We start from the raw sequence: 44,167 nt of genomic DNA on the forward strand, positions 1-44,167 counted from the left end.
TTCACGTCGTACGAGACCGGCCGCCGCTACCGCGTCACCGTGCTGGCCGGCACCCCGGCCGAGGCGGTCGGCGCCCAGACCCTGGGCAGCGCCGACCGCGGTCTCACCGTGGCCGTGGAGGCCGACGGCACCTGGGAGATCGCGATCGAGGAACTGGACTCCTCCCGGCCGCCATACGCGTCCTCGGGGCCATTCGACGCGGTGGTCGCGTCTGCGCGGGAATCCTTCGCGGACTTCGTCGACGCGGTGGCCCCCTGGCGTTCGCCGGCCACTCCGGCCGCCGAACTCGCCGCCTACGTCCTCTGGTCGGCGACGGTGCGGCCGACCGGCCTGGTCACCCGCCCCGCCGTGCTGATGTCCAAGCACTGGATGGACAAGGTCTGGAGCTGGGACCACTGCTTCAACGCCCTCGCGCTCGCACCCGGTTGCCCGGACGTGGCCCTGGACCAGTTCGCCCTGCCCTTCGACCACCAGGACGCCGACGGCGCACTGCCCGACTCCGTCACCCACTCCGAGGTCCTGTACAACTTCGTCAAGCCACCCATCCACGGTTGGGCCTTCGGCCACCTGCGCCGACGGTTGCCGAAACCGCTCAGCCGGACCGAACTCGCCGTCGTCTACGCCCGGTTGGAGCGCTGGACGGACTTCTGGCTGACCGCCCGAAGAACCCCCGGCGCCCGACTTCCCCACTACCAGCACGGCAACGACAGCGGCTGGGACAACGCCACCACCTTCGACCCCGAGCGGGTCGTCGTCACCGCCGACCTCAGCGCCTTCCTGATTCTCCAGATGTACGAACTCGCCGGTCTCGCAGCGGAGTTGGGGATCCCGGACGACGTGCGGCGGTGGACCGCCGCTGCCGAGGACACGCGGACGGCGCTGTTCGACCAACTCTGGACCGGTGACGGATTCGTCGTCCGGTCGGTGGCCGGCTCGGACACCTGGAGCAGCGCCAGTCTCCTCGACCTGATGCCCGTCGTGCTTGGCGAGCACCTGCCTCCCGAGGTCGGCAGCGTCCTCGCCGACCGCATCAAAGCCCATCTGACACCGCACGGCCTCGCCACCGAACTGCCCACCTCGCCGCACTACCGTGCCGACGGCTACTGGCGCGGCCCGATCTGGGCCCCCGCCACCGTCCTCGTCGAGGACGGACTGCGCCGCCTCGGCCACGACCGGCTGGCCGACGACATCAGCGCCCGCTTCCGGACCCTGTGCGAGACCCACGGCTTCGCAGAGAACTTCGACGCCCTCTCCGGAACGGGCCTGCGCGACCGCGCCTACACCTGGACCGCCAGCAGCTACCTCCTGCTGGCCGAAGCGCACGCACACCGAGAGGCCCGCTGAACGGCCGCCTCTCGCCCAGACCCGGGACCGTCCGGGCCCCGGTTAGACCGCAACCCCGCAGGAGCCGCACCATGCATACGCCCTGGACACTCCCCAGACCCACAGCCCGCACCAGACGCCGAACGGCCTCGTCCGTGGCCGTCCTCCTCGCCGCCCTGGCCGCGACCCTGATCCCCGCAGCCCCCTCCCGGGCCGCGGACACCAGCATCACCGTCGACTTCGCCACCGCCGGCGGCGCCCCCGCTTACCACGCCTCCGGCATGATCTACGGCATGACGCCGGACGGCTCACTCCCGCAGGACCACTTCTTCAAGGACATCAAGTGGCACTTCATGCGGGCCGGCGGCGCACAGCTCAACAGCGGCGGCTACGCCACCAGCCTCGCCGACTACCAGACCCGCTGGAACTCCACCCTCACTCAGTACAAGCGCACGGTCGCCCTCGGCGGCACCTTCGTGCTGCTCCCGCACGACCTGTGGGGCGCGGACGGCACCACCAACCAGGGCTGGCCTGGCGACAACGGTGACTGGACGCAGTTCGACAACTTCGTCACGCAGCTCATCGGCGATGTCAAGGCGAACAACATGACCGTCGAGTGGGACCTGTGGAACGAGCCCGACGGAAGCGGCTTCTGGAAACCCTCCCAGGCCCAGTACCTCCAGATGTGGTCGCGCTTCTACGCCAAGGTGCGCGCCGCCTTTCCCAACCAGCTGATCGTCGGTCCCAGCATCGCCGGCCAGCCCAACTCGTCCAACACCTGGTGGACCACCTACCTCACCTACGTCAAGGCCAACAACGTCGCCCCCGACATCTACAGCTGGCACGACGAACCGGGCGACCCCGCCACCGACGTCGGCCGCGCCAACTCCACCCTCTCCGCGGCAGGCCTGACGAACACCCGGCCGTACCAGATCAACGAGTACGCCACCCTGTCCATGCAGTCCCCGGGCGGAGGTGCCTGGTTCATCGGCCGCTTGGAGCGAGCCGGCGCCGACGGCCTGCGCGGAAACTGGGCCTCCGGCACGAACCTGCACGACGACGAGGCCAACCTGCTCACCAAGAACAGCGCGGGGCAGTACCTGCCACTGGGCGAGTGGTTCATGTACCGCTACTACGGCTCCCAGACCGGCAACATCGTGAACCTGATCCCGGGCACCGGCACCGACGGCCTGGCCACCAAGGACAACACCGCGAAGAACGCCAAGATCCTGCTCGGCAGCAACGGCAACACCGGCACGGTGACCGTCAACCTCAGCGGCCTGAACACCACGTCGGTGGTGGAGAACAGCCAGGTCCGTGCAGTCGTCCAGCGCGTCCCCTACAACAACGGCGGCGCCGTGGCCGGACCCGAGACGGTCTCCGACACCACACTGACAGTCAACAACAACGCGGCCTCGGTCAGCATCCCCTGGTCCAACGCCAAGGACGGATACACCGTCACCCTGCTCCCGCCGTCCAACACGACGATCTCGACCGTCGCGGTCAGCGAGAACAGCGGGCAGTGCCTTGACGACACCAACCTCAGCACCGCCGACAGCACCCAGTACCAGCAGTGGTACTGCGAGGGCGGCTACCAGCAGATGCTCGACTTCAAACCGGTCAGTGGCAAGACCAACACGTACACCGTGGTCAACGAGCTGAGCGGCAAGTGCCTCGACGTCTCCGGGGCATCCACCGCCGACGGCGCCGCCGTCATCCAGTACACCTGCAACGGCGGCACAAACCAGCAGTTCACCCTCAACCCCGTGACCGCACTCGGCAACAGCAAGGACTACCAGCTGGTCGCCGTCCACAGCGGCAAATGCGTCGACGTCAGCAGCGTCTCCACCACGGCCGGCGCCCTGGTCCACCAGTGGACCTGCGACCCGGCGAGCGCACTGAGCACCAAGAAGAACCAGATCTGGCGACTCGCAGGCAGGAGCTGACTGTCGCCGACTCCGAGTACCTCCTGAATGGTGTGGCCGTCCGGCATCACTACGGGCAAGGCCGTGGGCAAGATCGTCCTCGACATGGGGAACGCTGAACACTGATGGCCGGACATCCGGCCGGAAACCCGAAGGGCCCCTCCCACAGGAGATGGCCCTTCGGGCCTGCCGGGTCGGGATGGGGAAACGCCGGCCACCATGGCGGTTGTCCGGATCGAGTGGGCCCAGGCCGCGGTGCTGACCGCTTCCGGCGTCCAAGGCTCCACGCGGACGGTGACGCCCTGGCGTGCCTGCTGCACTTCGGGTTCAGGGTCTGCCAGGTGCACGGATCGATGCGCAGCGAGGACCGCATGTGAAGCTCACCGGGCAGACTGTCGGGGCTGGTGAAGGTGGCCTGGCAGCCGACGTCGCCCATCCCGCGCGAGCACCACGTCTCACTCGCCTCGACGGGCAAAGCCAGCCCGGCTGTGGTGAGCGGCCGGACGAAGACGTCGTGCCGGTCGGCCTGGAAGACGCGTGGCGGATGAAGGGCACCTCAGGCCGTGCTCAGTGGCACCGCGGTGAGCTGCTGTGTGAGGTCCCACATGCGCCGTGCGTCCTCAGGGCTGCGCAGGGGCGAGGAGAGCTTCTGCTCCGCGGGCCGGCCGCCCGCGCCGCCGACGCCATTCGGGCCGAAGAACTTGCCACCTTGATCGCCGGGTGTGGTCGCCGCCATGAGTGCGGGCAGACCGGCACTCGTGACGGTGCCCGTGATGCCGAGCCGGGAGAGTGCGGTGATCATCCGACGGGCCGGCATCGCTTCGGTGCGGCCGATCTCGGGGCGCGCCGCGAGCAGGTTCGTCGGGGCGACCCCAGGATGCGCAAGGTTGGCGCTAATGCTGCCGCAGGCCCTGCTGCGCCGGTCGAGCTCAAGACCGAACAGACCGTAGGCGACCTTCGACTGGGAGTACGCGCCCACGGGCACCGGGAACTTCAGCGAATACGCTGGCCCTGTCTGCCTAGCCAGCGCTGTCTGCGCACCCGTGATTGCGAAGACGGGCGCGACTTCCGGCAACTTGTACATCAACTACACGACCGAGTACATGTTCTCCTGTGACTAAGATCCTGCCCGGCAGAACCCGGGCCTCCGCGCGCCTCCTGTTAGTTGCGATGGCCGCAGGGCCTCTTGCACTGACCGCCTGCAGCAATGAGGGAAGCCACCAGGCCGACACGTCGACCCAAACGCCCTCCTCGGCAACTGCCTTGGCCAAGCCGTCAGACACGGCCAGCGCTCCCAATAAGGCAGCACAGGACGCGGCCGCTCAGCGCGCGGCCGCCGCCGCGAGTGGAGATCCCGTCCAGCCGACGAACACGGCTGTCCCCGATCCCAAGGACTACGGATTCGGGAAGGCGGCTGCCACGGGAGCGCACGGTGAGGTCGTCGCTTACGCGCCTCGCCTGGTGTCGGGACGGGTCGTGGTACCGCTGACGTTCCACAACGGCGGTGACCAACGCGTGGCTTACACCGTCACCGTGACGGTCGTGGGTGGCAGGCAGAAGTCCCCGTTCTCGGTCGTCGAGAAGGCCGGCAATGTCTGGCCGGGCACCACGTGGCCGACCCAGGCAGACATCACCGCCTCCGGCGCCACGGTGGGGACGAGCGACACGAACATCAGCTTGAAAGTCGTCCAGTACGACCCGTTCGCAGACACCAACTGACCTGCCACCCCCACCTCTCAGCGTCACCCAGGCCACGCACGTCGTGCGTAGTGCCACCGGCTCAACTCCTCAGTTCCCGCCCGCCCTTCAGGCCGTTTACGGCCGGGGCGGGCGGCCTCACTCGTGCCCGGTCAAAGGCCCCTGAGGCCATTGCCTGTGCGGTCTCGCCGCCGCAGGCCGGCCAAGCTCCATGGCGATTAGGGGTACGAATCTGCCCATCTGCGGTGATGGCTGCGGGAGCGGAACATCACTCCTCGCATCACCCACAAGGCCACCGAATCGTCGAACCGCCTAGCCCGTCACCGCATGGATGGGGATCGCTGTTGCCCCTGAGGGGCTGTGGCTGGTCTCGCAGAGTCCGCCGGACCCGGGCGCCAGGCAACGAGGGACGGTGTCCGCGGGTATGCGCAGCGCTCTGGTCGACAGTGTGGGCTCCGGTGTGCAATTCCTGGTCATGGCGCAGGCGGGCAGTGGCCTGGGGCCAGTGGGGCTGAGCCGCGTGGTCTCCGTCGCGGTCCTGGGAGCCTACGGCGCAGGCTGGCCGTTGACGGAAGGGCCATGGGCGGCCACCGTGGCGACCGGCTCCGTGGGTACGCTCGCGATCGTGCTGTACCTGGAGGACACCAGGCAACAGCTCACAGCCTCGCCACCGTGCTCTCCGCCTCTACCCCGCCCTCCCCGTCCTCCTCACCCTTGCGCTCCTGAAGGAGCGCCTGAACCGTCGCCGGGGTGGCGGTCTGGCCTGTGCGGTGCTCGCCGGCGACTGAGACTGCGGGCGGGGTCAACTTGTGGCTTGGACGGCGACGCGCGCAGCGCCGGTTCGGGCGGCGCGTCTGGCAGACCAGCGCGCGGGTCAGCCCAGAGGGTCGGGGATCTCGTTGGCGGTGGCCGCTTTGCGTAGCAAGGCAGTGTCGTCACCGCGTAGCGGCTGACCGTGGCCGAAGCAGACGGTGTCAATGTCGATGTCGGCAAAGCGCCTGAAGGAGTCGCGGGCCTGCGCCCGGTCGAGGTTGAACGGCCCGAGTACGACCTGGCCCCCTTGCTCGGTGGCAATGTCACCGGTGAACAGGACAGCCTCGTTCGGGAAGTGCAAGGCGATGCTGCCGTCGGTATGGCCGGGAGTCGACAGGACGCGGGCGTCGATCTCCTCGAGGATCTCGTCGTCGTCGAGCTCGCGGTCGACGCGAGAAGGTGCGGCGTCGGGGATGGTGTCGGCTATGTGGGCGTAGAACTCCTCCTCGGCGTGGGTGAGTGCGGGAAGCGAGCTGTAACTGTCGCCGCGGATGATCGGGGCATCGCTGCGGTGCGCCCAGACGCGAACGTTGGGCCAGGCGGCCAGTTCGGCAGCCGACCCGGCATGGTCGGGATGCCAGTGCGTCAAAACCACATGGGTCAGCGACTCCCGGTCCAGGCCCCAACCGCGCAATGCCTCGGCGATGACTTTGCCTTGCCCGGCGATGCCGGTGTCGACCAGCACCGCGTTCGACCCGCGGCGCAGCAGGTATGCCTGTCCGGGCCCATCGTCGAGCACCATACGCAGATCGGGGCGCACATCAACGATCTTCATTTCGGCCTCCTTGGCCAAACCGGCTGGATCCACCTGCAGTGACCGTGAGCCAGTAACCTCACGGTCGTAACCTAACGCTTGTGACGTTACGGGATGCGGTCTCGGCTTGGCAATGCCGCGCTGTGGATGCCGTTGCACCGACGGTCCACATTGCTGACCCACCGCTCTATCCGGCATGGGTCGCCTGCACCCGGAACCGGGCCATTCGGCGATGTGTTGGGCTTACGAGTTGGTGCGTCAAGGCTGGTGGCTCATGTCTGGCTTGGTCGTGGTCTGTATTCACGTGGTGGCTATGTGGTCGGAGACATGGCCGGCGAGGGCCTGGTAGGTGTCGGGCAACCCGTCGCGGTGGTGGGTCCAGCGCTGGCGTTGCTTCCAGCGTTTGTGGTCGGCGAGGGCGTGTTGGACGGTGATCCGTTGGCACGGAGTGGTCGTGTCGCTGGCGTTCCTGAGCCTCGACGGAGGGCGCGCTCGCTGCTGGTCGCAGTGTGCGTGGTGGGGTGAGGGCTTTCCCTCGGGTGGTCTCGGCTGAGGGCAAGGTAGCCGTCATCAAGGAGAACCTGGACCCGGTCGATGTCGTCAAAGCAGGTGCTGATGCCGGCCGTTCGGGCGGCGGTGACGTCGTGCATCCGTTCTGACCGCAGGCCGTCGGCCCATAGGGTACGGCCGCGCTGGTCCGCGATGACGCTGGCCTTCATCGTGTTCTGCTTCTTCGTGCTTGATACGAAGGCCCGGCGGTCGCCCTGCCTGTGGCTGGCCGGCGACCTGGAGCTGGGTGGCGTCCAGCCGCAGCCGCACGCCCTCGGTCTCGGCGTAGGCGAACACGTCCTCCAGGGTCCGCATCCGCACACCAGGCCGCTCCGCAACGGCGAAGCCCCGCCCGGCCAGCAGCCGGATCACCTCACCGACCGCGCGGGTCACGGCGGAGCGGTCCAGTCGGCGGGTGATCACGCGTGATGACGACGCGGTCGAGCTGTGGAAGAAGGAGATCTGGCCGCGGGTAAGAGCACCGCAGCGGAGCGCGGTGCGGCGCCTGGATCGTTTTCGAGGACGAGGCCGGTCAGTCGATGACTCCGCCGCTGACTCCGCTGCGCGCCAGAACCCGGGGCCGGATCGGCCCAGCCCCGGTTGTGAGGGGGAGGGGCCGTTGCTCCGGGCGGGTGTCGATAGCGGGCGGGCACGGCCTGCGACAAGCCGGGCGTGCGATCCCGGCTGATCTACGCGATCTCTGGGCACCGCGACGGGGCGCGAGGACACACCGAGGGGTTCGGCTGGCACGACTTCCGCAGCCTGATCGTCCGTGCCCGCATCCAGCTCGGCGGCCCGATCGTGCTCGTCTCAGACAACGTGCGCCTTCACTTCATCACTGGAATGAAGGAGCAGTCGCTCTTCTCGGCCCACTTCCTGCTGGGCGGTGCTGCACCTCGCGCAGCCCAACCTTGTGGGTTTCGTGGTGGCCTCACGGCGGCGTTGATGGCCGGACGTGGCCCCAACGGCCGACCGAACACGTCGCGGATGGTACCTACTACCTACTACCTACCTCAGCCGGTCCCGTCCTGCACCGGATAGTGGATGACGACCGCACCGCCGGTGGCGTAGTTGGCGACGTCGGCGGTCACTCGTCGGCCGTACGGCGACGCCCGCGCCGCGGCCATTACGGCGGCGTCAGCGAAGTCGCCTTCGAAGACCGCGAAATACGGCGCTTCTCCCTCGGTCGCCATCACGTCGAAGCTGTAGCGCCACGCAAGCAGGCCGGGCCAATTCATGATCAGCGGGAGGTGGTTGGTCACGTAGTAGTCGCGAAAGTGGTCAGGATCGGCGGGCTTGGAATACAGGACCACCAACTTATGCATGACGGGCTCCGTCCAGTTCAGGGTCGGTGTGTTTGGAGTACAGGACCGCCAGCTTGCGCACGACGACCTTTCGCGCCTCGGAGCGCTCCAGGGCAGAGCTCATTGGTCGGTCCCGGTCACGACGGGGAGGAAGTCGGCGAAGCGAGGCGCGCCGGGCTCGTGCGGCACGCGCGTGGCGCGCGCGGCGAAGCTGACGGCGTGGTACCACCCGCACAGCAGAAGCAGATCGAGCAGCTGGAGTTCATCGAAGACCGACACGAGCCGTGTCCACAGCGCGTCATCGATGTCGGAGCGCTCGTGCAGCGCATCGACAGCGAGGATGAGCAGTCGTTCTCTCTCGGACGTCCAGCACTCGTCGGCGGGACCGCCGTGCACCAGGGATGTCGTCTGCTCGCGGGTCAGCCCGACCCGCTCGGCGAACGTCATCATGTGCACGCCCCACTCGTACTCACAGCCGCACAGCGCGCACGTCCGGTCGATGACGATCTCGCGTTGCCGCATGGTCAGGGTCAGCTGTCTGCTCAACTCGTAGCGACCCCACCCGTGCATGGCCTCGGTCATGGGGACGTTTCTGGCGAACATCCGGAACAGCCCGATCGGTGGAGTTCCCCCGGGCATCATGCGTGCGAGCAGTGCGTCGGCCTGGTCGGTGTACGGCGGGTCAAGCAGGGCTATCCGCGACATCGCCTCTCCTCCCGTCGAGTTCGTTTCGAAATCAGAAACGCCTAATGGATGCTAGTGTTTCGAATAACGAAACGCAAGAGCTAGGAGAGGTATGCCGACACCGCGCCCAGGAACACCGGTTCGTGGATCGACGACCGGCCGTCCCCTCATGGCCGCGATGGACCTGTTCGGCCGTCGGTGGGCGCTACGAATTGTCTGGGAGCTGCGTGAGGGTCCGCTCGGCGCCCGCGCACTGCTGGCACGGTGCGAAGGGCTCTCGTCCAGCGTCCTTTATCAGCGGCTCCGTGAACTCACATCGAGTGGAATCATCGCCCCCTCGGCCGATGGCTACGAGCTCACTCGGCTGGGGGCAGCGCTCAGGCGCGCCCTCCGTCCGCTCGACGAATGGGCGATCACCTGGGCGCAGGAGCAAGAACACAACGATCAGGAGCCCTCGGAGGCGTGAAGGTCGCGCCCGACCAGGTGGAGCGGTGATCTGACGTGCGCAGGCTCGGGACACGGGCTCACGCGGCCTGCGAAACCCCCACCCGTCGATCGCTGGCTCGTCGCCGTGCAGAGGGGGAAGCCGACGTCCAGCTTCGGGTCGTGCTCGTGAGCTTCGGGCCGTGCTCATACGGCTGGATGCCGAGGTCGTGGATGGAGTACTCGCCGAATCGGTTGCTGTGCTCGCTCAGGTACGGCGAGATGTGGGCCAGGTCCTCAGGCTTGATCGTCCAGCCCTCTTCCAGCAGTTGCCGGACAATCTCCATGGCTGCCAGGGTCCCACTGAGATCACCTGCTGGTCAGCCTTCCCTACCTCCACGGACCTCACATCGAGCAGTGTCTACTGACCTACGGCGATGCCTGAATCCTCTGGGTTCTGCCGGTCACCGAAGCCGAGATGGCATATCGCCGCGAGCACGGCCACGAAGCCCTTGAACAGCCCTTCGACGAGCACACGATCGTCCCAACCGACCCAAGGCGTCCATCCGTCGTCTGACCTGGTGCGGTGACCGCAGAGGTTCGCCGTGTTGTCGGGGCATGCAAATTCTCCACTCCTGCTCCTACGCAACATCATTGCGTAGGGCCTGAATGTCACTCCGGGGCAGGGCTGGCGGCTGGTGAGGCGGGTTGGGTGAGGATTGCGGTGACGGCCTGGTCGAGGGTGGCGGCTGGGTGACCGAGGACGTGCGGGAGATCGTCGGTCTGTCGCTCCAGTGCGCCGGCACGGACCTGGTCCTCAAGCCAGCCCTGGGCACCCGGCGCGCGGCCGTGCCGGTCTCGGTGGACGACGGGTCTGCCGGAGATACGGCTGAGTACGTGGGCGAGCTGGTTGTAGGTCCACAGGTCGCCGGTGAAGTCGTAGGCGCGGCCGAGGTGGTGGTCCTCGATGAGGACGCGGGCGGCGGCCTCGGCGAGTTCGCTGCGGAAAGCGGTGTTGATGCCACGCCCGCCGGTGTCGCTGGCCAGTTCACCCGAGGTGACGGCGGCGCGCAGGCCCGCATTGAGGAATGCCTCGCTGTAGTAGGGGTGGCGCAACAGCGTGTGGGGCAGCCCGCTTGCGAACAGGGTGCGCTCGGTGGCGTGATGAGCTGCGGTGACACCGTGGGCCTGAGTGTCGGCCCCCAGAAAACTGGTGTAGATGATCGCTCCGACTCCGGCGGTGCGGGCCGCGTCGATGGCTGCCTGGTGCTGGCCGGCGCGGCGGGAGGGTTCCAGCTCCGGAGAGGAGATCAGCAGCAGCCGGTCGGCTCCCTTGAATGCGGTGCGCAGCGTTGCCGGGTCATCGTAGTCACCGAGGCGGACATGGACCCCGCGAGCGGCGAGATCCGCGACTCTTTTTGGATTGCGCACCGCGGCGATTATGCGATCAGCGGGGCACTGGGCCAGCAACTGGTCGATGACCAGTCGGCCGAAAGCCCCCGAAGCGGCCGACACAACAATCATCCCCAACTCCCTCACCGTGGTGTGGCCGTCGGCGACGCGGCGGTTCGTGACCGCTCGGTCCGGACGTCCGGATCACCATCGATGAACAGCGAACCGCGCGTCAAAGCCTTTTCCAAGCACCAGGATTCTGAGCCTGGCCAGCAACCAATCATCTGCTCGTGCTGTGACCGCCGCAGGTCGTAGAAGTCCTCCGAGAAGTCTCCGAGTACAGCACTCCATTGGTATCCAGTGGTACTGGCCGGTGGTGGCCAGCAGGTCACGGAAAGCATGCAGATAGTCGGCTGGCCGTGACTTCAGTCGTTGGTCCAGCAGATTCTGGAGTTGGCGCACCGCCTCGGTGCAGCTCTGCAGGAGGTCGTCAGCGCCATGGTCTTGCAGGGCGCCGCGCATGATTGCTCCGGCCAGGCTGAGCGCTTCAGGACTCTTGGTGCCGACAACCACCAAGGTTGGAAGCGCGGCGAAGCTCGCAGGAACAACAGTCTGGCCTTCGAGGCCGAGTGCGTCCCAAAGATCGTCCCACGCGTCGGCACCTTTTCCGGCTTCAAGCTGCTCCAGGGGCGCGGGCACCGGCCGGCGGTTGGTAAGGTTCGAGCGTCTGTGTCCAGTCGGTCCAGATCTCGTACCGCCAGGCGATCTGCCCTCCCGAACTGCTGGGCCGGATGAACGCGTCGGTGCGCTGGGTGGTGTGGGGGACCATGCCTCTCGGTGCGCTCTTCGGCGGCGTCCTGGGCACGTGGATCGGACTCCGGCCGTGCATGTGGCTCTGCGCGCTGGGGGCTTGGGCGGCGGGGCTGCTGCTTCTCATGTCTCCGTTGCGGAGGATGCGGGATCAGTGACGGGCCTGGGTCGGTGGTCGGTCGGGGTGCTTCCTGCTGCGCGAAGCGCACGGGTCCGGTTACGGCCGGGCACCGGGCGAGCGGGCTCAGCAGGCCGACTTGGCCGGCGGGCGGATACGCGGCGCGCGGCACGATCCAGTTGCCGACACTCACGCGAACTACTCTGCCAACAGGGCCAGTTCAGGCACCCGTCGCGTCCACGGCAGCACTGGCGGGGCCCGTCGGCGAAGCCTGCTGATAGAGCGCCACCAGCACACCGTGCACCGGCTCGTCCTCCGTGTCCTCTTCCGCGTCGTCGACCAACTTGGCGAGGGCCTCGCCGAGTTCTCTCGCCGTGGCGGGGCTGAGACGTAGATGACGCAGTGTCAGGTGGTGTTCGCCGGGGGAGAGGTCCAGCTCTTGGGCGACGGCGGCGAACATCGCGGCGGTGTCTGCCGCCTGAGGTTCGGCGACGATCATGCGGCGGGCGGTGCGCTGGTAGTACTGCTCGGTGCCGCCACGGACCTGGCGAGTCTCGGTGACATGGACCAGCCCGGCTTCACGAAGCACCTTGACGTGATGGGCCACGTTGCCCTTCTTCGCGTCGAGCTGCGCCGCGAGCTGGCTGATGGTGGCAGGCCGATGCCCCAGGACGAAAAGCAGCCGCTGCCTCAACGGGTGGGCGAGCGCCGCGAATTGGTCGGGCGAACCGATCTCCAGCACGTCCTCGGGGGGTGGCGGGTGGGAAGACTGATCACGCATACCGAAAGTGTCTAATCTCGTTGACGCTTTCGCAAGGGCGGTGCTCTACTCCCTCCCATGACGACCCTGACGAACCTTGGGCCCGCTCCCTTCCCCACTCCTGTCATCGACGAGACAACCCGACTCCTGACCGAGCACTACGTCTTCCCGGACATAGCCGAGCAGCTCGCCACCCTGCTGCACCGACGCCTCACGGAAGGCGCCTACGACGTAGACGAGGCCAAGGAACTCGCCCGCCTGGTCACCGCGGACCTGCAGTCCGTCAACAACGACCGCCACCTGCGACTCAGGCACCACGTCGACCCCGTACCCTCCAAGCAGGGAGCGGCCAATCTGGCCGCCATCCGCCGGGACTTCGACACCTCGCTGGGCGGTGCGCCCCGGGTGGAACTGCTCACCGGCGAAGTCGCCGTGCTGGAACTAGCCCCGATGCTGTTCCCGCTGGAGTGGGCCGCCGAGCCCCTGAGCGCCGCTCTCACCCTGGCCTCCCGCGCCCAGGCCCTGATCATCGACCTCCGCGCCAACCGGGGCGGCGACCCCGACACCGTCGCGTTCGTCTGCAGTCACCTACTCGACGAGCGCACCCACCTCAACACCATGTACTGGCGCGCCGGCGACCGCACCGAACAGTCCTGGAGCCTCCCGCACGTCCCCGGCACCCGCTTCGGCGGCACCAAACCGCTGTACGTGCTGTCCAGTGCCGACACCTTCTCCGCCGCCGAGGAACTGGCCTACGACCTCCAGCAGCTCGGCCGCGCCACAGTCGTCGGCGAGCGCACCCGCGGCGGCGCCCACCCGTGCGAGGGCTGGACTGTACACCCCCACCTGGAGGTCACCGTCCCCGTCGGCCGCGCCATCAACCCCGTCTCCGGCACGAACTGGGAGGGCACCGGCGTACAACCGGACGTCCCGTGCGCGGCGCCCGAAGCCCTCACTCAGGCCCACACACTGGCCCTCGCCCAACTGGCAGGCTGACCCACGGTCATGTGCCCTGTCTGCCAGTCGCGACCTGCGGCAGACCTCGGGAGACTGACTCGGCTGAGGGAAGGAGAGCGCATAGAAGGCATCAGTGTGTCGTTGATGGGTTGCCGTCCGTCTGTGCAGGACGCACTGCGTCTTGCCGGCTGGACAGCAGGTCGCGCGGTTGCCACCGGGGGCTGGACCCGGCAACTGACAGCGGCTGGGCTCAAGCTCAACGACGCGGCGGTCGGGATCTGGGCTGAGTTCGGTGGCTAGTGTGACCCCGGCGTCGGTGCCGTCCTGGATGGGCCTGTTCACCGGACTGAGCCTGCGTAACTTCGGCAAGCTCGTGACCGCCGTGCGCCGGGCGGGGGCGGGCACGGTCCGGCGAGGTCGGCCGGCCTCCCCCTGGAGGACCGCGTCCTGCTGATTGCGGCCTATTGGCGCACCAACTTGACGGTACGACAGCTTGCCCCGTTGTTCGGAAACTCGAAGTCCGCAGCCGACCGCATCATCAACGGACTCGGCCTGCAGCTCGCCTTGCGGCCGCGCCATCGGTTCCGCAAGGACACGGTGTTCATGGGCGACGGCGCCTTGGTGCCCACGCCGTCGCCGCGCAGTCGAAGAATTACCGGTACTCCACCAACCACCAGGTCGTCATCGACGCCGAAATCCGCCTGATCGTCGCGGTCGGCCGACCCCTGCCGGGCAACCGCGACGACTGCAAGGCGTGGGAGCTTTCCGGGGCGAAGGCCACAGCCGGCAACACCCTGGTGATCGCCGACGGCGGCTACCGCGGTACTGGGGCTGGTGATCCCGCACCGTCGCGAACGTGGGCAGGCAGAACTCCCGGCCTGGAAGGAGGAGCACAACCGCTCACATCGCAAGGTGCGCGCCCAGGTGGAGCACGCCTTCGCCCGGATGAAGAGCTGGAAGATCCTTCGCGACTGCCGCTTGAAAGGCGACGGCGCACGTCACGCCATGCTTGGCATCGCCCGCCTCCACAACCTCGCCCTCGCAGGGTAGTCAGGCCGAACGCAGACGCCCCGACCCTGATCGCCAGAGCCAGTTGATCATTGCGGGACAGCCTCTAGTCTCCTGTCTGTGAATCGGCGGTGGCGGAAGAAGTTGTTGGGGCGTTTGTTCGGGGCGATTCAGGCGGGTGATGTCGTTGCGGTGAGGGCATTGCTTGGGGCGGGGGTTGATCCGGAGGGTTCTGATGGTGAGGGCACTACGCCTCTTTATGCGGCTGCAGTGAAGGGGGAGGCTGCAATGGTGGGTTTGCTTCTGTTGTCCGGTGCTTCTCCCGATGTGGAGAGCAGGGGGGTGGGTGCGGAGGGTACGGCGTTGTGTGCGGCTGCGTGTTGGGGGCATACCGCGACGGTGCGTGAGCTGCTGTTCCACGGCGCCGATCCGAACGTAAGGGAGGACGGCGGCATGGGCTGGTCGCCTCTTGAATGGGCGAACAACGGTCCTCATCCCGAAACGGCTGCCCTCCTTATCGCGGCGGGGGCGGTCGATGACCGTCAGCAGCAGGTCGGTCCAGGAGGGTAGTCCGGCAGGGTGCATTGCAACTGTCAACTGATTGCGTTCCGCGTGGTGACGTTCTCGGGTGGGCGCTGCGGAGAGCGGTGGTGACGTGAAGGGGTGGGTATCGCCTTCTGGGGGATAGCAATGGTTTCGAGTGCCGGCCGGGGTTGTGGTCGGTTCGTTGGCTGTGGGTGGTTGCCGTGGCGCGGGCTTGTCCTGGTGGTGACTGTGCTCAACGTGGGCTCCGGGCGAGAGGGGGCTGAGGGGGTTGATGATCAGCAGGGGCCTCATCCGAACCGGCAGCCACCCATTCGACCAGGTCGAACCAGCGCGACCCGGTGCCGACGAACGCCCGCAAGGCGCCGCCGATCTCCGGATTCACCCGCCAGCTGCTTCGTTCTGGGGACAGCCAGCCAGTCCTGGAGGCACGGCCTGTCCGTGCAGGAGCTGCCAGGCGCAGAATCAGGCCGCCGCAACCCGACGCGGCGCCGCAGTTCCCGGACCAAGGGGTGGTAGCGACAAACCCACCGCACGGCGCCGCCGAGTCGGCAGTGTCCACCAGGAGTCGGGCCATCGGCCGGGTCGGCGCGACGGGTCTCTTGGACACGACGTGCTTGCCGGACCGGAGGGGGGCGACCGCCCCGGTCGGCGCGCAGGCATTTGAGGCTGCAGACGTGCACGGCGTCGATCGTGTCGTCGTTCAGGACGGCATTGAGGTCCGGGTAGCTGACACTGACATCGACCTGCCAGCGCTCGGCCGCCGCTGGACTGCGCTTGCTCGTGGGCGTCGGGACGTCAGGACGCCGGCGACCTCGGCCCCGTTCGCGCGTGCGTCGCGCAGTTGGACGTCGCCGATCATGCCCGTGCCGAGGGCGGCGACCGGCAGGCGCCAGGTGTGTCACACCCGGGCGGCTGCGGTTGCCGTCACGGATGGGGGTGCGGGCCGAGTGGCAGTGTCGTCGGCGGAGGATGCGCGCGGGGAGCGGCCGGCGGGAGCCGTCACGCTCGGTTCGGCCGTTCGCTGTGCGCCGTGTGATCGTCCACCGCCGGGCACGCCCTGGCCCCCTCTACGACGGCTCTTCCCGCCCGCAGGGCGGCAACGGGATCAGCCGCCTCGTCCAGTTCGACGAGCACGATGTCGCCACCGGGCGTGCGGGACATCGCGTCGGCCCATGCCGGCCAGTCCACGATGCCGGTGCCCAGTTCGGTCATGTAGGGCTGTTGCCGGGCGAAGACGGTTTCGTCGATCGTGAGTTCGACGTCGATCGGTTTGACGGCGTCTTTCCAGTGCGCGAGCGCCACGCGCTGGGAGTGGCGGCGCGTGACGGCGACGGGGTCGCCTCCGCCGAGCGCGATGTGGCAGGCGTCGGGGCACAGCCACACGTAGCGCGGATCGGTCAGGGCCATGAACAGGTCGATGTCCCTCTCGTACCAGAGGGTGCTGTTGGACTCTGTGTGGAAGGCGAGCTTCACGCCGTAGCCGGAGACGGCCTCGCCGACCACGTGGGCGATGTCGGCCATCCGAGCCATGTATGCGGCGTCGACGAAGAACGGCGGACGCGTGCCGAACGTCGTGCGCATCGGCAGCCCGGTGACGAGCAGGTGCGCCCCCACCTCGGCGAGGAATCCGGCGCGTCGCTCGGCGTCGGCGACGATCGCGGGCAGGTTTCCGCTCTGCCGCCAGTCGGGTGCGTCGTCGCCGGCGACGAACGCGCTCACCACGGACAGACCACGGGCCGCCAGCGCGCGGCGGAAGGAGACCGCGCTGCCGAAGGCACGCAGCGCCGAGTCGATGTCGCCGGGCGCGAAGGTCAGCTCCAGGCCGGTCACTCCGGCCTCCGCCAGCGCTTCCATCACTCGTTCCCAGAAGTCCCGGGGATGGTCGCGGGCCCAGTCGCGCAGGGCGTCGGCGGAGTCCAGTCCCCAGAAGTCCGGGTGGTAGAAGGTGATGACGTCGGTTGCGAAACGCGTCAGCGGCGGCGCGGGCGGAGTCAGCTGTGTCATGCGGCGCCGCCGCGGGCGTTGTAGACGGTGACGCCGTCGGAGTCGACGGCGTCGCGGTAGCCGCGGAACACGGCCAGTGCCTCGTCCCGCAGCACATCCCCTATGACCTCGATGCCGCGCGCCTCGAACTGCTCGGCCCAGTCCGCGCCGAGCGGGCCCTCGTCGAAGGTCGTGATCTCCTCCAGGTCCGGCCCCTCACCCGCGACCACGAGCCCACGCACCCCGGACCACATCGTCGCGCCGTAACACTGCACGCACGGACGCCAGTTGACGACCAGCTCATGCGCCGGCGCGCCCTCGCCGCCGAGGTCCCAGCCGCCGGTCGCCGTCTGGGCGAGGCCCAGGGCGACGACCTCGGCATGCGCGCTGGAGACACCGGAGGCGAGTACGACGTTCACGCCGACCGAGACGATCCGGCCGGTGGCCCGCTCGGCGACCAGCGCGGCGAACGGACCGCCGTTGCCCTCGTGCCAATTGCGGTCGGCGAGACGGTGCACGAGGCGCATCCGGCCTTCGCGGTCGGGGATGACGGCGGGCACGTCGGCGAGTTCGTCGTCGATCCACGCGGGCAGCGCCACGCGGTATTCCTTCGGGATGTCGATCACGGCTGTCGGATTCCTCTCAGGGGGACGGCGGGTGTGGTGACGCTTGAGGCGACGGCGCGCGCGGCCCGCACGGCGGTCACCGCGCCGGCCAGCGTGACATTCGCGGCCATGGAGGTGGGGATCACGCCGTTGCCGGCGAGGTACAGGTTGTCGAAGCCCCACACCCTGCCGTCGGGGTCGCACACGCTGGTGCCGTCGTCCGCGCCGCCCGCCCGGACGGTGCCGGTCTGGTGCAGCGACGAGCCGGGCGGGAGCAGGGCCAGTTCGGTGCCGGGATCGAACGTGCCGAACTCCTCGGCGAGCGAGCGGACCTGGTCCAGGGCTCGGTCGATCAGCGTGCGGTCGCTGTCGGAGTAGCCGAACTCGACGGTGAAGCGTGGCATCCCGGCGAGGTCGGTCTCCGACTCCGAGAAGACGAGCCGGTTCTCGGGGCGGGACTCGACGGGGGCGTACAGCGACAGGCCCACCGAGTGTGCCAGGGGCCGACCGGCCTCATCGATGTACGTGCGGTTCATGATCTGGCCGTGGAAGGGCTGCGCGGCGCCGTTCTGCGGCAGCCAGAGCGAATCCGTGGCGAACTCGCCGGGGCGCGGCAGGGGCAGGGCGTCAAGGCCGATGCCGAACCGGTCGAGGTCGAGCAGTGCCCGGGCGCTGATGAACGCGTGCTCGTTGAGGTGACGGCCCAGTGCCTCGGGCCGTATGCCGGACGCGAAGAGCAGCTGCGGGGTGCGCAGCGCGTCGGCGCACACCACCACGGTGTCCGCGCAGAGTTCGGACTCGACGCCGTCGGCGACCCGCCGCAGCCGGGCACCGGACACCCGGCCGCCCTCGGTGAGGAGAGCGGTGGCGAGGGTACCGGTCAGGAGCGCGAAGGCCGGGTCCCCGCCCGTCGCGATGGGGGGAAAGACCGTGCCCGGAGCCGTGCGCGGCATGGGTCCCGTGGGTGTCACGGTGACCGCCATGGGCATCGGCTGAGGCCGCCGGTCCTCCGGTCCGACGCCTTCGAAGCGCCGGCCCAGGACGTCGAGCACCTTCCGGCCGACCGGGGTCGGCCCGATCGCGGCGGGTGTGACCGCGAGCAGTCGGCGTGCGGTGTCCAGATCCGCGGCCCAGCGCTCCGGGTCACCGAAGTCGAACACCTCGTCCCCGGCGGGCCAGGGGGTCGCGGCGGTCCAGTGCACGCCCATGCCGCCCGCGTTCCACGCGAGTGCGGCGGCCGGCATCGCCTCGGCGTCCTCGCCGAAGGCGAGCGCGTGGAACATGCCGGGCGCCAGGCCGGTGATGCTGCCGGCGATGTCACGCACGACTTCGGCGCCCGTGTACAGGCCCTGGACGCCGGTGGCGACCTGCTCGTTGTAGCGCGACCAGAGGGTGGGGTCGTCGAGGTCGTGCAGGTGCAGGCCGGGGGTCGCGCCGATGGGCCGTCCGCCGTCGACCATGGTGATGTCCAGGGCCGGATCGGCGTCGCGCAGCAGCCGGGCCACGGTGGATCCCATGATGCCGCTGCCCACGATGAGAACGCCGGTCCTGCTGGTGCCGGTCATGGGTGGGGCTCCTGTCCTGTGAAACCGGTTGTGGGGGGATGAACGCGGAAGGGCCGCGCGATCAGGTGTGGGGGACGAGCGGGCCGAACAGCTCGGTGTCCATGTGGTCGAGCACGAACTTGACGGCGCCGATGACCGGGCCGTCGGAGCCCAGTACGGTGGCGCACACCTCGACGGGAGGGGTGCGGGCGCCGTGCATCGTCTCTCGCACCCGGGGCAGCAGCACATCGGCCGCGTCCTCCAGACCGCCGGCGAGCACGATGAGCGAGGGCGCGATCGTCCACGACAGGGTGGTGAGGATCGACGCGATGTTCTCCACGAACTCGTCGACCTCCGCGAGCGCCGCCGTGTCGCCCGCCCGGGCGGCGGCGAAGCGGTCGAGCGCGACGCGCCGCCGGTCGGGGTCCGGTGAGGTCAGCCACGCGACGGGACGGTTCTCGACCGAGCCGGCGGGTAGCGACACCGCCTCGGCGATCTCGCCCGCGGCGCCTTCGAGGCCGCGGTGTACGTCCCCGCGGATGAGGATGCCGAGACCGGTCCGGTTTCCGAGCATCGCCCACACGACGTTGTCGTGGTCACCGGCCGCACCCCGCCAACGCTCGGCGAGCGCGCCGAGGTTGGTGTCGTTGTCCGCGAACCAGGGCACCGGGACGCGCTGCCCGAGTTCCTTGGGCAGGTGCACGCCCTCCCACTGCGTCGTGTGCACCAGGCGCCGTACGACACCGTCGTCGTCGATCGCGCCACCGCTCGCGACCGCGCCCGCCCGCAGCCGGTCCGCCGTTCCGCCCGCGTCGTGCAGGGCCTCCCGTACCAGTGCCGCCGCGTCGTCGAGCGTGGCGTGCGGATCCTGGTAGTCACGCAGTCGTTGGTGCGCCCGGCCGACGATCCGGCCGCGCACGTCGGCGACGACCGCGGACCCGTCCAGGGTGGTGATACGCACCGCCGCCAGCAGTGCGTGGTCGGCCCGCAGTTCGTACCGACGGGCGGGGCGTCCGGCGCTGCCGGTCACCGGGACCCGGTCGAGTTCGCTCACCCAGCCCGCGTCGACGAGCGTGTCCAGGACGACCTCGATGGTGCGGCGGGACAGGCCGACCCGCTCGGACAGTTCGGCCAGCGTCATCGGCCCGGCCGACACCGCCAGCGTGCGCAGGATCACCGAGGTGTTGACCCGTCGGACGGCGCTCTGGTTCATCCCGGGCATCAGCATCTCCCCATCGCCCCGGAGGCCGCTGGCACCACGGGGTCGAACACGCCTGTTGTGTCGGCTGACGGTGCCGCCCCGGGCCTGCCGTACTCGCGGGCGGGGTCGCCGGGCCGCCCGGCCGCCGGCTGCCAGGCCGGGGACCGACCGTGCACGAACGCGGCCAGGTCGGCGTGCATGGCCGTGGCGAGTTCGGGGGGCGGCCGAGTGCCGAGGGCCTCGGTGCTGCCCGGTGCGTCGAGCACGTCGAAGAAGAAGGGGATGTCGACGCAGTGCGTGGAGCCTCCGGTGACCGGGGAGGGCCATTCGAAGGAGTACAGCCAGGTGCCGGCGACGGCGTCGCGACGCGCGCTCGCCGTACGCGGACAGGCGGCGCGGAACAGGGTGTCCGTGACCCGGGTGCCCGCCGCGCGGGCGGCGGTGTTGCGGATCGTCGGGGCGCCGCCGTCGAACTCGTCGCCCGTCGCGCCGAGCAGCAGCGGTACGTCCTGCCCGTGCGTGGCCAGTCCCTCGGCGGCGGGCACCGGAAGGACGTCGTCGCCGACGACCGGACCGAGCACGAGCGGGTCGTCGTCGCCGCGTCCGTGCCGCAGCAGCCGTACGCCCTGCTGAAGACTCTCCACCGTGCGGCCGGCGAAGCCGTCACGTGTCGGCGGCACGCCGAGTCGGTCAGCGAGTCGTCCGGCGAAGCCGCGCGCGGTGTCCGTGCCCACCTCGAAGAGACCGCCCGACACACTGACCGCACGGTGGAAGCGGCCGACGCCGAGAGGCGAGGAAAGCAGCGCGAGCACCGCCGCGCCTCCCGCCGACTGTCCGGCGACGGTGACCCGGTCAGGGTCACCGCCGAAGGCCGCGATGTTCTCCCGCACCCAGTCCAGTGCGAGCAGCAGGTCGCGCAGTCCGAGGTTCGGGGGTACGCCCTCCAGCGGGGCGAACCCGTCGACGCCGAGCCGGTAACCGGGCGTCACGGTGACGATTCCGTCGCGGGCGAAGGCCCGGCCGTCGTACCACGGACTGGCCGGGCTGCCCGCGAGGAACCCTCCGCCGTGGATCCACACCAGCACCGGGCAGGCCACCGCGTCCACGGGGGCGACGACACCCAGGTTCAGCACGTCGTCTCCCGGCACCGACGGCTCCGGAACGGTGGTCGTGTCGAACAACGGCACGTGCTGCGAGGTCGCACCGTGCCGGGTCGCGTCGAACGATTGTGTGAACCGGCCTCGTGGCACCGGCGCCGCGAACCGCCGCGCGCCGACAGGTGCCTCGGCGAACGGAATGCCGAGGAATCGCCGTACCCGGCCGGTGCGGCGGCCGGCGACCGTACCCGCGGGAGCCTGCACCAGGTCGACTGCGTTCACCGCATCCGCCCCGGTCACCGCATTCCCGTTCCGGAGACGCCCTGCACGAAGTACCGCTGCAGGAACAGGAAGAGGACGAGGACCGGGAGCATCACGACGATCGCGCCGGCGAGCATCAGGCCGTAGTCGGTGACGTGCGCGGCGGCCTGGCTGGTGGCGGCGAGGCCCACAGGCAGCGTGTAGGTGGAGGTGCTCTGGGCGACGATGAGCGGCCAGATGAAGTTGTTCCACGAGTAGAGGAACGACATGATCGTGATCGTCGCGACCGCGGGGCCGGCCAGTGGCAGGAAGATCCGGAAGAAGATCCGGAGCTCTCCCGCCCCGTCGATCCGGGCCGCTTCCAGCAGCTCGTCGGGGACCGACAGAGCGTACTGGCGCATGATGAACACGGACAGCGGCAGCGCCGCGCTGGGCAGGGCGATACCGGTGAGGGTGTCCGCCAGACCCATGTCGACGGTGATCACGAACTGGGTGACGAAGACCGTGCCGAACGGCACCATCATCGCCGCCATGACCGCGCCGAACGCGATCCGTCTGCCCGCGAAGTCAAGCTTGGCGAGCGCGTAGCCCGCGGCCGATGCCGCCACGATGTTCCCGGCGACGACGATGGCCGCGACCACGATGCTGTTCACCAGGAACCGGCCGAAGCCCTCGGTCCGGAACAGCCGGGTGAAGTTGCCGAGGGTGACGTGGTGCGGGAGCCAGGCGCCCGGGTCGGAGCGGATCTCACCGAGGCTGCGCAGCGAGCCGCTGACCACCCAGACGAACGGCAGCAACGTGAGCAGCGCACACAGTACGAGCGCGCCGTACAGCAGGGGACGGCCGACGGACCGCCGGCGCACGTCTGTCCGTTCGCCCGTCATCTCGGCATTCCGTGGTGCGGCGATGGTGGTCATGCGCGAGGCCTCAGCATTCGGAACTGGACGATGCTCACCAGCGTCACGACCAGGAGCATCACGAAGGACGCCGCCGAGGACATACCGAACTCGCCGACCCCGAACTGGTGGTAGGTGTACAGCGCCATCGACTCGGTGGAACCCAGCGGGCCGCCGTTGGTGAGCAGATACGGCTCGTCGAACACCTGGAGGTAAAAGACGGTCAGGAGCACCGACACCATCAGGGTGGTCGGCATGAGCAACGGCAGGGTGATGTGCCTGAGCTGCCGCAGGCGGCCGGCCCCGTCCAGGGACGCTGCCTCGTACACGTCCTGCGGCACCGCCTGTAGTCCGGCGAGGAACAGCACCATCGCGATGCCGAAGTTGCGCCAGACACCGAGGGCGATCACCACGGGCATGGCCAGGTGCGCGTCGTCCAGCCAGTTCGGCCCGGCGAAACCGATGGCACCGAGCACCTTGTTGACGGTCCCGTCGGTGTTGAAGGCGTACTGCCAGATCATGGCGACCGCGACGACGTTCGTGACGACCGGTGCGAAGAAGACGGTACGGAAGACACCGCGCAGCCGCCGGATGCCGGAGTTGAGCGCCAGGGCGAGCGCGAACCCGAGCCCCATCGTCAACGGCACACCGACGGCCACGAACAGGAGGGTGTTGAGGATGTCCCGCAGGAAGGTCGGGTCCTCCAGCAGCCGGAGATAGTTCTGAAATCCGGTGAAGTCGACGGCGAACGGATGCCGCAGGTCCGCGCCGCGCAGATCGGTGAGGCTGAACCCGAGCGCGGCGACGGTCGGTATCGCCGTGTAGAGCAGGAACACCAGGGCGAACGGTGCGAGAAACAGCCAGGCGACAGCCGTTCGCCGGGTGCCCCGGGGCCGACGCGGGCCGCGCGGTGTCGCCGACCCGATGGTGGCGGTCATCCGGGGATCACCCCTTGCCCGTGCCGAGGCTCTCGGCGTACGCCTGGACGTTCGAGGCTGCCTTCGCGGCGGTTCCCTTGCCCTTGGCCACGGCTTCCATCTCCTTGCCCAGCCGGGTGGCGACCTGCTGCCAGGTGCTCACCTGCGGGAACGCCCGGGTGTTCTTCAACTGGGTGAGGAAGGCATCCAGCAGCGGCTGGCTCGCCAGGGCCGGGTTGGCCCAGGCGGCGACGACCGCCGGCAGCGAGCTGTACGCCTTGTACTGCGCGACCTGGGTGCCCGGCTGGGAGATGTACCGGATGAGCTTCCAGGCGGCGTCCGCGTTGCCGCTGTCGGCGAGCACGCCCCAGCTGCCCCCGGCGGAGAAGGAGACACTGCCCGACGAACCGGCAGGCAAGGGTGCGGTGGCCACGTGGGATGCCGTCCAGCCATTCTTCTTCGCGACGGCGTCGAGCTGGCCGATGACCCACGGCCCCGTGATCATGCAGGCGGTCTTCCCCGACACGAAATACGGCTGCGCGTCGAGGAACGTGGGCCCACTGCTGTCGGCGGCGCCCGAGGTGAAGAACGACGCGTTGTACTTGATCGCGTCGACCATCTCCGGCGTGTCGAGGGTCCACTTGCCGCCGGACGAGAGCAGCGAGCCACCCGCCTGCCACGCGTACATCGCGACATCCTGGCCGTTGAAGATGTCCCAGCCGATGTCCGCCCCGAGGGCGCGCCCGGCGCCCGCGCCCTGCAGCCCCTTGAAGAACGGCACCACCTCGTCCCACGTCGTGGGCGCCTTGACACCCGCCTTCTTGGCGAGGTCGGAGCGGTAGACGAGCGCGTAGGTGTAGGCGTACCAGGGCACCGTGTAGGCGACGTTCTTCACCACACCGGCGTCCCAGGAACTCGCGAAGAAGGCGGACGGGTCGACCAGACCGTCCGGGACGGGCCGCAGGATCGACGGATCGAGGAACTGCGCCTGCGCCTCGGAGAAGAACTGGGCGACATCGGGCCCCTTGCCCGCCGCTATCGCCGACTGGAGCTTGGTGTAGTACTCGGCGTTCGGGATCAGCGTGAACTTCACGTCGAGATCGGGATTCGCGGCCTTGAAGGGCTTGAGGACCTTGTCGAGCACGTCGGCGTCGCCCTGGGCGGCCCAGACGTTGACAGTTCCCTTGGCCGGGGCGTTGTCGACGTGCTTGCCGGTGGCCGCGGTCGAGGTGCTGTCGTTGCCGCGGCCGCATCCGGCCAGGGTGAGGCTACCGAGGAGAGCCGTGCCGGCGGTCAGCCGTAGGACACCGCGTCTGGAGGGGTTGGACACGCTGAGCTCCTGTCACCTTGCGCTGAGCACGCGGGGGTATTTCGGGGAAAGTAGCGATTTCGATCCGATGCGAACCGATGGGAAGGATGGTGCCTTTACGGCGTTGCAGTGACCGTAGGGGCGACGGGTTGCGGCAGCGTCGCGTGCCCATCACGTCGAAATTTCGGAAGTTGTAGCGAAATCCCTCGTCAGGGCCGCCGCGATCTGGTCGTCCGAGCGCATCCGACCTGGTCCGGGGTCTACCGCGGAGCGACCACCTCGCCCACGGGGTTCCCCACATCGGCCGGTAAGCCGCTCTGCCCGGCGCGGTTCAGGCGCCCCGACCGACCCACGACGTGCGACGTCCGCGGCGGCTGCCGGGCCTTCGTATCGGGCACGAAGAAGCAGAACACGATGAAGGCCACCGTCAGCGCGGACCAGCACGGGCGCATCCTATGGGCCGACGGCCTGCGGTCAGAACGGATGCACGACGTCACCGCCGCCCGAACGGCCGGCACCAGCACCTGCTTTGACCACACCGACCGGGTCCAGGTTCTCCTTGTTCTCCTTGATGACGGCTACCTCGCCCTCAGCCGAGACCACCCGAGGGAAAGCCCTCACCCCACCACGCACGCTGCGACCAGGAGTAAGAGCGCCCTTTGTCGAACTTCGGGAATGCCAGCGGCACGACTACTCCTCGCAACGGATCACCGTCGAACACGCCCTCGCCGACCACAAACGCTGGAAGCAACTTCAACGCTGGACCCAGCGCCGCGACGGGTTGCCCGACACCTACCGAGCCATCGCCGACCTTGTCTGCGACCACACAGCCACCATCCAGTGATGAGACCTACGGTCCTTGATCGATCCGGCGACACTCCGCGACCCGGGTCCATGCGACGTCCGGTAGACGAACTCGTCAGGATGTCAACGACGATCATCAGCACACTACGACCACCGGATCGACAACGTCGGCAACCTCGACAGGGACCCGGTGTTCTGCTGCTGACAACGGAACGTCAGTGGCACTTGAGGGCCACGCAGACCGTCTGATCGACGAACCTCCGCTCCGGTCATAGCCTCTGGGTTGCCCGGTGCACGAAAGCGGGCGGCAGGTTCGCCCACACTGTCCTCGAGCGTTCCAACCGGTCGAAACGGCAGGCCAGTTCGGCGGTGAGGTGACGTGCGGGCGGGGTCCAGGCCGCGTGCACATAGGCGAAGGTGGTGAACCGGCCACCGGGCGCGAGGACTTCGGTCACGGCATCAAGGATGTGCCCGCGCCGGTCCTGCGGCATGACCGTCCACGGCAGCCCGGAGACCACCACGTCGACCGGTTCGCCGACCGCGGTGGTCAGCTCGTCCGCCGAACCGTGCACCACGGTCAGCCGGCTGTCGCGCCGGGTGGCTGACAGCCGGGCGGCGAGCACCGGGTTGAGCTCGACGGCGACGAGTCGTGCGTCGGGGGCGAGCCGGGCGAGGATCGCGTCGGTGAACACCCCCGTCCCCGGGCCGAGCTCGGCGACGGTCCGGGCCCGCTCCAGGCCGACGCCGTCGGTCATCGCGTACGCCAGTCGTCGTGAACTGGCGGCCACAGCACCGGTCATGAGGGGGCGTCTGAAGAACTCGGTGGTGATCGACATGGCGGCCATGGTGGAAACGCCTCGGGTGGCCGCACGTCGTATCCCCGGCCGGTGTGCGTACGACTGCGGGAGGACCCCGTGACGCCCACCAGGACGATGCCGGGGCCCGGGCTGCGGCCGTAGCGTGAGGCGGTGCAATGGCTGATGGAGACCCTGCCCCGCCTGCGCCGCGGACATCCGTGGCTGACGGACCTGCTCCTGGTCGTGCTGGTGGCCGTGCCCCCGGTGATCCGTCCGCAGCCGGGCTGGCGGCCCGTGTGGGTGCAGGCGGTCGTGTATGTCACCCTGGTGCTGCCCCTGCTGTGGCGTCGCCGCCGGCCGGTGCTCGTCGCGGCCCTGCTGACGGCTGGGTTCTGGGCGCAGTATCTCGGGCAGGTGTGGGGACAGGAGCCGGGACGCGGCGCCGTCGCTCTGGCGGCCGTCCTGGCTACCCTCACGGTGCGTGGCCTGCGCCGGGCCGCCGCGGTGACGGTGATCTGTGTCGCCGGCTGCGTTGCGCTGTGGATTCCCGCCTGGCAGCGGGTCTACGTCGGTCCGGGTGCCCGCGGTGCCTGGCTCACCCCGCTCGCGGTGGGGCTCCTGTTGGGCGGCGCCTGGGTGTTCGGCGAGTACGTCCGTGCGCGGCGGGCCTATGTCGCCGAGTTCGAGCGGCGGGCCACGCTCGCCGAGTCGGAGCGTGTCGCCCTGGCCCGGGTCGCCGTCGCTGAGGAGCGGGCTCGCATCGCCCGCGAGATCCATGACGTCCTCGCGCACAGTGTGAGCGTGATGGTGCTGAACGCCGAGGGCGGCAGGCTGATGCGGCACGCCGACCCCACGGTCGTCGACCGCACCCTCGGTGTCATCAGCGCGACCGGGCGCGAGGCCCTGGACGAACTGCGGCGGCTGCTGGAAGTGCTGCGCACGCCCGACGCGGAGGGCTCATCCAACGGCCCCGGACTCGGGCCCTGCCCAGGTGGGCCCGGCGAGTCCCTCTCGGCCGATCTGCGGCGGCTGGTCGGACGCCTCAACACGATTGGCACACGCACCCGGCTGGACCTGGACGGAGAGGCAGACGGCCTCACGGCGGATCTCAGCGCGCAGACCTACCGCATCGTGCAGGAGGCGCTCACCAACGTCGTCAGGCACGCGCCGCCGGACGCCACGATCCATGTACGGGTCGACACCGGTGCCCAGAAGCCCGGGCGGATGGTCCGTGTCCAGGTGGAGAACTCGGCCGGAGCGGGAGCCGTCCCTGAGCACCCCAGCCCGCTTGTCTCCCGTGGTCATGGACTCACCGGCATGCGCGAGCGCGCCGCCTTGTACGGCGGGAGCGTCGACGCCGGCCCCACACCCGACGGGGGCTACCGGGTCACCGCCTCTCTGCACCCCACCGAGCCCGAGCCCACCACGGCGACCCGATGACCGGCCCGACTGCCACCCCGTCCCCCTCGCGGGTGCTGATCTGCGACGACCAGGAACTGATCCGGATGGGGCTGCGCATGGTCATCGACAGCCAGCCCGACCTCACCGTGGTGGGCGAGGCCGCCGACGGCGACGCGGCGATCGCGGGCGTGGCCGCCCTGGAGCCGGACCTTGTCCTGATGGACGTACGCATGCCCGGCCTGGACGGACTCGCCGCGACCGAGCACCTCTGCGCGCAGACCCATGGCCCCCGGATCCTCATCGTCACCACCTTCGACCTCGACGAGTACGCCTACGCGGCCCTGCGTGCCGGCGCGAACGGCTTCCTTGTCAAGGACGCTCCCGCCGAGGAGATTCTGGTCACCGTCCGCGCGGTACTGCGGGGCCAGGTCATGGTGGCGCCCTCACTCACCCGGCGCCTGGTCGAACGCTTCGTCCTGCAATCCCCCATGTCCGTGCCCGCCCAGCGCAGACGCCTGGCCTCGCTAACCGACCGGGAACGGGAGGTCCTCGCCCTGGTCGCCCGGGGGCTGGCCAACGGCGAGGTCGCCGAGCGTCTCTTCGTCGGGGAGACGACCGTCAAGACCCACCTCGGCCGCATCCTGACGAAACTCGGCCTCCGCGACCGTATCCACGCGGTGATCTTCGCCTACGAGAGCGGGCTGGTACGGGCCGGGGGCTGACTGCCCGGCAGACCGCCCACAGTCGACTTCCGCCGCGCGCCCGCGCCCGGGTCGAGCCGCACCGGGACCGGCACGCCTACTTCGCGCCGGGGGCCAGCAGCTGCCGGATACGCTCGTACTCGGCCGCCATTTGCGGTAGGCCGAGGAAGTCGCCGAGATCCGCGGACACCTCGTGGTCGATGTCCTCGATGGAAGGGATGGCGAGTTCGTACAGCTCGCCGCGCCGGTTCTTTTCCATGCGGCTCTGCCGGTGCGCCAACAGGTCTTGGACTGGCGTACCCGCGCCGCCTCGCCTCGGGCGCCTGGACGTCGGCCCCGCCACCTGGGAGCGGTCATGAGCCGCGGTGAGCTGTCGGGCGGCGGAGGGGGTGGACCGCGCACGACGACGTCGGCGCTGAGCGAGTGAAACGGCGATCTGGTTGGTGAACTCTCCTGTTTGCGCGATGAGTTGGAAGGACAGGACGGGTGGGGGCTGTCCAGGCTGACAAGCGGCGGATCCAGATGGTGTGACCGACATCGATCCCAGCCTGCTCCTCCCCGGCCCCGATGACACCTGACGGAGCGTCCCGGTATACCCAAGGCGGGTGCGGAGCTGTGACAGGGAGACAGGCGGCCCCGACCTGTCGCATTCCCCCGTTGCGGCGGGACGGACCTCTGTTCCGCCGCGACTGCCGCCGGTGCAGGGGGACATGACGGGGCTCTCACATGGGCGTGAGCGGGCGGCGGAGGGTGTCGTGTCGTCGCGGTGGCGGAGGTCCAGGGATGCCCTCGGTGATCGGTCTGCTGGAGGAGCGGGAACGGGAAGCCGCTCGGCGTGTGGAAGTGCTGCAGGAGCAAGCGGACTGGATCCTTGCCCAGTTGCGGGACGCGGAACGGGACTGGGAGCGGTTCGGGCCAAAAGGCATGTCCGGCGCGCTACAGAAGACGCGCCAGGGCCATCTCGGACGGGCTTTCGGCAGGCGCCTGGTACACGATGATCACTTGTTGCTCGGCGCCCCCGACGGTGAGCGCCTGCCTGCGCAGGGCGAGAGGCCCGACAACTGGGTGCGCGAAGTGCTTGAGTTCGTCCCGGGCGGGCCGCGTCTCATGCCGCGCCCACAGACGGCGGAACTCCTCGTCGGTCTCCAATTCGGAGACCAGGCGGACGGTCCTGGGGTCGCGTGGGTCGGCTTCGGCGCGCAGGGCCGCCGCGGTCTGCGCGGCCACCTCCGCCCAGTCGGGGAAGAGCCGGCGGGACGCAGGGTCGAGGAACACCGCACGGACCAGGTTGCTCCCGGGTTCGTACATCGGGGCGAGTGCGCGTGCCCTCTTGTTCGCGGCCAGCACGTCGAAGCACCGGTCGCGCACGTACGCAGGATGGTCCGCCCAGGTGTCGAGCAGCCGGTGCACGTCCGCGGAGACCTCGGTCCGCGACGGCGGCACAGCGGCGGTGCCGGCAAGCGCGCGCAGATGGGCGTAGGCGTCGGCGTCCAGCTCCAGCGCCCGCGCGAGGGAGCGCAGCACCTGGGGCGACGGGTGCCGGTCGACGCCCTGTTCGAGGCGGACCAGGTATGGCTCGCTGATGCCGGCGAGCCGGGCCAGTTCCTCTCGGCGGAGTCCCGCCACCCGGCGACGTCCGGCGGCGGGTACCGTCCCGTCTGCCGGAGTGACCCGTCCGCGACGGGCCTTGAGGAAATCTCCCAGAAGATTGTCGACCGCCATGTTGCGAGCGTAACCCCGTGGGGGTGCTGGCTACCGAGATGCGAACGGCGCAGGCTCGATGCCATGAAGATCTGGTTCATCACCGGCGCGTCCCGCGGCTTCGGCCGTATCTGGGCCGAAGCCGCTCTCGACCGCGGCGACCGCGTCGCCACCACCGCACGCAACCCCGAGACCCTGCGACCCCTCATCGACGCCTATGGCGACAATGTGCTCCCGCTCCGTCTCGACGTGACCGACCGCACCGCAGTGTCCGCCGCGGTGCAGCAGGCCGCCGAGACCTTCGGCCGCCTCGACGTGGTCGTCAACAACGCGGGCTACGGCCTGTTCGGCATGATCGAGGAAACCACCGAGGAACAGGCTCGCGCCCAGCTCGACACCAACCTGTTCGGCCCCCTGTGGGTGACGCAGGCGGCTCTGCCGTACCTGCGGGCCCAGGGCAGCGGTCATATCCTGCAGGTCTCCAGCCTCGGCGGCCTCGCCGCCTTCCCCACGCTCGGGCTGTACAACGCCTCCAAGTGGGCCCTGGAAGGGATGAGCGAAGCTCTGGCCCAGGAAGTCGCCCCGTTCGGAATCCACGTGACCCTGATCGAACCCGGTCCCTACGGCACGGACTGGTCGGGCGCCTCAGCAGTGCGCACCGAACCGCTCCCCGCCTACGAACCCGTCCGCGCCGCGCGCCGGGCCGGTGCGTCCGCCCGCGCACCCCAGGACGCGCGAGGCACCGCCGCGGTTGTCCTCGAACTCGTCGACACCGAGGCGCCGCCCCTGCGGCTCTTCCTCGGTACCTACCCCTACCCGGTCGTCGAGACGGTCTACCGGAAGCGTCTCGAGACATGGAACGACTGGCGCTCGCTCGCGGACCGGGCATGACCGACACGGAGCACTCCGCGGAGTGAGGCCCTCCGCGCCTCTGTGGGATCACTGCGTCGGATCCGTCATGGAGAGCAGCGAGCACGCGATCGGCCGGCTGAAGAACTACATGATCCTCCGCGGCTGGCGGTGCCACGGCGACAGCCTCCACCACGCGGTTGCTGGAGCTCCGATAGCGTTGGGCCACTGTGATGTGCGGGGACCGCAGCCCTCTTGACAGCGCTGCTCATCGGTTGGGTCGCCCGATGCCTCACCCGGTGAGCGGCAGCAGCCGCTCCGTTACCGTCCTGGCGACAGCACACGCGTATTGAACCCGCCTGAACTGACGGCGTGGATGGCGTAGAAGGCGGGATGACCGTACCGGAGAAGACGAGGGGCGGGCGGCGCTCAGCCTCGCCCGCCCCCGCCGTGCGCTGTCGTGCCCCGCGGTCGTCGGCTGCCGGTTCCGGTCCAGTTCGCCGGTACGTGGCCGAGCCGGATCCGCTGCGGTTGGTCGCCCACGGGGACGGAGAGGAGCTTCTGTACGGGGTTCCGCCGGTGGTCGTGGCCGATGCCGGCTACGGCCAGAACGCCGACTTCCGGACCGGTCTCGGCGGGCGGGGTATCGGCTACGTTGTCGGCGTCCGCTCGGATGCGACCGTCCACCCGCACGACGTGCGGCCCATCGCGCCGACGTGGTCGGGCGACGGGTGCACACCACAGCCCCGCTATCGCGACAAGGCGCCCTCGGTGGCCGTGCCGGCGGCCGGCCAGGGGCGGCAGGCATTCACCGAGATCACCTGGCGCCAGGGCTCCCGCGGACCGATGTGCTCACACTTTCTGGCCGTGCGGGTGCGGCCCGCCGGCGTCAGGGCCCGCCGTCTGGCCCAGGCTGCGGCCATCGCGAAGGAAGGCCGCTGGGACGGGGTACTGCCCGAGGTGACGCTGCTGGCCGAATGGCCCGCCGGAGCCGAGGCGCCCACCGACTACTGGCTGTCCGACCTGCCTGCCGACACCCCGATCGCCGAACTGGTCCGCCTGGCCAAGATCCGCTGGCGCATCGAGCACGACTACCGCGAACTCAAGCACGCCCTGGGCCTGGACCACTTCGAAGGGCGCTCCTGGAACGGCTGGCACCACCACGGCACCCTGGTCACCGCCGCCCACGCCTTCCTCACCGAACAACGCCTGGCCCCAAAAGCCGATACAGCGGACTCACCCTCCACCAGACCCTCGACGCCCTCCAGGATCTACTGAACTGCTGGACCGGCACCTGCACCACCTGCCACCAACCACTCCCCGCCCGAACACGTCTGACAGCAAGAACCAGACAGACCTAACGGAGTCCTCCTAGCTGGACTCGTGGCGTGTCGAAGATCGTTGAGCGGTTGGTACCGGACGAGCTGTGGGAGCTGTTCCAGTGAGTGGTTCCGGAGGCGCCGTCGCGGTCGCAGGGTGGCGGCCGACGTCGGCACGGCGACCGTGAAGTCGTGGCTGCGATCGTCTTCGTGGCGACCTCGGGCTGCACGTGGCAGCAGGTGCCGCCCGCCTCGCTCGGCCCGTCGGGCGTGATGGCCCAACGGCTGTTCACCGAGTGGACCAAGGCCCGGGTGTGGGCCAGACTCCACCGCCTGGTCCTCGATGAACTCGGATCCTGCGGGGAACGTCCCTCGTGGATCGCGGAGAGTGATTTCTCCGAGGAGAGCGGTCGTCGCGCCATGGCGGAACTCCTCGAACGCCTCCCGAGGATCGGCGGCGTCCTCGCCGCCTCGGACACCACGGCGGCCGGGGTCAGGTACGCACTGCGCGCGGCCGGGCGCGGGGTACCCGAGGACATCGCCGTCATCGGGTTCGACGACTTCACGCTTGCCCAGCGCACCGAGCCGCCCCTGACCACGGTGCGACAGCCGCTGGAGCAGATGGGGCGGGCCGTGGTCATGCTGCTGCTGGAGGAGATGGAGGAGCAGTCCGAGGCCTGGCTGGCGCTATGTCATCCTCCGCACGGAGCTGGTCGTCTGGGAGTCGGCCTGGCCGTCGCGGGGGACGGGCACCGGAGAGTTGTCCGACATCGCGGATGCGCAGCCCACCCGGTGCGGGCACCCCTCGTGTGCGGGGTGGCTGCTCACAGCTTGCTGTGCGGCCGCCCGCCCAAGCCGTCACGCTCGTGCCCCGCGCGGCTTGGGCGGCTGTGGGGATCAGTGCTGGGCGAACTGGACCCCCGTGGGTTGAACGACGTTCGCCGACACTTTGAGGCCGTTGACGGTCAGCTGTTCCCCATAGATGTCGGTGACCCTGATCGTTTTGCCGCAACCGCTGCCGTCGGCGGAGATGAAGTAGTTGAAGCCGGTGCGGGGCAACGATCGCCAGCCGCCGCCGGTGCTCACCTCCAGGCGTGCGACCGGGTTGCGGTGACCGATCACCTGGATGCCGCACCAGTAGGCGCTTGACCCGGTCTTGTACCGGATGGACATCGTGCCGATGGAGCTCGGGCTCACCAGGCTCCAGGTGATGGGCAGTCGGCCGACCTTGAGGTCGGCGAGCTTCGCGAAGGCCTGCTGGCTGAGGTCGATCTGCCCGGGCGCGCAGGGCAGAGGGCATTCGTTGGTGATCCGCACCGTGATCGACTTCCCGTTGGCGGCGCGGACGAGCACGTACGCTCCGCAGGCCCTGGAGGTCTCGTAGTCGGTGGTGTTCATCGCAGCGATCATCATGTCGGGGCTGGGACCGAACAGACAGGCCCCGTCCCCTACGCCGGCCGCGTAGGCGGTCGCCACACCTTGGTACGTGGTGCCGGGACGAATCCTTCCTGCCGTCGGGGGCACGGTGGATGTGCGTGCGGACTTCTGGATGCCCTTGGGCGAGGACTTCGCCGCCTTGGGGGTCGCCGTGGGTTTCGGGCTGGCCGAGCTGCTCGCGCTCGCGCTTGTACTCGTACTCGGACTCGGGCTTGATGACGGGCTCGGAGATGCTGTGTCGCCGACCCTCGGCTGGGCGGTGACGCGGGTGGTCGCCGCGGCCGACCCCGCATCGACCTTGTGGCCGGGCTGCAAGGCCATGACCACATAGGCGAGTACGCCCGCAGCGGTCAGAGCCACCGTGGCGCCCAGCACGAGTCTGCGCCTGCGTCGGTGCTGCCGCGCGACCTGCCTCGTTGTCATCATTACCTGTCCGTTCGCGATCGAGCCGATAGTGCACTACTCAGTGGCCGCCGACGGCGAAAAGGTTGCCGACGCTTTTTCGATCTCTGTACGGCTCGAACGGATCCATGGCCGCCCGCAGCGCTGCCGCTTGAGCAGCGGCGGTGGTGAGCTGGGGGAGCGGCCAGGCGCCGGTCGGCGCACTCGCGGCAGCTGCTGGAGCGTGAGCCGAGGGTCCAAGTCCTTCAGGCGTCAGACCCAGGCACGGTCCCACCGCACCACGTCCGCACCCTCCCGCCGCAGCCCGTCATCACCGCAAGGCGAGACCGCTCGGACCGCTCCCGCCTTGAGCGAGGTAGTCGCCCGCGGCTGCGCGTGCCGTACCGCGATGCCGGCTTCAGGCAGGAGTGCAGGGCCCGAGCAGAGCGGGCCGCCGGGCACGGGGCCAGGTCCGGCACTGCTACTCGGCGTCCGGGCCCGTTCGATGACGCCGCCGGTCCGGGTGTGTCTCGCTCTGGCAGGCGTGCCAGTGCCATGCGCAGGCAAGCCTGGGCGGCCGGCGAGAACGGGGCGGGGTCGCGATGGACGAGGGCCAACGGCTGGAGTCAGCGAGGGCACCCCGGCCGCGGTGGAGGAGCACGAGGCGATCTTCCGCGCCCTTCGTGACGGCCACCCCGGCGAAGCGGCCGAGGCCACGGCCGTACACCTGGACCGGACCCTGGAGGACTACCGGCGGGAGATACAGCGGCGCCTTTTCGGCTGATTCTCCGGCCAGGACAGGCGGAGGGGCGGTACCGCACCCCTCACATGCCGGGAAAGGTGAGCCTGGAGCGGGCGGCATACTCCCGGCTCACCCGTGAGTGCCGAGGAGGCGATGCAGCAGGCGGAGATGGCGCTGCGGTCCACCAGGTCCAGGTGGGCCGGAACAGATCACGAAGGCCGGCCGCTACGAGGGTAGTTGGGTCCGAAGGCGGCGACTCCCGTGCGGTATGCCGATGCTTCTCGCAGTCAGCGCGGCAGGCCACTCTTCTTCGGGCCGGGATCAGCCGACCCCCGGCGTCCAACTCCCGCCTGCCACTCGTCGTGCTGTCACTGTTGCGGAAGAGGGGCGGGCTCGGTCCTCCACCGAGCCCGCTTCCCTGGGGGAGTTGCGTGACCCACCGTCAGCGCTGGAGTGTCAGCAGCCCTGGTCGATAGGGGAGGAGTCCGTAGTCGCCGCCCGAGCTGGGGCTGCGCCCCTGGTAGAGCAGTTGCAGATTGCAGGGGTCGACGGTCATGGTCTGATCAGCGCTGGTGCGGAGCAGGTCGCCGTGGCTGATGTCGTTGGTCCAGGTGGCGCCGCTGTTGGCCTTGCCGGCGAAGGGATTGCTCTCGGTCGCGGCCTGCGGTGTCCAGGAGCCGTTCAGGCTGGTGGCCGTGAACGAGCGGAAGTAGCGGCCCTGTGAACCGATTGCCTCGACGATCATGAGATAGCGGTTCTGGCCCTGCAGCTTGTACACCTGTGGGGCTTCGAAGAGGTTGTTCGTCGAATCGCTCATGACCGTCGTGTACGACGAGCCGAAGCTGCCCGGGAAGTTCCCGATCGGCATGCTGGCGCGGTAGATGTTGCCGTTGTCGCCGGCGAAGAACAGGTACATGTTCGTGCCGTCACCGATGAGCGTCTGGTCGATGGGGCCTGTTCCGGAGCCGGAGATGCTTCCGGAGAACAGCACTTGCTGCGATGACCACCCGTTGGGGTTGGTGGGGTCGCTGGAGGTCCGGTAGGAGAACGCTGACCCGCCCCACTGGTAGGCGAGCACCCAGATGTTCTTCGGCGCGAAGTAGAACAGCGTGGGTGCCACGGCGGACGATGACATCTTGTTCTGGCTGGCCGAGGCCATCTGGGACCAGTTGGTGAACAGGCCGAAGTTCATCGAGCCCCAACTCGTCCCGGTGTCGTGGGTCGTGGCGTAGACGAGTTGCTTGCCGTTGTAGGGGGCGACGGTGAAGTCCTTGAGCGAGACCCACCCGGACTTGGGCTGGGCCAGCGCGCCCGTTGATGTCCAGCGGTAGGTCGACGGAAGATCGCAGGCGTTGGTGCCGGCGGTCGCCGCGCTGACGGGCTGAGCGCCGAGGAAGCCGGCCACGAGCAGCGGCGGTGCGAGGACGGCGAGTAAGCGTCTGAGTGGAGCCGTGGACCGGTGGCGTGACCGCATCTGGAGCCTCCTTGAGGAGCGCTGGGCGAGGTGGTGTCGGCGAACCGCGGAGCGATGTGCCGGGGAAGAAGCCTCATCGAAACGTTCGAAGAGTTCCCGGATCTTTCGAAGTCACAAGATAGAAATGCGGGATCGCTCGGTCAAGGTTCGTCACCGTTCTGTCCGCAAACAGCTCTCCGCGCGCCCGGGTGTTACGGGGCGTCGAACTGGCCGGGAGTTCGGGCGGAGTGTGGGGTTGGTCCTCCGCCGCAACACGTTGAGCAGGCCTGCGAAGGTGAAGCGGCGGCTTCGCGCCCTTGCTGTGGTTGAGTCTCGGAGGGCTCACGTCGTCTGCCGCGCGTGAGGCGAGGGGTCTGTTATCGGCCCGACGGGTTACGAATGTTTCGAGATAGAGAAAGAAACATTCTTCGCTGAAAGCTCTTGACGATCCACTGTCAACGCATCAATCATCCCTCACCGAGAGCCGACCGTTTTTCGAAATATCGAACAGCCGGGGTTGTGCGTCAGCCGCTGCACCACAAATCCAGCACCACCGCACGACCTGTCCATGTGCCACGGCACCGCGCCACACCGTTTCGTGCCGGTGAGGTTCGCACCGGCGCAGCCGGCTCTCCGGCGTAGCCGGAGAGGTACGCGACGCCGTGTGACCGCCTCGGCTGAGCCGCGATGGAGTAGCCCCGTGCCCGTAGCGAAACAGCGCTGCCGCGCGCTGAACGTCACCTGGCGGCCGAGCGAGAGCCGTCCGCGCCGGTCGAGATCGTCCCGGAACCACGAACGCGGTGTCCGGTGCCACCGGGCAGTCCCGGTTCCGCCCCGTCCGTCCGCCGAGGAGGAGTGCTGCTCAACGCTCTTCCCCGCGCTCCAGCCATCCCTCGATACCTATTCTGGAGGCACAGCCATGGGCCTGTACGTCCTTGCTCGACCTCATGTCCGCCGGAGATTCCGCAGCCTCCTGCTGGTGTGGTTCATCGGCGTCCTCAGTGCGGCAGCCACAGTGGTCACCCCCTCGCCCGCACACGCCGCCGAAAGCACCCTCGGCGCCGCGGCGGCTCAAAGCGGCCGCTACTTCGGCACCGCCATCGCGTCGGGCAGGCTGGGCGACTCGGCCTACACGACCATCGCGAACCGTGAGTTCACCATGGTGACGCCCGAGAACGAGATGAAGATCGACGCCACCGAGCCGCAGCGAGGCCAGTTCAACTTCACCGCCGGCGACCGCGTCTACAACTGGGCCGTGCAGAACGGCAAGAAGGTGCGCGGCCACACGCTCGCCTGGCACTCCCAGCAGCCAGGCTGGATGCAGAGCCTCAGCGGCAGCCAGCTGCGTCAGGCGATGATCGACCACATCAACGGCGTGATGGCCCACTACAAGGGCAAGATCGCTCAATGGGACGTCGTCAACGAGGCCTTCTCCGACGACGGTTCGGGCGGCCGCCGGGACTCCAATCTCCAGCGCACCGGCAACGACTGGATCGAGGCCGCCTTCCGCACTGCGCGCGCCGCCGATCCCGCGGCCAAGCTCTGCTACAACGACTACAACATCGAGAACTGGACCTGGGCCAAGACCCAGGGCGTGTACAACATGGTGCGCGACTTCAAGCAGCGAGGCGTGCCGATCGACTGCGTCGGGTTCCAGTCGCACTTCAACAGCGGCAGCCCGTACAACAGCAACTTCCGCACCACGCTGCAGAACTTCGCCGCTCTCGGCGTCGACGTCGCCATCACCGAACTCGATATCCAGGGCGCCTCGTCCACGACCTACGCCAACGTGACCAACGACTGCCTGGCCGTCTCGCGCTGCCTCGGCATCACCGTCTGGGGTGTGCGCGACAGCGACTCCTGGCGGTCGGGGGACACTCCGCTGCTGTTCAACGGTGACGGCAGCAAGAAGCCCGCCTACACCGCCGTCCTCAACGCGCTCAACGGTGGCTCCACCACCACGCCTCCTCCCACGGGAGGCGGACAGATCAAGGGCGTCGGCTCGGGGCGGTGCCTGGACGTGCCCAACGCCAGCACCACCGACGGCACCCAGGTCCAGCTGTGGGACTGCAGCGGCGCCACCAACCAGCAGTGGACGCTGACCGACGCCGGTGAACTCAGGGTCTACGGCACCAAGTGCCTGGACGCCGCCGGCGCGGGCAACGGCACCATGGTGCAGATCTACGGCTGCTGGGGCGGCGACAACCAGAAGTGGCGCCTCAATTCCGACGGTTCCATCGTCGGTGTCCAGTCCGGACTCTGCCTCGACGCAGTCGGAGCGGGCACCGGCAACGGCACCCTGATCCAGCTCTACTCCTGCTCGAACGGCACCAACCAGCACTGGACCCGCACCTGATGAGTCCTGCGACCGGATGGAGGGGTGAGTCGACGACAGCCTGACGCGAACCGCCCGCCACTTCCCCTGGAAGCCATCGCGGGTTTGCGCCGGGTCGCCCTCGTGGTGGGGGCGACCCGGCTGACCGCATGTTGGCTGGGGCGGCACTGGTCGGAGCGCGGCCGGACTGCACAGGCGAGCAGCGTCAGGTGCACGGTGGCACGGCTCGTGCCTTCCCGGTCCGCGATCTCCTGAAGTCGCAGGCACGGGGGGCTGCCTGGTGCACCGCGACGGTCCCCGGGCCACCGGGTGTTCCAGGCGCGGCCCGGCACGGTTCTGGTTCGGTTCACGCTCCTCAGTCCTGCGGCTGTGTGCGCAGGCCGTCGAGGATGAGTGCGAGCATCCGGGGTGCTCGGTTTTCCGGAGTGGAGGCGGCGCGCCAGAGCGCGCCGGTGAGCTGGAGGAAGTCGCCTGGGACGGCGTCCGTGCGGATGCTCCCGTCCTTCTTGCCGGCGTCGAGCAACGAGGTGATTGCGGCGATGACCGGCCCGTAGCTCTGCTCGCTCATCGCCTTGCGCGCTGGAGCTGAGCGCGTCGCCGAGGCCGTGTTTCACGGGCATCGCGTCGACGAGGTCGATCGGTTCAGCGGCGCAAGGCTTGGAGCGGGGGCATCTGGGCGAGCAGGTCGCGCACGGTGCCGACGCGGCGCTCCACTTCGTCCTGGTAGACGCCCAGTACCAGCGCCTCGCGGGTGGGGAAGGTGCGGTACAAGGTTGCCCGCTCCGACGCCCGCTCGCTGACCGTTGCCGTCGGTCCCGGTGTGGGTGACCTCGCCGGTGCGGAAGTCGGTGATGCGGGCGAAGCCGTTGACGGTCGGCATGCCCGGGGTGTTCAGCCGCAGTTCGCACCCGGGGGGATAGGTCTGCGTCCAGCGCAGGCTCCAGCCGGACGCGAAGGCCGTCTGTGCTCCGGAGCAGTCACCGGCCAGCCCCCTGACACGGACGGACGCCGGCAGGTCCGCGATCACCGGCGGCAACAGGGTGCGGGTGCCGTTGGGCAGGACGAACCGGTGGTGGTTGAAGATGACCTTCTCCAGCGTCGGCGCACCGTAGTAGACGGCACCGGATTCACCGTTGCCGGTCACGAAGCCGTCGCTCCGTGCCGACGCGACGGCGGAGTCGTTGATGTCCCGGTCGGCGAGTGGGACCTGGGGCGGCACAGTGGCGGCCGCCCGGACGGGCGGCATCGGCAGATGCTTCGACCACTTCGACCCGGTCCAAGTTCTCCTTGATGACGGCTACCTCGGCCTCAGCCGAGACCACCGCGGCAAAGCCCCCACCCACCATGCAAACTGCGACCAGGAGCCATAGCGTCCTTCGTCGAACAGCGGGAACCCCAACAACACGACCACTCCTCCAGGCGGATCACCGTCGAACACGCCCTCGCCGACCACAAACGGTGGAAACAACTCCAGCGCTGGACCCACGCCGCGACCGCCTCTCCGACACCTATCGCGCCATCGCCACCCTCGTATCCGAGCGCACCATCACCGCATGACGAATACCGTGAGCAGGGCAAACACACCTCACCCGCTATCACGCACCCACTCGTTAGTCCCGCTCTGAACGCCCCACGGCCGTCTTCCTGCCCCCGTCCTAGGACAAGGGCAGCCGGGTTGTGAGAGCGATCACCGCGGTGACGGCGAGAGTGAAGAGGTGACGGTAGCCGGCGGCGTCGGTGCCGACTTGGCAGGCGATGAACGCGCTGTCGAAGAACGCCATCAGCAGGCGGGCAACGTCTTGGGTCGTCTGGTCGCGTTGCGCCGTCGGCAGGTCCGGCAGGTGGCGTGCGCATCGCTCGTAAAGGCATCGAGTCCAGCGAACGGTTGGGCCGCCGCAGGTGGGTGATCGAGCGGACGATCTCGTGGCTGCCCGACTATCGCCGACCCCGGGCACGTGAGGGAGCGGAAAGTCCATCTCTGGGCCGGTGTCGATGCTGATCGTCGCCCGTGAGGGTGACCGGCGCTGCAGACTCCGGCCGTCCGAGCGTGCGGTGATCGCTCTGGCATATCTGCGCCGGCACGATCCCCTGGCTCAGCTCGTCGCAGGTTTCCGTATCTCCGTCGGCACCGCCCACGCGTACGTCACCACCGTCGTCGAGCACCTAGGCCGACATGGCGCCGGGCCTGCTGAAGGTCCTGCGTGAGACAGACCCCAACTACGTTCTCGTGGACGGCACGCCCGCCGAGTGCGACCGGGTCGGCGACGGGCGCGCAGACTATTCGACGAAGCACAAGCGGCACGGTGTGAACGTGCACGTCATCACAGACCCGACCGGTCGCACGCTGTGGCTCCCAGCCGCCCTGCCCGGCCGCACACAGGACGTTACCGCCGTCCGCACCCACAAGATCATCAGGATGTGCGAGCGCCAAGGCGTCCCCGTCCTCGCCGACATGGCCTATTTCGGCGCGGGCGAGTGGGTCACCACCCCCAAACGCCGACCGCCCCAAGGCGAACTCACCACGACCGAACGGACGGTCAACCGGGCGCTGTCCGCCGCTCGGGTACCCGTCGAACGAGGAATCGCCCGCCTCAAATCCTGGCGAAATTCCCGCAGAGCCCGATGCAGCCCGAACCGCATGGCGTCAATCGCCAAGGCTGTCCTCACCCTGGAGCGGTACCGCTGAAAACCCTCACAGTTTCGTCAGAGATAACCACCAGCGGCCAGAACCGGGGGTAGTACCACTGTTGCTACCCTCGCGACTGGCAACTGCCGTGTTTACTGGAGGAAGATCAGGCACGCAAAGAATCCGACGAGTTCGTCGACCACGGACGTCGGACTTTCATGCCGCGAGATGGCGGCACCCTCCTGCTTTTGGTCCGCCCCGCAGCGCGCAGACCCCGAACCGGAGACAGTCAGAATCCGTTGTGCAACCGAATCTGAGGCTTAGAAACCATAATGATCACGAAGCCCGTGCCTGCTCTGCTATGCGCCCCACCTGGTCACAACCCGCCCAGTCGCACGACCCCGCTATTTGCAACCGCCCTGGCCTGACCGGCGACCCCGCCTCAGAAAGGCCGCATGCGAAAAGGTACGGTCGCGCACAACTCCGCAAGGATTTGAGTTAGTTGCCACAGGTGCCGATAGTATTCAAAATCGCCGGGTGCACGCAGTGCGTCACAATCCATGCGCACCCTCTCAGATAACCCTCCCTTAGGAAAGCGACAGGCACTTATGAGTACGGCAACCGACGTTCCCATGGCCGATGTGCGCGACATGTACGTCGCGCACACCGTGTTCCGCCGCGAGTTCGGCCTCGCCCCGGGGCTCATACGCGGTGTCAGCAACGGTGACACCAGACGCTCCCAAATTGTGGCAGCGCATCTCGACATCGTCCTCGGGATGTTGCTGACCCACCACGAGGGCGAGGACCTGCTGGTGTGGCCCAGGCTGCTGGAGCGCGTCAGCGAGGAGATCGCTCCGCTGGTCCACCTGATGGAGGAGCACCACGGGAGGATGCACACTCTTTGCGACGAACTGATCGCGCAGCTGAAGGTCTGGCGTTCCAACGCCTCCTCGGGCGAGGGCGAAACGGTCGCCGCCACCTGCGAACGGCTCAACGAGGTCCTTTTCGAGCACATGGGCCTCGAGGAGAAGAAGATCCTGCCGCTCGCGGCGAAGTACATCACCGCCAAGGAGTGGCACGAGTTCAGCGAGCACGCCCTGGCCGAGACACCCAAGAAGAACCTGCCGCTGGGCCTCGGACTGGCGCTTTACGAAGGCGATCCGGAGGTCATGAAGGGCGTACTGAAGGAAGCTCCTCTTCCCGTCCGTCTCATCATGCCCGTCATCAGCCGCCGCCTCTTCCGGTCTCACGCGAAAAAGGTCTACGGCACCCCTACCCCGCCCCGCGCGAGCGCCTGACGTGAAGGACGAGCACGAGTTCTCCGCCGCGGGCGGACTGCCGCCTGACGCTTCCGTCGGCCTGCGGCCCCGGCTCTGACCCGAGCTCCGCGACCATCTCGCCGCCGGACTGGATCTCTGTCATCGCCTCCCGGGTGATCCCCCCAGGGCCCCGTCGAGTGCCCGGATCGTCCCGACTTGGGGTGTTGATCTTGGTGGTGGGTCCCGGAAGCAGGTGAACACGACGCCTGTGGATCATGTAGTTCTCTACGCTACAAGATCCACGAAGGTGCCGTGTTCGTTCCTCCATCATCGCCTGTCGCTGTCCCCATGCCTCATGCGCCCTGTCTGGAAGGCCTCGGCGAGGGTGCCGCCAAGGAGCAAGTCCACCGCTTGGTCGCCGAGTTCGAGTCGGTCACTGATCCGAGAGGGGCTTGCGGAGTGCGGTACCGGCTCTCCTCGCTGCTGGCCCTGGTGCTCTGCGCGATGACCCCGTCCGGCCACGACTCAATCACCGCGGCGCCGGAGTGGTGTCGGCGTGCGACACCGGAGGAACTGGCCGCCCTCAGGCGGCCTTACCACCCACTCCCTGGCCGCTACCGGGTGCCGACTCCTCATCCTGTGTAGTCCGGTCCGAACCGTCCTCACGGCTCTCGCAACGGTCACACCTCACCCTCGATGAACTGCGGGCCAGGATGCCCGGCCTGCGGGCCCGGGAGAGCAGCCTGCGCGGCCAACTCGACGCGCTGGACGCCCAGCTCGCCGACCGTGATGCCTACCTCAAGCTTGTCGACGACCTCGAAGGCTTCTTCGCCCAGCTCCACGACAACGCCCAGACAGCCGAAATCCCCGAGCGTTAACGTGTCCTGCGGCTTCTCGCCAAGGACCTCCTCGTCGGCCCCGAGAAGATCACCATCCGGCACCGCATCCCCGTGCCGTGAACATGGCACCGACAGCCGACATCAAGATCGGTGGGGGAGCTGTTCCTCCAACTGGCGCTGAAGATCGACACCCGGGCGGAGAAGAAGGCCGACAAGGAGCTGACCGACGAGCTGAAGAAGGTGCGGGGCAAGGAGGCGATGATGCTGCGGGTCACCGAAGCGGCCTTGTCCGAGCCCGTTGGCACGGTCCGCAAGTTGATCTACCCCGTCGTCGGCGGGGAGAAGACGTTGCAGGCCCTCGCCGCGAAGCTGGCTCGGCAGATCACCCAAGACCGGACAGCACCGGCTGTCCAGTGTGCGTGGTCCTCGGCTGCGTGCACAGTGCCGGACCGCGTCGGCGCCCTCAAAGGCAGCTGCCGACGCAGCATGCGGTTCTCCGTCATCGACTGGCACAGCGCGCCGATCGGTACCTCGACGTCGCCCTTGTGCTGAGACGTCATCCGCTTATCGATCACGGGGCTGGGCTGGTCGAACAGGGTTCCTGATCGGGTGATCGTGTGAGGGCCGGTGCATGGAAGCAGGGCCT

General features: G+C 68.7%; 39 protein-coding genes and 12 pseudogenes (1 of these 51 running past the window's edge). 25 read left to right on the top strand and 26 right to left on the bottom strand.

What is annotated here, in order from left to right; translation table 11 throughout:
* Both ACIRB1_RS41165 and ACIRB1_RS41170 read left to right on the top strand, forming a co-directional pair.
* A protein-coding gene (locus ACIRB1_RS41165) for an amylo-alpha-1,6-glucosidase (protein ID WP_403469142.1) crosses the window boundary here: on the top strand, positions 1-1,344 show its 3' portion. 393 nt of this gene lie to the left of the window's left edge; 1,344 of the gene's 1,737 nt are visible here — the last part of the coding sequence; its start codon lies beyond the left edge, outside the window; its stop codon occupies positions 1,342-1,344.
* A 71-nt stretch (positions 1,345-1,415) separates the two neighbouring features.
* Positions 1,416-3,269: an RICIN domain-containing protein gene (locus ACIRB1_RS41170; protein ID WP_403469143.1), complete on the top strand. Its 1,854-nt coding sequence runs from the start codon at positions 1,416-1,418 to the stop codon at positions 3,267-3,269.
* A gap of 535 nt (positions 3,270-3,804) precedes the next feature.
* Here the strand turns inward: ACIRB1_RS41170 and ACIRB1_RS41175 are convergent.
* Positions 3,805-4,233 carry a short chain dehydrogenase gene (locus tag ACIRB1_RS41175; protein WP_403469144.1) on the bottom strand — a complete coding sequence of 143 codons (429 nt, stop codon included), beginning with the start codon at positions 4,231-4,233 and terminating at the stop codon, positions 3,805-3,807.
* Positions 4,234-4,361: 128 nt separating this feature from the next.
* Between ACIRB1_RS41175 and ACIRB1_RS41180 the strand changes: the two genes are divergently transcribed.
* On the top strand, positions 4,362-4,967 hold the full coding sequence (locus ACIRB1_RS41180; protein WP_403469145.1) for a hypothetical protein: 606 nt from the start codon (positions 4,362-4,364) through the stop codon (positions 4,965-4,967).
* 853 nt (positions 4,968-5,820) lie between these two features.
* On the opposite strand, the gene ACIRB1_RS41185 is transcribed toward ACIRB1_RS41180, so the two are convergent.
* Positions 5,821-6,534, bottom strand: coding sequence for an MBL fold metallo-hydrolase (locus ACIRB1_RS41185; protein ID WP_403469146.1), 714 nt, complete (start codon positions 6,532-6,534; stop codon positions 5,821-5,823).
* 681 nt (positions 6,535-7,215) lie between these two features.
* Between ACIRB1_RS41185 and ACIRB1_RS41190 the strand changes: the two genes are divergently transcribed.
* On the top strand, positions 7,216-7,491 hold the full coding sequence (locus ACIRB1_RS41190) for a hypothetical protein (protein WP_403469147.1): 276 nt from the start codon (positions 7,216-7,218) through the stop codon (positions 7,489-7,491).
* 584 nt (positions 7,492-8,075) lie between these two features.
* On the opposite strand, the gene ACIRB1_RS41195 is transcribed toward ACIRB1_RS41190, so the two are convergent.
* Complete coding sequence (locus ACIRB1_RS41195) at positions 8,076-8,387, bottom strand: EthD family reductase (protein ID WP_403469148.1); 312 nt, start codon at positions 8,385-8,387, stop codon at positions 8,076-8,078.
* Positions 8,388-8,486: 99 nt separating this feature from the next.
* Complete coding sequence (locus ACIRB1_RS41200; RefSeq protein ID WP_403469149.1) at positions 8,487-9,071, bottom strand: carboxymuconolactone decarboxylase family protein; 585 nt, start codon at positions 9,069-9,071, stop codon at positions 8,487-8,489.
* Positions 9,072-9,219: 148 nt separating this feature from the next.
* Between ACIRB1_RS41200 and ACIRB1_RS41205 the strand changes: the two genes are divergently transcribed.
* Positions 9,220-9,516, top strand: a complete 297-nt coding sequence (locus ACIRB1_RS41205; RefSeq protein WP_403469150.1) for a winged helix-turn-helix transcriptional regulator — start codon at positions 9,220-9,222, stop codon at positions 9,514-9,516.
* A gap of 58 nt (positions 9,517-9,574) precedes the next feature.
* Here the strand turns inward: ACIRB1_RS41205 and ACIRB1_RS41210 are convergent, their stop codons facing one another.
* Positions 9,575-9,820, bottom strand: coding sequence for a hypothetical protein (locus ACIRB1_RS41210; protein ID WP_403469151.1), 246 nt, complete (start codon positions 9,818-9,820; stop codon positions 9,575-9,577).
* Between the two features lie 110 nt (positions 9,821-9,930).
* On the opposite strand from ACIRB1_RS41210, the gene ACIRB1_RS41215 reads away from it, so the two are divergent.
* Positions 9,931-10,050, top strand: coding sequence for a hypothetical protein (locus tag ACIRB1_RS41215; RefSeq protein WP_403469181.1), 120 nt, complete (start codon positions 9,931-9,933; stop codon positions 10,048-10,050).
* Positions 10,051-10,145: 95 nt separating this feature from the next.
* Here the strand turns inward: ACIRB1_RS41215 and ACIRB1_RS41220 are convergent, their stop codons facing one another.
* The 3 genes from ACIRB1_RS41220 to ACIRB1_RS41230 form a co-directional block, all read right to left on the bottom strand.
* Positions 10,146-10,997, bottom strand: a complete 852-nt coding sequence (locus ACIRB1_RS41220; protein WP_403469152.1) for an NAD(P)H-binding protein — start codon at positions 10,995-10,997, stop codon at positions 10,146-10,148.
* Positions 10,998-11,069: 72 nt separating this feature from the next.
* Positions 11,070-11,564, bottom strand: a complete 495-nt coding sequence (locus ACIRB1_RS41225; protein WP_403469153.1) for a hypothetical protein — start codon at positions 11,562-11,564, stop codon at positions 11,070-11,072.
* 449 nt (positions 11,565-12,013) lie between these two features.
* Positions 12,014-12,574 carry an ArsR/SmtB family transcription factor gene (locus tag ACIRB1_RS41230; protein ID WP_403469154.1) on the bottom strand — a complete coding sequence of 187 codons (561 nt, stop codon included), beginning with the start codon at positions 12,572-12,574 and terminating at the stop codon, positions 12,014-12,016.
* Positions 12,575-12,631: 57 nt separating this feature from the next.
* Between ACIRB1_RS41230 and ACIRB1_RS41235 the strand changes: the two genes are divergently transcribed.
* The 4 genes and pseudogenes from ACIRB1_RS41235 (at position 12,632) to ACIRB1_RS41250 (ending at position 15,088) form a co-directional block, all read left to right on the top strand.
* Positions 12,632-13,549: a S41 family peptidase gene (locus tag ACIRB1_RS41235; protein WP_403469155.1), complete on the top strand. Its 918-nt coding sequence runs from the start codon at positions 12,632-12,634 to the stop codon at positions 13,547-13,549.
* 105 nt (positions 13,550-13,654) lie between these two features.
* On the top strand, positions 13,655-13,810 hold the full coding sequence (locus ACIRB1_RS41240) for an SUKH-3 domain-containing protein (RefSeq protein WP_403469182.1): 156 nt from the start codon (positions 13,655-13,657) through the stop codon (positions 13,808-13,810).
* Positions 13,803-14,560, top strand: a pseudogene (locus tag ACIRB1_RS41245) (transposase). The gene ACIRB1_RS41240 and the pseudogene ACIRB1_RS41245 overlap by 8 nt, the downstream one beginning before the upstream one ends.
* A 78-nt stretch (positions 14,561-14,638) precedes the next feature.
* Complete coding sequence (locus ACIRB1_RS41250; RefSeq protein WP_403469156.1) at positions 14,639-15,088, top strand: ankyrin repeat domain-containing protein; 450 nt, start codon at positions 14,639-14,641, stop codon at positions 15,086-15,088.
* A 975-nt stretch (positions 15,089-16,063) separates the two neighbouring features.
* Here the strand turns inward: ACIRB1_RS41250 and ACIRB1_RS41255 are convergent.
* From ACIRB1_RS41255 to ACIRB1_RS41290, 8 genes are all read right to left on the bottom strand, one after another.
* Complete coding sequence (locus ACIRB1_RS41255; protein WP_403469157.1) at positions 16,064-17,068, bottom strand: sugar phosphate isomerase/epimerase family protein; 1,005 nt, start codon at positions 17,066-17,068, stop codon at positions 16,064-16,066.
* The gene (locus tag ACIRB1_RS41260; protein WP_403469158.1) at positions 17,065-17,673 is read right to left on the bottom strand and encodes a nucleoside deaminase; all 609 of its coding nucleotides are present in this window, start codon (positions 17,671-17,673) and stop codon (positions 17,065-17,067) included. The genes ACIRB1_RS41255 and ACIRB1_RS41260 overlap by 4 nt, the downstream gene beginning before the upstream one ends.
* Entirely contained in the window at positions 17,670-19,217 is a 1,548-nt protein-coding gene (locus tag ACIRB1_RS41265) for a GMC oxidoreductase (RefSeq protein WP_403469159.1), read from the bottom strand. Before ACIRB1_RS41265 ends, ACIRB1_RS41260 begins: the two co-directional genes overlap by 4 nt.
* A 61-nt stretch (positions 19,218-19,278) precedes the next feature.
* On the bottom strand, positions 19,279-20,424 hold the full coding sequence (locus ACIRB1_RS41270) for an ROK family protein (RefSeq protein ID WP_403469161.1): 1,146 nt from the start codon (positions 20,422-20,424) through the stop codon (positions 19,279-19,281).
* A complete protein-coding gene (locus ACIRB1_RS41275; protein WP_403469162.1) occupies positions 20,418-21,776 on the bottom strand; it encodes a carboxylesterase family protein in 1,359 nt (452 codons plus the stop codon). The genes ACIRB1_RS41270 and ACIRB1_RS41275 overlap by 7 nt, the downstream gene beginning before the upstream one ends.
* 14 nt (positions 21,777-21,790) lie before the next feature.
* Positions 21,791-22,672 carry a carbohydrate ABC transporter permease gene (locus ACIRB1_RS41280; RefSeq protein ID WP_403469163.1) on the bottom strand — a complete coding sequence of 294 codons (882 nt, stop codon included), beginning with the start codon at positions 22,670-22,672 and terminating at the stop codon, positions 21,791-21,793.
* Entirely contained in the window at positions 22,669-23,589 is a 921-nt protein-coding gene (locus tag ACIRB1_RS41285; protein ID WP_403469164.1) for a carbohydrate ABC transporter permease, read from the bottom strand. The genes ACIRB1_RS41280 and ACIRB1_RS41285 overlap by 4 nt, the downstream gene beginning before the upstream one ends.
* Before the next feature lie 7 nt (positions 23,590-23,596).
* Entirely contained in the window at positions 23,597-24,898 is a 1,302-nt protein-coding gene (locus tag ACIRB1_RS41290; protein ID WP_403469165.1) for an extracellular solute-binding protein, read from the bottom strand.
* A 345-nt stretch (positions 24,899-25,243) separates the two neighbouring features.
* Here ACIRB1_RS41290 and ACIRB1_RS41295 point away from each other — a divergent pair.
* A pseudogene (locus ACIRB1_RS41295) lies at positions 25,244-25,721 on the top strand (transposase family protein); the annotation flags it as partial.
* A gap of 229 nt (positions 25,722-25,950) precedes the next feature.
* On the opposite strand, the gene ACIRB1_RS41300 reads toward ACIRB1_RS41295, so the two are convergent.
* A complete protein-coding gene (locus tag ACIRB1_RS41300; RefSeq protein WP_403469166.1) occupies positions 25,951-26,517 on the bottom strand; it encodes a class I SAM-dependent methyltransferase in 567 nt (188 codons plus the stop codon).
* Between the two features lie 132 nt (positions 26,518-26,649).
* Between ACIRB1_RS41300 and ACIRB1_RS41305 the strand changes: the two genes are divergently transcribed.
* Both ACIRB1_RS41305 and ACIRB1_RS41310 read left to right on the top strand, forming a co-directional pair.
* The gene (locus ACIRB1_RS41305) at positions 26,650-27,918 is read left to right on the top strand and encodes a sensor histidine kinase (RefSeq protein ID WP_403469167.1); all 1,269 of its coding nucleotides are present in this window, start codon (positions 26,650-26,652) and stop codon (positions 27,916-27,918) included.
* Positions 27,915-28,601 carry a response regulator gene (locus tag ACIRB1_RS41310; protein ID WP_403469168.1) on the top strand — a complete coding sequence of 229 codons (687 nt, stop codon included), beginning with the start codon at positions 27,915-27,917 and terminating at the stop codon, positions 28,599-28,601. Before ACIRB1_RS41305 ends, ACIRB1_RS41310 begins: the two co-directional genes overlap by 4 nt.
* Positions 28,602-28,677: 76 nt before the next feature.
* Here the strand turns inward: ACIRB1_RS41310 and ACIRB1_RS41315 are convergent, their stop codons facing one another.
* A complete protein-coding gene (locus ACIRB1_RS41315; RefSeq protein WP_403469169.1) occupies positions 28,678-28,839 on the bottom strand; it encodes a hypothetical protein in 162 nt (53 codons plus the stop codon).
* 677 nt (positions 28,840-29,516) lie between these two features.
* Positions 29,517-30,302, bottom strand: coding sequence for a helix-turn-helix domain-containing protein (locus tag ACIRB1_RS41320; protein ID WP_403469170.1), 786 nt, complete (start codon positions 30,300-30,302; stop codon positions 29,517-29,519).
* Between the two features lie 63 nt (positions 30,303-30,365).
* On the opposite strand from ACIRB1_RS41320, the gene ACIRB1_RS41325 reads away from it, so the two are divergent.
* From ACIRB1_RS41325 to ACIRB1_RS41340, 4 genes and pseudogenes are all read left to right on the top strand, one after another.
* Entirely contained in the window at positions 30,366-31,172 is an 807-nt protein-coding gene (locus ACIRB1_RS41325; protein WP_403469171.1) for an SDR family NAD(P)-dependent oxidoreductase, read from the top strand.
* Positions 31,173-31,700: 528 nt separating this feature from the next.
* Positions 31,701-32,408: pseudogene (locus tag ACIRB1_RS41330) on the top strand (IS701 family transposase); the annotation flags it as partial.
* Positions 32,409-32,575: 167 nt separating this feature from the next.
* Positions 32,576-32,815: pseudogene (locus ACIRB1_RS41335) on the top strand (transposase); the annotation flags it as partial.
* Between the two features lie 3 nt (positions 32,816-32,818).
* Positions 32,819-33,179, top strand: a pseudogene (locus ACIRB1_RS41340) (substrate-binding domain-containing protein); the annotation flags it as partial.
* Between the two features lie 167 nt (positions 33,180-33,346).
* Here the strand turns inward: ACIRB1_RS41340 and ACIRB1_RS41345 are convergent.
* Positions 33,347-34,312 (bottom strand): expansin EXLX1 family cellulose-binding protein, encoded by a 966-nt coding sequence (locus ACIRB1_RS41345; RefSeq protein ID WP_403469172.1) that lies wholly within the window; start codon positions 34,310-34,312, stop codon positions 33,347-33,349.
* A gap of 583 nt (positions 34,313-34,895) precedes the next feature.
* Between ACIRB1_RS41345 and ACIRB1_RS41350 the strand changes: the two are divergent.
* A pseudogene (locus ACIRB1_RS41350) lies at positions 34,896-35,051 on the top strand (GntR family transcriptional regulator); the annotation flags it as partial.
* Positions 35,052-35,451: 400 nt separating this feature from the next.
* On the opposite strand, the pseudogene ACIRB1_RS41355 reads toward ACIRB1_RS41350, so the two are convergent.
* Positions 35,452-36,357, bottom strand: a pseudogene (locus ACIRB1_RS41355) (non-reducing end alpha-L-arabinofuranosidase family hydrolase); the annotation flags it as partial.
* A 1,024-nt stretch (positions 36,358-37,381) separates the two neighbouring features.
* Here ACIRB1_RS41355 and ACIRB1_RS41360 point away from each other — a divergent pair.
* Complete coding sequence (locus ACIRB1_RS41360) at positions 37,382-38,818, top strand: endo-1,4-beta-xylanase (RefSeq protein WP_403469173.1); 1,437 nt, start codon at positions 37,382-37,384, stop codon at positions 38,816-38,818.
* A 334-nt stretch (positions 38,819-39,152) separates the two neighbouring features.
* Here the strand turns inward: ACIRB1_RS41360 and ACIRB1_RS41365 are convergent, their stop codons facing one another.
* The 3 genes and pseudogenes from ACIRB1_RS41365 to ACIRB1_RS41375 all read right to left on the bottom strand — a co-directional run.
* Entirely contained in the window at positions 39,153-39,365 is a 213-nt protein-coding gene (locus tag ACIRB1_RS41365) for a hypothetical protein (RefSeq protein WP_403469174.1), read from the bottom strand.
* Between the two features lie 74 nt (positions 39,366-39,439).
* A complete protein-coding gene (locus tag ACIRB1_RS41370; protein WP_403469183.1) occupies positions 39,440-39,568 on the bottom strand; it encodes a hypothetical protein in 129 nt (42 codons plus the stop codon).
* A 58-nt stretch (positions 39,569-39,626) separates the two neighbouring features.
* A pseudogene (locus ACIRB1_RS41375) lies at positions 39,627-40,043 on the bottom strand (glycoside hydrolase N-terminal domain-containing protein); the annotation flags it as partial.
* Here ACIRB1_RS41375 and ACIRB1_RS41380 point away from each other — a divergent pair.
* Positions 40,024-40,354: pseudogene (locus ACIRB1_RS41380) on the top strand (IS5/IS1182 family transposase); the annotation flags it as partial. The pseudogenes ACIRB1_RS41375 and ACIRB1_RS41380 overlap by 20 nt on opposite strands.
* 98 nt (positions 40,355-40,452) lie before the next feature.
* Here ACIRB1_RS41380 and ACIRB1_RS41385 read toward each other — a convergent pair.
* Positions 40,453-40,578 carry a hypothetical protein gene (locus ACIRB1_RS41385; protein WP_403469175.1) on the bottom strand — a complete coding sequence of 42 codons (126 nt, stop codon included), beginning with the start codon at positions 40,576-40,578 and terminating at the stop codon, positions 40,453-40,455.
* A gap of 68 nt (positions 40,579-40,646) precedes the next feature.
* Here ACIRB1_RS41385 and ACIRB1_RS41390 point away from each other — a divergent pair.
* The 4 genes and pseudogenes from ACIRB1_RS41390 to ACIRB1_RS41405 all read left to right on the top strand — a co-directional run.
* A pseudogene (locus ACIRB1_RS41390) lies at positions 40,647-40,742 on the top strand (IS5/IS1182 family transposase); the annotation flags it as partial.
* 47 nt (positions 40,743-40,789) lie between these two features.
* Positions 40,790-41,483: pseudogene (locus ACIRB1_RS41395) on the top strand (transposase family protein).
* A 548-nt stretch (positions 41,484-42,031) separates the two neighbouring features.
* The gene (locus ACIRB1_RS41400) at positions 42,032-42,721 is read left to right on the top strand and encodes a hemerythrin domain-containing protein (protein WP_403469176.1); all 690 of its coding nucleotides are present in this window, start codon (positions 42,032-42,034) and stop codon (positions 42,719-42,721) included.
* Positions 42,722-42,994: 273 nt separating this feature from the next.
* Positions 42,995-43,312, top strand: a pseudogene (locus tag ACIRB1_RS41405) (transposase family protein); the annotation flags it as partial.
* A 50-nt stretch (positions 43,313-43,362) separates the two neighbouring features.
* Here ACIRB1_RS41405 and ACIRB1_RS41410 read toward each other — a convergent pair.
* The gene (locus ACIRB1_RS41410; protein WP_403469177.1) at positions 43,363-43,623 is read right to left on the bottom strand and encodes a hypothetical protein; all 261 of its coding nucleotides are present in this window, start codon (positions 43,621-43,623) and stop codon (positions 43,363-43,365) included.
* Between the two features lie 48 nt (positions 43,624-43,671).
* On the opposite strand from ACIRB1_RS41410, the gene ACIRB1_RS41415 reads away from it, so the two are divergent.
* Positions 43,672-44,073: a hypothetical protein gene (locus ACIRB1_RS41415; protein ID WP_403469178.1), complete on the top strand. Its 402-nt coding sequence runs from the start codon at positions 43,672-43,674 to the stop codon at positions 44,071-44,073.
* The last annotated feature ends 94 nt before the right edge of the window (positions 44,074-44,167 follow it).

This window comes from Streptomyces sp. NPDC096013 (genome assembly GCF_044763565.1).
Classification (GTDB): domain Bacteria; phylum Actinomycetota; class Actinomycetes; order Streptomycetales; family Streptomycetaceae; genus Streptomyces.

Bases quoted from the DNA above. Each gene is read 5' to 3' on its own strand.
- ACIRB1_RS41170 (WP_403469143.1), top strand. From the start codon at position 1,416: ATGCATACGCCCTGGACACTCCCCAGACCCACAGCCCGCACCAGACGC.
- ACIRB1_RS41185 (WP_403469146.1), bottom strand. From the start codon at position 6,534: ATGAAGATCGTTGATGTGCGCCCCGATCTGCGTATGGTGCTCGACGAT.
- ACIRB1_RS41190 (WP_403469147.1), top strand. From the start codon at position 7,216: ATGACGCTGGCCTTCATCGTGTTCTGCTTCTTCGTGCTTGATACGAAG.
- ACIRB1_RS41195 (WP_403469148.1), bottom strand. From the start codon at position 8,387: ATGCATAAGTTGGTGGTCCTGTATTCCAAGCCCGCCGATCCTGACCAC.
- ACIRB1_RS41200 (WP_403469149.1), bottom strand. From the start codon at position 9,071: ATGTCGCGGATAGCCCTGCTTGACCCGCCGTACACCGACCAGGCCGAC.
- ACIRB1_RS41205 (WP_403469150.1), top strand. From the start codon at position 9,220: ATGGCCGCGATGGACCTGTTCGGCCGTCGGTGGGCGCTACGAATTGTC.
- ACIRB1_RS41210 (WP_403469151.1), bottom strand. From the start codon at position 9,820: ATGGAGATTGTCCGGCAACTGCTGGAAGAGGGCTGGACGATCAAGCCT.
- ACIRB1_RS41220 (WP_403469152.1), bottom strand. From the start codon at position 10,997: ATGATTGTTGTGTCGGCCGCTTCGGGGGCTTTCGGCCGACTGGTCATC.
- ACIRB1_RS41230 (WP_403469154.1), bottom strand. From the start codon at position 12,574: ATGCGTGATCAGTCTTCCCACCCGCCACCCCCCGAGGACGTGCTGGAG.
- ACIRB1_RS41235 (WP_403469155.1), top strand. From the start codon at position 12,632: ATGACGACCCTGACGAACCTTGGGCCCGCTCCCTTCCCCACTCCTGTC.
- ACIRB1_RS41240 (WP_403469182.1), top strand. From the start codon at position 13,655: ATGGGTTGCCGTCCGTCTGTGCAGGACGCACTGCGTCTTGCCGGCTGG.
- ACIRB1_RS41255 (WP_403469157.1), bottom strand. From the start codon at position 17,068: ATGACACAGCTGACTCCGCCCGCGCCGCCGCTGACGCGTTTCGCAACC.
- ACIRB1_RS41265 (WP_403469159.1), bottom strand. From the start codon at position 19,217: ATGACCGGCACCAGCAGGACCGGCGTTCTCATCGTGGGCAGCGGCATC.
- ACIRB1_RS41270 (WP_403469161.1), bottom strand. From the start codon at position 20,424: ATGCTGATGCCCGGGATGAACCAGAGCGCCGTCCGACGGGTCAACACC.
- ACIRB1_RS41280 (WP_403469163.1), bottom strand. From the start codon at position 22,672: ATGACCACCATCGCCGCACCACGGAATGCCGAGATGACGGGCGAACGG.
- ACIRB1_RS41285 (WP_403469164.1), bottom strand. From the start codon at position 23,589: ATGACCGCCACCATCGGGTCGGCGACACCGCGCGGCCCGCGTCGGCCC.
- ACIRB1_RS41300 (WP_403469166.1), bottom strand. From the start codon at position 26,517: ATGTCGATCACCACCGAGTTCTTCAGACGCCCCCTCATGACCGGTGCT.
- ACIRB1_RS41310 (WP_403469168.1), top strand. From the start codon at position 27,915: ATGACCGGCCCGACTGCCACCCCGTCCCCCTCGCGGGTGCTGATCTGC.
- ACIRB1_RS41315 (WP_403469169.1), bottom strand. From the start codon at position 28,839: ATGGAAAAGAACCGGCGCGGCGAGCTGTACGAACTCGCCATCCCTTCC.
- ACIRB1_RS41320 (WP_403469170.1), bottom strand. From the start codon at position 30,302: ATGGCGGTCGACAATCTTCTGGGAGATTTCCTCAAGGCCCGTCGCGGA.
- ACIRB1_RS41325 (WP_403469171.1), top strand. From the start codon at position 30,366: ATGAAGATCTGGTTCATCACCGGCGCGTCCCGCGGCTTCGGCCGTATC.
- ACIRB1_RS41345 (WP_403469172.1), bottom strand. From the start codon at position 34,312: ATGATGACAACGAGGCAGGTCGCGCGGCAGCACCGACGCAGGCGCAGA.
- ACIRB1_RS41360 (WP_403469173.1), top strand. From the start codon at position 37,382: ATGGGCCTGTACGTCCTTGCTCGACCTCATGTCCGCCGGAGATTCCGC.
- ACIRB1_RS41365 (WP_403469174.1), bottom strand. From the start codon at position 39,365: ATGAGCGAGCAGAGCTACGGGCCGGTCATCGCCGCAATCACCTCGTTG.
- ACIRB1_RS41385 (WP_403469175.1), bottom strand. From the start codon at position 40,578: ATGGCGTTCTTCGACAGCGCGTTCATCGCCTGCCAAGTCGGCACCGAC.
- ACIRB1_RS41400 (WP_403469176.1), top strand. From the start codon at position 42,032: ATGAGTACGGCAACCGACGTTCCCATGGCCGATGTGCGCGACATGTAC.